Annotated in this window: 55 protein-coding genes (1 of these 55 only partly in view); 46 read left to right on the top strand and 9 right to left on the bottom strand. The window is 68.9% G+C overall.

Going from position 1 to position 56,334, the window contains the following annotated elements; translation table 11 throughout:
- Together DIE23_RS04010 and DIE23_RS04005 are read left to right on the top strand one after the other, a co-directional pair.
- Nucleotides 1-889, top strand: the 3' portion of a protein-coding gene (locus DIE23_RS04010; protein ID WP_124610912.1) for an extracellular solute-binding protein. It extends 236 nt beyond the left edge of the window; 889 of the gene's 1,125 nt are visible here — the last part of the coding sequence; its start codon lies beyond the left edge, outside the window; the stop codon is at nucleotides 887-889.
- Nucleotides 886-2,661 (top strand): diguanylate cyclase domain-containing protein, encoded by a 1,776-nt coding sequence (locus DIE23_RS04005; RefSeq protein WP_124610911.1) that lies wholly within the window; start codon nucleotides 886-888, stop codon nucleotides 2,659-2,661. The genes DIE23_RS04010 and DIE23_RS04005 overlap by 4 nt, the downstream gene beginning before the upstream one ends.
- A 91-nt stretch (nucleotides 2,662-2,752) precedes the next feature.
- Here the strand turns inward: DIE23_RS04005 and DIE23_RS04000 are convergent, their stop codons facing one another.
- From DIE23_RS04000 to DIE23_RS03990, 3 genes are all read right to left on the bottom strand, one after another.
- Nucleotides 2,753-3,052 carry a DUF4148 domain-containing protein gene (locus DIE23_RS04000; protein WP_124610910.1) on the bottom strand — a complete coding sequence of 100 codons (300 nt, stop codon included), beginning with the start codon at nucleotides 3,050-3,052 and terminating at the stop codon, nucleotides 2,753-2,755.
- Nucleotides 3,053-3,325: 273 nt separating this feature from the next.
- The gene (locus tag DIE23_RS03995) at nucleotides 3,326-3,586 is read right to left on the bottom strand and encodes a hypothetical protein (protein ID WP_006760082.1); all 261 of its coding nucleotides are present in this window, start codon (nucleotides 3,584-3,586) and stop codon (nucleotides 3,326-3,328) included.
- Nucleotides 3,587-3,668: 82 nt separating this feature from the next.
- The gene (locus DIE23_RS03990; protein ID WP_124610909.1) at nucleotides 3,669-4,517 is read right to left on the bottom strand and encodes a sulfite exporter TauE/SafE family protein; all 849 of its coding nucleotides are present in this window, start codon (nucleotides 4,515-4,517) and stop codon (nucleotides 3,669-3,671) included.
- A 347-nt stretch (nucleotides 4,518-4,864) separates the two neighbouring features.
- Between DIE23_RS03990 and DIE23_RS03985 the strand changes: the two genes are divergently transcribed.
- A complete protein-coding gene (locus DIE23_RS03985) occupies nucleotides 4,865-5,761 on the top strand; it encodes a LysR family transcriptional regulator (RefSeq protein WP_124610908.1) in 897 nt (298 codons plus the stop codon).
- A 139-nt stretch (nucleotides 5,762-5,900) separates the two neighbouring features.
- Nucleotides 5,901-6,533: a LysE family translocator gene (locus DIE23_RS03980; protein WP_124610907.1), complete on the top strand. Its 633-nt coding sequence runs from the start codon at nucleotides 5,901-5,903 to the stop codon at nucleotides 6,531-6,533.
- Between the two features lie 194 nt (nucleotides 6,534-6,727).
- Here the strand turns inward: DIE23_RS03980 and DIE23_RS03975 are convergent, their stop codons facing one another.
- Complete coding sequence (locus tag DIE23_RS03975) at nucleotides 6,728-8,413, bottom strand: metallophosphoesterase family protein (RefSeq protein WP_124610906.1); 1,686 nt, start codon at nucleotides 8,411-8,413, stop codon at nucleotides 6,728-6,730.
- Between the two features lie 296 nt (nucleotides 8,414-8,709).
- Here DIE23_RS03975 and DIE23_RS03970 point away from each other — a divergent pair, with 296 nt between their 5' ends.
- The 8 genes from DIE23_RS03970 (at nucleotide 8,710) to DIE23_RS03935 (ending at nucleotide 15,200) form a co-directional block, all read left to right on the top strand.
- Nucleotides 8,710-9,009 carry a YXWGXW repeat-containing protein gene (locus DIE23_RS03970; RefSeq protein WP_124610905.1) on the top strand — a complete coding sequence of 100 codons (300 nt, stop codon included), beginning with the start codon at nucleotides 8,710-8,712 and terminating at the stop codon, nucleotides 9,007-9,009.
- 217 nt (nucleotides 9,010-9,226) lie between these two features.
- Nucleotides 9,227-9,991 carry an RNA polymerase sigma factor gene (locus DIE23_RS03965; protein ID WP_124610904.1) on the top strand — a complete coding sequence of 255 codons (765 nt, stop codon included), beginning with the start codon at nucleotides 9,227-9,229 and terminating at the stop codon, nucleotides 9,989-9,991.
- The gene (locus DIE23_RS03960) at nucleotides 9,988-10,407 is read left to right on the top strand and encodes a hypothetical protein (RefSeq protein ID WP_124610903.1); all 420 of its coding nucleotides are present in this window, start codon (nucleotides 9,988-9,990) and stop codon (nucleotides 10,405-10,407) included. The genes DIE23_RS03965 and DIE23_RS03960 overlap by 4 nt, the downstream gene beginning before the upstream one ends.
- Nucleotides 10,404-10,907: a periplasmic heavy metal sensor gene (locus tag DIE23_RS03955; RefSeq protein ID WP_124610902.1), complete on the top strand. Its 504-nt coding sequence runs from the start codon at nucleotides 10,404-10,406 to the stop codon at nucleotides 10,905-10,907. The genes DIE23_RS03960 and DIE23_RS03955 overlap by 4 nt, the downstream gene beginning before the upstream one ends.
- Nucleotides 10,908-11,188: 281 nt before the next feature.
- Nucleotides 11,189-12,034 (top strand): GNAT family N-acetyltransferase, encoded by an 846-nt coding sequence (locus DIE23_RS03950; RefSeq protein WP_124611038.1) that lies wholly within the window; start codon nucleotides 11,189-11,191, stop codon nucleotides 12,032-12,034.
- Nucleotides 12,035-12,354: 320 nt separating this feature from the next.
- Complete coding sequence (locus DIE23_RS03945) at nucleotides 12,355-13,749, top strand: DUF1800 family protein (protein WP_124610901.1); 1,395 nt, start codon at nucleotides 12,355-12,357, stop codon at nucleotides 13,747-13,749.
- A 2-nt stretch (nucleotides 13,750-13,751) separates the two neighbouring features.
- The gene (locus DIE23_RS03940) at nucleotides 13,752-14,915 is read left to right on the top strand and encodes a DUF1501 domain-containing protein (RefSeq protein WP_124610900.1); all 1,164 of its coding nucleotides are present in this window, start codon (nucleotides 13,752-13,754) and stop codon (nucleotides 14,913-14,915) included.
- Between the two features lie 66 nt (nucleotides 14,916-14,981).
- The gene (locus tag DIE23_RS03935; RefSeq protein ID WP_124610899.1) at nucleotides 14,982-15,200 is read left to right on the top strand and encodes a YXWGXW repeat-containing protein; all 219 of its coding nucleotides are present in this window, start codon (nucleotides 14,982-14,984) and stop codon (nucleotides 15,198-15,200) included.
- A 21-nt stretch (nucleotides 15,201-15,221) separates the two neighbouring features.
- Here DIE23_RS03935 and DIE23_RS03930 read toward each other — a convergent pair whose 3' ends face one another.
- Complete coding sequence (locus DIE23_RS03930) at nucleotides 15,222-16,415, bottom strand: tyrosine-type recombinase/integrase (RefSeq protein ID WP_185646378.1); 1,194 nt, start codon at nucleotides 16,413-16,415, stop codon at nucleotides 15,222-15,224.
- Between the two features lie 118 nt (nucleotides 16,416-16,533).
- A complete protein-coding gene (locus DIE23_RS39985; protein WP_260435971.1) occupies nucleotides 16,534-16,668 on the bottom strand; it encodes a hypothetical protein in 135 nt (44 codons plus the stop codon).
- 79 nt (nucleotides 16,669-16,747) lie between these two features.
- On the opposite strand from DIE23_RS39985, the gene DIE23_RS03925 reads away from it, so the two are divergent.
- A complete protein-coding gene (locus tag DIE23_RS03925) occupies nucleotides 16,748-17,128 on the top strand; it encodes a DUF4377 domain-containing protein (RefSeq protein ID WP_124610897.1) in 381 nt (126 codons plus the stop codon).
- 25 nt (nucleotides 17,129-17,153) lie between these two features.
- Here the strand turns inward: DIE23_RS03925 and DIE23_RS03920 are convergent, their stop codons facing one another.
- Nucleotides 17,154-18,542, bottom strand: coding sequence for a DHA2 family efflux MFS transporter permease subunit (locus tag DIE23_RS03920; protein ID WP_124610896.1), 1,389 nt, complete (start codon nucleotides 18,540-18,542; stop codon nucleotides 17,154-17,156).
- A 182-nt stretch (nucleotides 18,543-18,724) separates the two neighbouring features.
- Between DIE23_RS03920 and DIE23_RS03915 the strand changes: the two genes are divergently transcribed.
- Nucleotides 18,725-19,594: a LysR family transcriptional regulator gene (locus tag DIE23_RS03915; protein ID WP_124610895.1), complete on the top strand. Its 870-nt coding sequence runs from the start codon at nucleotides 18,725-18,727 to the stop codon at nucleotides 19,592-19,594.
- A gap of 140 nt (nucleotides 19,595-19,734) precedes the next feature.
- On the opposite strand, the gene DIE23_RS03910 is transcribed toward DIE23_RS03915, so the two are convergent.
- Nucleotides 19,735-20,085, bottom strand: a complete 351-nt coding sequence (locus DIE23_RS03910; protein WP_011355015.1) for a VOC family protein — start codon at nucleotides 20,083-20,085, stop codon at nucleotides 19,735-19,737.
- A 259-nt stretch (nucleotides 20,086-20,344) separates the two neighbouring features.
- Here DIE23_RS03910 and DIE23_RS03905 point away from each other — a divergent pair, with 259 nt between their 5' ends.
- From DIE23_RS03905 to DIE23_RS03870, 8 genes are all read left to right on the top strand, one after another.
- Entirely contained in the window at nucleotides 20,345-21,484 is a 1,140-nt protein-coding gene (locus DIE23_RS03905) for an LLM class flavin-dependent oxidoreductase (protein ID WP_124610894.1), read from the top strand.
- 168 nt (nucleotides 21,485-21,652) lie between these two features.
- Entirely contained in the window at nucleotides 21,653-22,846 is a 1,194-nt protein-coding gene (locus tag DIE23_RS03900; protein WP_124610893.1) for an acyl-CoA dehydrogenase family protein, read from the top strand.
- Nucleotides 22,847-22,856: 10 nt separating this feature from the next.
- Complete coding sequence (locus tag DIE23_RS03895) at nucleotides 22,857-24,617, top strand: FAD-dependent oxidoreductase (protein ID WP_124610892.1); 1,761 nt, start codon at nucleotides 22,857-22,859, stop codon at nucleotides 24,615-24,617.
- Nucleotides 24,614-25,132, top strand: coding sequence for a flavin reductase family protein (locus DIE23_RS03890; protein WP_124610891.1), 519 nt, complete (start codon nucleotides 24,614-24,616; stop codon nucleotides 25,130-25,132). Before DIE23_RS03895 ends, DIE23_RS03890 begins: the two co-directional genes overlap by 4 nt.
- Before the next feature lie 15 nt (nucleotides 25,133-25,147).
- Complete coding sequence (locus tag DIE23_RS03885) at nucleotides 25,148-26,191, top strand: ferredoxin--NADP reductase (RefSeq protein ID WP_124610890.1); 1,044 nt, start codon at nucleotides 25,148-25,150, stop codon at nucleotides 26,189-26,191.
- 50 nt (nucleotides 26,192-26,241) lie between these two features.
- Nucleotides 26,242-27,822: a FadD3 family acyl-CoA ligase gene (locus DIE23_RS03880; protein ID WP_124610889.1), complete on the top strand. Its 1,581-nt coding sequence runs from the start codon at nucleotides 26,242-26,244 to the stop codon at nucleotides 27,820-27,822.
- Nucleotides 27,823-27,856: 34 nt separating this feature from the next.
- Nucleotides 27,857-28,630, top strand: coding sequence for an SDR family NAD(P)-dependent oxidoreductase (locus DIE23_RS03875; protein ID WP_124610888.1), 774 nt, complete (start codon nucleotides 27,857-27,859; stop codon nucleotides 28,628-28,630).
- 635 nt (nucleotides 28,631-29,265) lie between these two features.
- Entirely contained in the window at nucleotides 29,266-29,445 is a 180-nt protein-coding gene (locus tag DIE23_RS03870) for a hypothetical protein (RefSeq protein WP_124610887.1), read from the top strand.
- A 75-nt stretch (nucleotides 29,446-29,520) separates the two neighbouring features.
- On the opposite strand, the gene DIE23_RS03865 is transcribed toward DIE23_RS03870, so the two are convergent.
- Nucleotides 29,521-29,844, bottom strand: a complete 324-nt coding sequence (locus DIE23_RS03865; RefSeq protein ID WP_124610886.1) for a hypothetical protein — start codon at nucleotides 29,842-29,844, stop codon at nucleotides 29,521-29,523.
- A gap of 466 nt (nucleotides 29,845-30,310) precedes the next feature.
- On the opposite strand from DIE23_RS03865, the gene DIE23_RS03860 reads away from it, so the two are divergent.
- The 24 genes from DIE23_RS03860 (at nucleotide 30,311) to DIE23_RS03745 (ending at nucleotide 56,261) form a co-directional block, all read left to right on the top strand.
- Complete coding sequence (locus DIE23_RS03860; RefSeq protein WP_124610885.1) at nucleotides 30,311-30,547, top strand: FitA-like ribbon-helix-helix domain-containing protein; 237 nt, start codon at nucleotides 30,311-30,313, stop codon at nucleotides 30,545-30,547.
- Complete coding sequence (locus DIE23_RS03855; protein ID WP_260435950.1) at nucleotides 30,534-30,950, top strand: type II toxin-antitoxin system VapC family toxin; 417 nt, start codon at nucleotides 30,534-30,536, stop codon at nucleotides 30,948-30,950. Before DIE23_RS03860 ends, DIE23_RS03855 begins: the two co-directional genes overlap by 14 nt.
- Nucleotides 30,951-31,184: 234 nt before the next feature.
- A complete protein-coding gene (locus DIE23_RS03850) occupies nucleotides 31,185-32,081 on the top strand; it encodes a VOC family protein (RefSeq protein WP_124610883.1) in 897 nt (298 codons plus the stop codon).
- A 9-nt stretch (nucleotides 32,082-32,090) separates the two neighbouring features.
- Entirely contained in the window at nucleotides 32,091-32,984 is an 894-nt protein-coding gene (locus DIE23_RS03845; RefSeq protein ID WP_124610882.1) for a CoA transferase subunit A, read from the top strand.
- A gap of 10 nt (nucleotides 32,985-32,994) precedes the next feature.
- Nucleotides 32,995-33,792, top strand: a complete 798-nt coding sequence (locus DIE23_RS03840) for a CoA-transferase subunit beta (protein WP_124610881.1) — start codon at nucleotides 32,995-32,997, stop codon at nucleotides 33,790-33,792.
- Nucleotides 33,793-33,800: 8 nt separating this feature from the next.
- The gene (locus DIE23_RS03835) at nucleotides 33,801-34,727 is read left to right on the top strand and encodes an enoyl-CoA hydratase (protein ID WP_124610880.1); all 927 of its coding nucleotides are present in this window, start codon (nucleotides 33,801-33,803) and stop codon (nucleotides 34,725-34,727) included.
- A complete protein-coding gene (locus tag DIE23_RS03830; protein ID WP_124610879.1) occupies nucleotides 34,724-35,836 on the top strand; it encodes a nitronate monooxygenase family protein in 1,113 nt (370 codons plus the stop codon). The genes DIE23_RS03835 and DIE23_RS03830 overlap by 4 nt, the downstream gene beginning before the upstream one ends.
- A gap of 25 nt (nucleotides 35,837-35,861) precedes the next feature.
- The gene (locus DIE23_RS03825) at nucleotides 35,862-36,665 is read left to right on the top strand and encodes an enoyl-CoA hydratase family protein (protein WP_124610878.1); all 804 of its coding nucleotides are present in this window, start codon (nucleotides 35,862-35,864) and stop codon (nucleotides 36,663-36,665) included.
- Entirely contained in the window at nucleotides 36,662-37,831 is a 1,170-nt protein-coding gene (locus tag DIE23_RS03820; protein ID WP_124610877.1) for an acyl-CoA dehydrogenase family protein, read from the top strand. Before DIE23_RS03825 ends, DIE23_RS03820 begins: the two co-directional genes overlap by 4 nt.
- Nucleotides 37,832-37,866: 35 nt before the next feature.
- Nucleotides 37,867-38,937, top strand: coding sequence for an acyl-CoA dehydrogenase family protein (locus DIE23_RS03815; RefSeq protein ID WP_124610876.1), 1,071 nt, complete (start codon nucleotides 37,867-37,869; stop codon nucleotides 38,935-38,937).
- A complete protein-coding gene (locus DIE23_RS03810; RefSeq protein ID WP_124610875.1) occupies nucleotides 38,934-40,085 on the top strand; it encodes an acetyl-CoA C-acetyltransferase in 1,152 nt (383 codons plus the stop codon). Before DIE23_RS03815 ends, DIE23_RS03810 begins: the two co-directional genes overlap by 4 nt.
- Nucleotides 40,086-40,126: 41 nt before the next feature.
- The gene (locus DIE23_RS03805) at nucleotides 40,127-41,005 is read left to right on the top strand and encodes an SDR family oxidoreductase (RefSeq protein ID WP_124610874.1); all 879 of its coding nucleotides are present in this window, start codon (nucleotides 40,127-40,129) and stop codon (nucleotides 41,003-41,005) included.
- Between the two features lie 2 nt (nucleotides 41,006-41,007).
- Complete coding sequence (locus DIE23_RS03800) at nucleotides 41,008-42,249, top strand: acyl-CoA dehydrogenase family protein (protein ID WP_124610873.1); 1,242 nt, start codon at nucleotides 41,008-41,010, stop codon at nucleotides 42,247-42,249.
- Nucleotides 42,246-43,448 carry an acyl-CoA dehydrogenase family protein gene (locus DIE23_RS03795; RefSeq protein ID WP_124610872.1) on the top strand — a complete coding sequence of 401 codons (1,203 nt, stop codon included), beginning with the start codon at nucleotides 42,246-42,248 and terminating at the stop codon, nucleotides 43,446-43,448. Before DIE23_RS03800 ends, DIE23_RS03795 begins: the two co-directional genes overlap by 4 nt.
- Nucleotides 43,445-44,245, top strand: coding sequence for an SDR family oxidoreductase (locus tag DIE23_RS03790; protein ID WP_124610871.1), 801 nt, complete (start codon nucleotides 43,445-43,447; stop codon nucleotides 44,243-44,245). Before DIE23_RS03795 ends, DIE23_RS03790 begins: the two co-directional genes overlap by 4 nt.
- Complete coding sequence (locus DIE23_RS03785) at nucleotides 44,245-44,730, top strand: MaoC family dehydratase (protein ID WP_124611037.1); 486 nt, start codon at nucleotides 44,245-44,247, stop codon at nucleotides 44,728-44,730. The genes DIE23_RS03790 and DIE23_RS03785 overlap by 1 nt, the downstream gene beginning before the upstream one ends.
- Nucleotides 44,731-44,753: 23 nt before the next feature.
- Nucleotides 44,754-45,959, top strand: coding sequence for an acetyl-CoA C-acyltransferase (locus tag DIE23_RS03780; protein WP_124610870.1), 1,206 nt, complete (start codon nucleotides 44,754-44,756; stop codon nucleotides 45,957-45,959).
- A gap of 165 nt (nucleotides 45,960-46,124) precedes the next feature.
- Nucleotides 46,125-47,084: a sialidase gene (locus DIE23_RS03775; protein WP_124610869.1), complete on the top strand. Its 960-nt coding sequence runs from the start codon at nucleotides 46,125-46,127 to the stop codon at nucleotides 47,082-47,084.
- 99 nt (nucleotides 47,085-47,183) lie between these two features.
- The gene (locus DIE23_RS03770) at nucleotides 47,184-49,652 is read left to right on the top strand and encodes an MMPL family transporter (RefSeq protein WP_124610868.1); all 2,469 of its coding nucleotides are present in this window, start codon (nucleotides 47,184-47,186) and stop codon (nucleotides 49,650-49,652) included.
- Between the two features lie 69 nt (nucleotides 49,653-49,721).
- Nucleotides 49,722-50,801: a Rieske 2Fe-2S domain-containing protein gene (locus tag DIE23_RS03765; protein WP_124610867.1), complete on the top strand. Its 1,080-nt coding sequence runs from the start codon at nucleotides 49,722-49,724 to the stop codon at nucleotides 50,799-50,801.
- Nucleotides 50,802-51,091: 290 nt separating this feature from the next.
- Nucleotides 51,092-51,295 (top strand): cold-shock protein, encoded by a 204-nt coding sequence (locus tag DIE23_RS03760; RefSeq protein ID WP_124610866.1) that lies wholly within the window; start codon nucleotides 51,092-51,094, stop codon nucleotides 51,293-51,295.
- A 462-nt stretch (nucleotides 51,296-51,757) separates the two neighbouring features.
- Nucleotides 51,758-52,021, top strand: coding sequence for a translation initiation factor IF-1 (gene infA, locus DIE23_RS03755; RefSeq protein ID WP_011355053.1), 264 nt, complete (start codon nucleotides 51,758-51,760; stop codon nucleotides 52,019-52,021).
- A gap of 689 nt (nucleotides 52,022-52,710) precedes the next feature.
- Nucleotides 52,711-54,765: a Na/Pi cotransporter family protein gene (locus tag DIE23_RS03750; protein ID WP_124610865.1), complete on the top strand. Its 2,055-nt coding sequence runs from the start codon at nucleotides 52,711-52,713 to the stop codon at nucleotides 54,763-54,765.
- A gap of 230 nt (nucleotides 54,766-54,995) precedes the next feature.
- Nucleotides 54,996-56,261, top strand: coding sequence for an alkaline phosphatase family protein (locus tag DIE23_RS03745; RefSeq protein WP_124610864.1), 1,266 nt, complete (start codon nucleotides 54,996-54,998; stop codon nucleotides 56,259-56,261).
- Nucleotides 56,262-56,334: the final 73 nt, after the last annotated feature.

The following is a 56,334-nucleotide window of genomic DNA, read 5'->3' as shown; positions in this document are numbered from 1 at the left end:
CGAAGTGACGTTCGTCGATTCCGACGAAGCGTTGTGGTCGCGGATGCACAGTGCATCGCCGCCGCCGTACGACGTGCTCGCGGCCAACACGGCCGAGATCCAGCGCTATGCGCGCGACGACCTGCTCACGCCGATCGACCTGTCGCGGATCCCCAACCGCCGGCGGCAACTGCCGAATTTCCGGCAGCTCGCGACGATCGGCGGGCTCGTGCGCAACGGCGCGACCTATGCGATCCCGTTCACGTATTCGTCGATGGGACTGATCTACGATCGCAAGCAGGTGCCGGTCGCGCCGCGTTCGATGCTGGAACTCTGGAATCCGCGTTACCGCGGCAAGGTGCTCGACTTCAACAGCGCGCAGCATAATTTTTCGTTCACCGCGCTCGCGCTCGGCTATCCCGACCCATTCCACCTGTCGCCCGCGCAGACCCTTGCCGTCGCGCACAAGCTGGTCGACCTGCGACGCAACCTGCTCACGTATTACACGCTTCCGGAAGAGGCGACCGCGCTGTTCGTCCAGCATCGCGCGGCGCTGATGTTCGGCAACTACGGCACGCAGCAGGTCGAACAACTGCGTCGCGCCGGTGCGGATGTCGGCTACGTGATTCCGGACGAAGGCGCGCTCGCGTGGCTCGACTGCTGGGGCGTCACGCGCGGCGCGGAGCATCGCGAGCTCGCGTTCGCATGGATCAACTACATGCTCGAACCGGCGATCGGCACGCTGCTGACCGAACGCCAGGGGCTCGCGAATACGCTTGAACCGCCACCCGGTCTCGAGGCCGGCCACCAGCACCTCGTCTGGATCCTGCCGGTCGAGGACATCGCGCGGCGTGAGTCGCTATGGAGCCGCATCGTGTCGGGCGACCGGCCGGAGCGGTTCGAAAAATGATCAGGCTCGGGCTCACGTCGAAGCTGTCGGTGCTGTTCGCGTGCATCGGCGTGATCGCGTCCGGCACGACCGGCTACTACACCTACCGCTCCAACCGGACGATGCTCGTGCAGGAAGCGCAGCACAGCCTGCTGATGTCGACGCAGTTGCTTGGACAGCGCTTCACGACCGCGCTGTCCGACGTGGCCGACGATGCGCTCGTGCTCGCGCAATTGCCGTCGTCGGCGCCTGTCGCCGGCGGCGAAGGCACTGATCGTGCGCCGCGCGCGCGGCTCGAGCAGGTGTATTACAGCTTCATGAAGAACCACCCCGAGTACCTGCAGATCCGGCTGATCGCGCGCGGCGATTTCGGGCTCGAGCGCATCCGTGTCGATCGCGACGCGCACGGCATCGTCGTGCTGCCGGAGAGTGCATTCCAGGAGAAAGGGCAGTTTTCCTACGTATTCGATACGCTTGCGACGGCGCCCGGTCATATCTACCTGTCGCCGATCGTGATCAATCACGAGACCGGCTCGCATGCGGCCGAAGGGCTGCCGATCCTGCGCGTGGGCACGCCGGTCGTCGACACGGACGGCCAGGTCGTCGGCGCGCTGGTCGTCGACGTCGAGCTGTCGCGCATGTTCGACCGGCTCGAACGCGATCTGCCGCAAGACTACTCCGTGTACCTCGCGAACGAATGGGGCGATTTCCTCGTGCACCCCGATCCGTCGCAGATCTTCGGCTTCGATCGCGGGCGGCGCGTGCTGATGCAGGACAGCTTTCCCAACACGCGGCTGCTGTTCGTCGGGACGCGCACGAACGTGACGCTCAACGGGCTCGCGCAGCCCGACGACGCACCGGGCCAGATGTTCGCGTTCGTGCGCACGCCGTTCGGCGGCAACGAGGGCAACCGCTTCGTGGTGCTCGGCATGGCGCGTCCGCTCACGGACGTGCTGGCGCCGGCCGGGATTCTCGGGGAGCGGATCATCCGGATGGTGCTGTTGATGAGCGTGGCGGCGGTGATTCTCGCGATCCTGTTTGCGCGCGCGATCACGCGGCCGTTGCAGATGCTCGCGCGCGCGGCGACCCACGTGTTCGACGATCCGGCCGCCGAACGGTTGCCTGTCGCGCGGGCCGACGAGATCGGCGTGCTGGCGCGCTGTTTCGACAGCATGCGCGTCGAGATCCGCACGCAGGTCGCGATGCTGCGCGCGAAGCAGCTGGAGCTCACGCACCTCGCCGGTCACGATCCGCTGACCGGCCTGCCGAACCGCCTGTTGTTCATGGAGCACCTCGATGCCGCGATCCGGCATGCGGCCGCGGTGCGCGAGGGGCTGGCGGTGATGTTCGTCGATCTCGACCGCTTCAAGCAGATCAACGACCAGCACGGGCACGCGGCCGGCGATCGCACGCTCGTCGCGGTCGCGAAACGGCTGAGCCTCGTGCTGCGCAGCGGCGACATGGCCGCGCGGCTCGGCGGCGACGAATTCATCGTGCTGATTTCGGACGTGCGATCGCCGGCGGTGATCGGCGATATCGCGTCGCGTATCCAGATCGTGATGGCCGAGGAACTGGAGTTCGGTGACCGGCACCTGGCCGTGGGCGCGAGCATCGGCGTCAGCGAATATCCGGTCGATGGCGCGTCGGCGGAGGAACTGCTGGTCAAGGCCGACGCGGCAATGTACGCGGCGAAGGCGTCCGCGCAGTGCGCGTGCGTGCGTTACCAGGAACTGCTGGGCGGCGGCATCGGTGCCGATGCCGGCGGACGCGTGGCGGCGGGGAGCGGCCGCTGACGGCAGGCCGATCCTGTGCGCGGCGCAAACGCGACGAGCCCGTCACGGGACGGGCTCGCTGGATCCGCGCGCACTGCGCGCGGCGGCGGACTTAGTGGCCGAAGTAGACCGAGTCGCGCGCGTTCTGCACCTTGACTGCCGGTGCGCCGCCCTGGACGACCGGGGCCGGCTGTGCGCCGTAGCCGCTGTTGTCGGCGGCGTGCACGCGCGCTTGCGCGGCCTGGATGTCGGCCGGGTAGTACGGGCTCGACTGGCTCGGCTTGTAGCCGGCGTTTTCGAGCTGGACGAGTTCGTTGCGCACTTGCGCGCGGGTCACGGTGCTTTGGGCGAATGCGCCGAACGAAGCGGACAGGGCGACAGCGGCAACGACTGCGGAAACGAGCGATTTCATGATGACCTCCGATGTTCTATTGACTTCGCCGGCGACACCATGTCGTAAGCGATTGATTACATCGTAGGCGTCGGTGGACCTAGGGTAAACGTGGGTTTTGGCGAAAGATCGTTGCACGTGAGGCAATAATTTCGCGAGAAATTCGATCTGGCCCCATCCTGCGGTGCGGGAATTGCAAACCGGTGGCGGGCGGGAGCGGCGAGGCGCCGCGCACGGACAAGCGCCCGGTGGCGGGGCGCCGGCAGGTGGGGCGGGACGGGGGGCGTTGCCGGATCAGACGCCGTCGGCGTCGTCGATCTCCTTGCGCTCGCGGCGTTCCTCGTTGCCGCGGCGTGCCCGCAGGCGCTGGCGCGACAGGACGGCGATCACCTGCTGGGTGGGCGCGCCGGACGGCAGCTCGTTGCGGATGCGATCGGGCACCATCGGCAGGCCCGCGCGCTGCCGGCGCAGTGCCTTCGCGATTGCCCGGCGGCATTCGTCCCCGTGGCAATCCCATTCATCGCGGATTCTCTGGCAATAACGGCATTGTTCCATCCGGACAGTCTAACGTGTCTTGGGGAACGGGGCTGAAGGGGAGCGGACGGGGACGGGACTGGCGGGCGGTGCGCGGCCGACATCATTTCGTGTTTGCGTGCGCACTGTCGACCTGCGCGACGGGCGGCGCCGCGTGCCGGAAGATGCCCGACTTCCAGATCATCTGGGAAGCGGCGACGAGCACGAACAGCAGGACGACCATCCGGAATACGCGCGGCGACATCTTGTCCCGCAGCGGGCGAACGAGCCACATGCCGGCGATGGCGGGCAGGCTGGCCGCCGCCGAGATCGCGAGGTCGGCGGCGCTTGCGTGCGCGGCGCCGCTGAACGTCGTGATCAGCGTGATGATCGACACCACGAGGATGATCGCGATCTGCTTCGTGAACGCGCGGCCGGTCGCGCCGGACGAAATCAGGTAGGTGGCGAGCAGCGGCCCCGGCACCGACGCGATGCTTTCCATCAGCGCCGCGCCGAACCCGAGCGCGAACCCGACCGGCTTCTGCCATGCCTCCGGCAGGTTCAGCTTCGGCGCGCTCAGCATCAGCGTTGCCGCGACGATCAGCAGCGCGCCCGACGCGGCCTGTGCGTGGCCCGCGTTCAGCGACAGGAGAATCGCGACGCCGACGACGTTGCCGAATACGGTGCCGGCGATCGGTGCGGCGATCTTGCGCGCGGTCGCCAGTACCTCGCCGCCTTCCAGCGCCTGCGGGATGTTGCCGAGGATGATCGGCATCGACAGCAGCAGCACCGCGTGCCGGATCGGCAGGAACTGGCTGAGGATCGGCATCGCCACCAGCGGAACGCCGATGCCCGTGATCCCCTTGACCATTCCGCCGAGCAGCAGTGCGACGGCAATGCCGATCAGGTCGAGCAGCGCGAGCCCGTGCAGGCTGGAAACCAACACACCTTCAGTCAGATTGAGATGAATCATCACGAGCAGGTCGAGACAAAAGCGGCGGCGGAGCGGACGACGGCACCCGTTGCCGGTGCGTGCGATGACGCACGCCGTTGTTTGGTAGTGGGTCGGACCGGTCGTCCGGTTGCAACGTCCGCCGTCGGTGCTCGACAGGCAGGCGCCGACGCGCCGGTGCCTGCCTGCGCATGCCCGGCGACGGTATTCGACACGGTTCGAGGCTGAATCTTACCCGAGCGCGGCGCGGGCCATCGGGCGCGGCCACGGGATCGTGCGCCATCGAAGATCGTTGGCACGGTTCAATACAATTCATGATGTGTCGCTCTATCATGTGAAAAATACATGCACCGAAACAAGGAGGCGAGATGACGCTTGCGCAGTTGCAGGCCCTGGCCGCGGTAGTCGAACTCGGCTCGCTGACGGCCGCGGCCGACCGGCTCAGTCGCAGTCAATCCGCGATCAGCCATGCGCTGACCGAACTGGAGGACATCACCGAGGTCAAGCTGCTGTTGCGCGACCGCCAGCCGGTCGTCCTGACCGCTGCCGGCGAACGCCTGTGGCCGTACGTGCAGAACGTCGTTCGCGAGGCACAGACGCTGCGCCAGCAGTTCGGCCTGTCGCGCGGCAAGCTCGAAGGTCGGCTGGTGGTGGCGTCGCTGCCGAGCGTTTCGCTCGCGTTCGTCGTACCCGCGCTCGAAGCGTTGAAGGCGGCGCACGAGGGCGTGACGGCGGTGCTGCTCGAAGGCACGGACGCGGAAGTCGAAGGGTGGCTCGATGACGGCACCGCCGACATCGGCGTGGTCGCCGGCACGAAGACTTTCGCGAACAACCTGCCGCTGCTCGACGAGGATTTCGTCGCGGTCGCGGCGGACGGCATGTTCGACGGTCGCAAGAGCGTGTCGGCGAAACGGTTGTCCACGATGCCGTTCATTTTCTCGAAGGCGGGGTGCGGGCCGGTCATCGCGGATTACTTCGCGCGCAACGGTGCGTCGCTTCGCGCCGCGTTCAACGTGGTCGAGATGCGCACCATTCTGTCGATGGCGGAGGCGGGAATGGGCGTGTCGATCGTCCCGCGCATCACGCTCACCTACACGCGGTTCGGCGGCCGGGTGCTGGAGCTGTCGCCCAGGCTGCACCGTTCCGTGCGGCTGTCGTGGAACGCGACGGGCAACGCGGTCGCCGACGCATTCGTGAAGCTGGTCGACGCACGGCGCGCGAAGGCGGGGAAGGCGATTCCGGCGCGGGCGAAAAACGGAAAGTAGCGGGCCGGCGGGGCAATGAGGCGATGAAGTGATGAAGCGCGCTCATGGGCGACTTGCAATTTATTCATGCCGATAGCCGTCGACATGCAATACATTGTTCGACACTCGCCCTGAATTCACTGCCCTGAAGGAGACCATCGTGCCGGCCTTGCCCACCCTGATTGCTTTCGGACTCGTATCGCTCGGCATGGTCCTGACGCCCGGCCCGAACATGATCTACCTGATCTCCCGCTCGATCTGCCAGGGCCGCCGCGCGGGGCTGGTGTCGCTCGGCGGCGTCGCGCTGGGGTTCGTGTTCTACATGTTCTGCGCGGCATTCGGCCTTACCGCGATGGTGCTGACCGTGCCGTACGCGTATGACGTGCTGCGTTTCGCCGGCGCGCTGTACCTGGCGTATCTCGCGTGGCAGGCGCTCAAGCCGGGCGGCCGCTCCGCGTTTCAGGTGCGGCAACTGCCGCACGACAGCGGCGCACGGCTCTTCACGATGGGCTTCGTGACCAACCTAGCGAACCCGAAGATCGCGGTGATGTACCTGTCGCTGCTGCCGCAGTTCATTTCGCCGGAGCACGGCAGCGTGCTCGCGCAATCGCTGGCACTGGGTTGCGTGCAGATCGCGGTCAGCGTCAGCGTCAATGCGCTGATCGCGAGCATGGCCGGCTCGATCGCGGGGTTCCTTGCCGATCGGCCGGTCTGGGCACGGGTGCAGCGCTGGTTGATGGGGACCGTGCTGGCCGGACTGGCCGTGCGTATCGCGCTGGAATCGCGAAGCTAGAGGCAACGCGGCTCGCGGTGGAAACCGGCGCGCCGATGTGCACGCAATGCGCGGCGGACGAACAGGCGCAGCCGATCCGCGCGACGCGGACCGTCACGTATTCGCTGTATCCGTAGACGGATGGCGCGCGATGTCCGGCACGAGCCAGCCCCGGCCGCCCGCCGCGCGATCACGCGCCGCGGGCGGCCGCCGCATCAGCGCTCGCCGCGCTTCTTGCTCAGCTCGATCGTCTCGAACAACTCGTACTGCGCGGTCGGATGCTGATCCGCGCCCGGCGCGTGGTAGTAGCGCATCGTGATCGTCGTGTGGCCGCCCGGCTTGCCCGGATCGTGGTCGAACACGGCGATCCCGTAGCCCGTGCCCGTATCGCGGCGCGCGGACCAGATCGCATCCTCCAGCGCATCGGCCGGCTTGCGCACGAACGTGTTCGCCGTCGCGCCCGGCACCGGCCGGTTCGGCTTCGTGAAGACCTTCGCCTGCGCATAGCCGGTCGCCGGGTTCTCGCCGTACACGTCGAGCGGCGCGCTGGTGCCGCCGCCGCCGAGGATCAGGTGGATCGTGCCGTGGCTCGTGTCGAACGACGTGCGGTCGGGATCGGTCGTCCCGACCGGACGCGGCTGCAGCGTCTCGACGACTTCGCCGGTCGATGCATCGACGCCCGCGCGGTGATTGCAGCCGCGCACCGGGTAGCTGCGCTCGTAATCGTGATCGTGACCGCACAGCACGAGGTCGACGCCGTAACGGTCGAACAGCGGCAGCCAAGCCTCGCGGATGCCCTTGTCCGAGCCGTTGCCCGTCTTCGACGAGCTCAGCGCGTCCTGGTGCATCTGCACGACGATCCAGTCGATGTCGTCATCGTGCGACGCGTGACGCAGCGTGTGCTCGAGCCAGCGCGTCTGCTCGCCGTTGCTGTAGCCGCGCACGTAGAACGACGTGCCCGGTTCGATCGGTGCGTGGCCGGTGCTCGCGGCCGGCACCAGCGGAGCGGGGCCGCCGACGAACGCGGCCGCATCCTGGTACACGACGTCGTCGGCGTCGAGCGAGATGAACAGCACCGAGCTCACGCGGAAGCTGTACCAACGGCCCGGAAAGCGCGTGCCATTCTCGGGCAGCGTATAGCGCGCGAGATACGAGTCGAGCCCCTGCGGGCCGTTGTTGAATTCGATCTCGTGATTGCCCGGGCAGGGCATCCACGGGCGGTTCGCGGCCGACGTCTGGTTGTTGTTGCCGAAGTCGCGCCACACCTCCGGCTGATGCGCGGGGTTCAGGTTCGCGTAGCAGAGGTCGCCGTTCAGCAGGTGGAACAGCGGCTGGAACTGCTCGACGGCCTGCACCGCGAAGCGGCTTTGCGGCGACGACAGAACCCACGCGCCGTTCGGCGTCGCGAGGTCGCCATAGCTCGTGAAGCGGAACGGTGCGCGTCCGCGCGGCGCGGTCGTGAAGGTCGCGGCAAACGGCTGCGCGGCGTTGCTGTCGTTGTCGGCCGTGAGTTCGTAGCGATAGCGCGTGTTCGGTTTCAGGCCGTGCACGCGTGCGTGGTACGTGAACACGGTTTCGCCGTTCAGGCCGTCGGTGTAAAGGCGCTGCACGCCGTGCACGGTGCGTGCCGGTTCGCCGTCGGCGACGATCCGCGCACGCGGATTGACGGCCGGCGCGAGCGACGCCCACGAGATCGCGACTTCCGACGTCGGGTCACTGCCCCACGTCAGGTGCACCTGTTCGGGTGTGCCGTCCGGGTTCGATGCGGCGGCACGGGCGGCCGCGAGCCCGCCCGCGGCGGTGGCGAGGCCGGAGACGCCGGCCAGTTTCAGGAAGCCGCGACGCGATACGGCAGCGGCCGGCTCGTTCGATTCGGCGGGGAAGTTGTCCTGGTTCGACATGATCGGATTTTCGTTGAGTGACACGCGAAATGCGGAGCCGCCCGGCCGTGCGCGAGCGCTTCCGGGGCATGGGCCGGAAACGAGCGGGATCCCGGTGACACGCATTGTCGAAGCGCAGTTTTGCCGGGTTGTGACAGACGGTCATCAACGCACGGGCCCGATGCGGCGATGGGCGTGTGCGGCGTTGCCGGCGCGCCAGACATTTATTTGCGTGTGTCGCGACGGATTTTTCCGCATGCGTCGTTTAACGAACGAACGGCCACTTCCGGCCGGGAAACGATGCTTCGGAGTCTTGCATGAAACTTTCCATTTCATTACGGTTTGCCACGGGCTGCGTGGCCGCGCTGGCGACGTCCGCCGCATTCGCGCAGGCCGTCATCGTCGCGCCGGTCGCACCGCCACCGCAGCGCGTCGAAGTGATGCCGGCGCCGCGCGCGGGCTACGTGTGGGACCAGGGCCACTGGCACTGGCGGCAGGGCCGCTACGTGTGGATTCCCGGGCACTGGCAGGTAGTGCGTGCCGGCTATCACTGGGTGCCCGGGCACTGGGCCGCACGCGGCCCGAACTGGCGCTGGGTGCCGGGTCACTGGGCGTGACGCGCTGGGTGCCGCGCGGCGCGCAGCGCCCGTGCGGCGGGACTTTCACACAACCTCATCAGTCGAGCCATGCCATTTCGAACCCTCGTGATCCTGGCAGTCGCGGCCGTCGTGCTGGCCGGCTGCGTTGTGGTGCCGGCACGCCCGGTGTATTACCGGCCCGCGCCGGTCGTCGTATATTGATCGCGCCGGCCGGCTTGCGACCGACAGGATCGATATGCCGTTCGAGCCGGATGTCGACGAAACCGACCGCGCAGATCCCGGGCGCGGCGCGCGATGCGCTGTCGACGCGCCGCCATGGCGCCGTGCGGCGCCGGCCCGACGCATGCAAGGAGAGCACGACGATGAGCTTGAGCCGGACGGCGGGCACACCCGCCGGCAGCATGCGGCGTTCGCACCGCGCATGGCGGAGCAACCCGCGTTGAGCGACGCCGATCCGGACGCGGAACTCGTCGCGCGGGTCGGCGCACGCGACACGTCGGCCGTGCGCGTGCTCGTCGCACGCAAGCTGCCGCGCTTGCTCGCGCTCGCGACGCGCATGCTCGGCGACCGGACCGAAGCCGAAGACGTCGCGCAGGAAACCTTCCTGCGGATCTGGCATCACGCGCCGCGCTGGCGGGACGGCGAAGCGCGCTTCGACACCTGGCTGCATCGCGTCGTGCTGAACCTGTGCTACGACCGCTTGCGCGGGCGACGCGAGGAGACGGTCGACGCGTTGCCCGACGTGCCCGACCCGCAACCCGAGCCGGCTGCGCATGCGGAGTCGCGCTCGCGCGACGCGCGCGTGCGCGAGGCGCTCGCCGCGTTGCCGCCCAGGCAGCGGGAAGCGCTCGTGCTCCAGTACTATCAGGACATGTCCAACATTGAAGCGGCCAACCTGATGGGCATCACCGTCGATGCACTGGAGAGCCTGCTCGCGCGGGCGAGGCGCAACCTGCGCGCGCAACTGGCCGGCGACCCACCTAGCGAGGACAAGCGATGACACCCGAACGATTCCGTACCATCGTCGCCGCGTACGGCTCGGATGCGCGGCGCTGGCCGCAAGACGAACGCGCGGCGGCTGAAGCGTGGGCGCAAGCGCATCCGCGCGACGCGCTGGAGGCGCTCGACGATGCCGCTGAGCTCGATGCATGGCTCATGCGGGACACGGTCGCGCCGCCCGCGCCGGCGCTCGTCGAACGCATCGTCGCGTCGGCGCCTGCGCCGCAACGTGCGCGGCGCCGGGGAAAGGTGTGGTGGTCGGGCGCGGCGTTCGCGGGCGTCGGGCTGGCCGGCGCGCTGGCGGGCGCGGTGGCGGTGTCGATGCTGATGCTCGGCGGCGCGCCGATCGCGCAACACGAACCGGGCTACCTGACGACGACGTTCGGCGGCCCGAGCATCGACGGAGGCGACGAGTGAGCGAACGCGGCTGGAAATTCATTCTCGTCGGGTCCGTCGTGCTGAACGTGTTCATGCTCGGCGCGATCGGCGGCGGCGCGTATCAGTGGTTCTCGACGCATCGCGATCCGCATGGGACCGGGATGCGCGGACAGCGTACGGCGTTGCGGTTCGCCGCGGACGAATTGTCCGATGCGCGTCAGCAGGAATTCACGGCGGCGCTGAAGGCGGCACGCAAGGACGGTCGGGATTTCGCGCGTGAAGGACGTGACGGGCGGATCACGGTGCTGGATCTGCTGGCGGCGCCGCAACTCGATCGTGCGGCGATCGACGCTGCGCTCGATCGGACGCGGGCGGCGGACAGTGCATTGCGCGGGCAGGTCGAGCGCAGTGTCGTCGATTTCGCGGCCACGCTGACGCCGGATGAGCGCGCGAAGTTCGTCGACGGGCTGCGGCGTAGCGGGAACTGGCGATTGCCGGCGAGACTGCAGAAGCAGCAGGGGGCGGCGGGGAACCAGTAGGCAGCGGCGCGTGACGACACCCCGGGTTCGCCAATCCGCTGGCGCCTGTTCGGATAGTCGAAGGCGGCCGACGGCCTGACCCGATTGTCCGGAGCAGCTTCGCGGAGATCGCTGCGTGGCCGTCCGCTTCGACCGACAACGTGTGCCCCAGCGACGGCACGGAATGACCGTCTACACTGATATCGGCCTCCGGGATTATGATGGCCCGGTCGTTAGCGTCTCCCCGATGTATTCACCGCAACGCGAGGCGGCAATCTCGAGCGCCGCGACAGGGGCGAACCATGGATCGAAGCGAAGACTTTATCGTGCGCACCATGTCGGCCGACGACATGGCCATGTCGGTGGAATGGGCGGCCGCGGAAGGGTGGAACCCCGGCCGGCATGATCCCGACTGTTTCAGGGAAGCGGACCCTGCCGGCTTCTTCGTCGGGATTGTGCGCGGTGAGCCGGTCGCGTGCATATCCGCCGTCGCTTATGACGAACGCTTCGGCTTCATCGGCCTCTATATCGTCAAACCCGGGTTTCGTGGGAAAGGCTTCGGGATGCGAATCTGGCAGCACGGCATGCGTTACCTCGGAGACCGCAACGTCGGTCTCGACGGTGTCGTGGCCCAGCAGGCGAACTACCGGAAGTCCGGGTTCCGGCTCGCGTATCGCAACATCCGCTATCAGGGGCGCGTGGACGGCATCGGGTGCGCGCACGTGGCGGCGGCAGCCGATATACCGTTCGAGCAGTTGCTTGCGTACGATCGCCAGTGTTTTCCCGCACCGCGCGAGCGTTTCGTCTCCGCGTGGATCGCGCAGCCGGATGCGGTTGCACTCGCCACAGTCGACGCCGGCCGTGTCGCCGGATATGGTGTCGTGCGCCGCTGCGAGACGGGTTGCAAGATCGGCCCGCTCTTCGCCGATGATGCTGGTGTCGCCACGGGGCTGTTTCGTGCGCTGGCGTCGCGCATGCCCGGCGAGGTGATCGTGCTCGACGTGCCTGAAACGAATCCCGCGGCCGTCGCGCTGGCGGAACGGCACGGCATGTCGAGCGTCTTCGAGACCGCGCGGATGTACACGAAGGAAGCGCCCGCGATCGCGATCGATCGCGTGTTTGGGGTGACGTCGTTCGAGTTGGGCTAACAACGTCCCGGCTACTTCTCGAACCCGTATTCGAACTCGGTTTGGTGGTCGGGTCCTTGCCACCGTAGCTGCGGACCAACTCGTATAGCCGCAGCTTGTGCCCGGGCATATCGCCGACCTCGAGCACGTAATGCTGCGCGTACTTGTTTTCACTCGCCGGCACATCGAACGCGGCGATCTGCTTTTCTTGTGCAATGGCGACGGCTGCAAGCCACATGCGCTGACTTCCCCGCGCCGAACCCAAAATATTTTGCCGATCCCGCGACGGATTTCCCGCCGGCCCCCGTTAAACAGGGGTACGCAACGCGAGAGCCCCCGTCATGGACCATCCGAACGACATCTCACCGGCCGCCATCGCGCTGAACCGTTTCGGTCTCGGCGCGCGGGCCGACGAAGCGCCACCGGCCGATCCGAAGGCCGCGCTGGTCGCCCAGTTCGACCGTTACGACGCGCGTCCCGCCGCATGGGCAGCCGAACCGGACGCGGTCACGCTCGCAACCCGGTTCGCGAATACCCGCAACGCGATGACGAGTGACGACGCGGCCGCAAAGCGCGCGACCGCGCAGTCGATCCGTCGCGACGGCTACGACGCGTATCGCAGCGCGGTCGCCGCGCGGCTGAACAGCGCGCTCGCCACGCCCGCGCCGTTCGTCGAGCGTCTCGTGCATTTCTGGGCGAACCATTTCGCGGTGTCGGTCGACAAGGGGCAGGTCGCCGCGTATGCGGGCGCATTCGAGCGCGATGCGATCCGCCCGCACGTGCTGGGCCGCTTCGAGGACATGCTCGTTGCGGTCGAGCAGCATCCCGCGATGCAACTGTTCCTCGACCAGGCGCGCTCGGTCGGCCCGGACAGTCCGGCCGCGCTGCGCGCCGAAGCTCGCAATCCGGCGGCGCGGCGCGGCCTCAACGAGAACCTCGCGCGCGAAATCATGGAACTGCACACGCTTGGGGTACGCACCGACTATACGCAAGCGGACGTGACGGAATTCGCGCGTGCGCTGACCGGCTGGAGCATTGCCGGTGGACGCGGACCGCAGCCCGGCGATGCGGCGCCCGGCGCGTTCGTGTTCCGCCCGAAACTGCACGAACCGGGCGCGCGAACGGTGATGGGCCGCACTTACGACCAGCCGGGCGAAGCACAGGCGCGCGCGATCCTGAGCGACCTGGCGCGTGCGCCGGCGACGGCCCGGCATATCGCGTTCCAGCTCGCCCGTCATTTCGTCGCCGACAATCCGCCGCCCGCGCTCACCGACCGGCTCGCCCGCGCATTCGAGACGAGCGGCGGCGACTTGCCGACCGTCTATCGCGCGCTGGTCGATGCGCCCGACGCCTGGTCCCCGGTCAATCGCAAGTTCAAGACGCCGTGGGAGTGGGCCGTGTCGTCGCTGCGCGGGCTCGGCTGGCGCGACGCGGGCGACCTGAAGGCCGCGCCGCTGCTCGCGCAACTCGGCCAGCCGGTGTGGCGGCCCGGATCGCCGGCCGGCTTCGACGACGTCGCCGCGAGCTGGGCCGCGCCCGACGCGCTGGTGCGCCGCGTCGAGATCGCGCAGCGGTTTGCCGCACGCACGGGCGACCGGCTCGATCCACGCACGCTCGGCAATACGCTGCTGGCCGGCTCGCTGAGCGCACCGACGGCGACTGCATTGTCCCGTGCCGAAAGCGCGACCACGTCGCTCGCGCTGCTGCTCGTGTCGCCCGATTTCCAACGGAGATGAACATGGCTCGATCCATTACCCGTCGACATTTCCTGAGCATCGCCGCCGCCGGTGCGGGCGCGATCCTCGTCGCGCCGTGCATCGCGTTCGCGAACGTCGAAACCGACCGGCGGTTCGTGTTCGTGATCCAGCGCGGCGCGGCCGACGGTCTGAACATCGTCGTCCCGTATGCGGAACCCGCGTATGCGTCGCTGCGCGGCCCGCTGGCGATTGACGCGTCGGCCGCGACGCGCATCGACGGCACGTTCGCGCTGCATCCGTCGCTCGTGCAGACCGCGCAAATGGTTCGCGACAAGCAGGCGTTGTTCGTCCACGCGATCGCGTCGCCGTATCGCGACCGCTCGCATTTCGACGGCCAGAACGTGCTCGAGACCGGCGGGCGCGCGCCGTACCAAGTGAAGGACGGCTGGCTGAACCGGCTCGCCGCGATGCTGCCGGCGACGCGGGACAACGCGATCGCGTTCGCACCGACGGTGCCGCTCGCGTTGCGCGGCAGCGTGCAGGCCGCGTCATACGCGGCATCGGGTTTGCCGGCCGCGCCGGACGACCTGCTCGCGCGCGTGTCGGCGCTGTACGAGGCCGACGCGCAGCTCGGGCCGCTGTGGCAATCGGCGATGGCCGCGCGCGGCCTCGCCGGCGACGCGCATGCGCGCCAGGATCCGGCGGGCGTCGGCAAGCTCGCGGCGACGTTTCTCGCGCGCGACGACGGCCCGCGGATCGCGATGATCGAGACGGGCGGCTGGGACACGCACAGCGCGCAGAACGCGCGGCTCGCGAATCAGTTGAAGGCGCTCGACACGATGCTCGCCGCATTGCGCGACGGTCTCGGGCCCGCGTGGCGGCAGACCACGGTGCTCGTCGCGACCGAGTTCGGCCGCACCGCCGCCGCGAACGGTACGGGCGGCACCGATCATGGGCAGGCGTCGGTCGCGATGCTGGCGGGTGGGGCGGTCGAGGGCGGACGCGTGATCGCCGACTGGCCCGGCTTGCGGCCGGGTGACCTGTACGAAGGGCGCGACCTGAAGCCGACCGCGTCGCTCGACGCGTTGATCGCGGGCGCGGCCGCCGAAAGCCTGCGGCTCGATCCCGGCCGTACCGCATCCACGCTGTTCGCGGAAAGCGGCACGACGCGGCCGATGACGGGCCTCGTTCGCGGGACCGCGTGACGCGCGGCATGCGCATGTTCGCATCCGCCAACCGATTACACATGACACAACAGGGAGAAATCGACGATGAAGATCCGATCCGTATCGCTTGCCGTATGGGTGACGATGAGCGCCGCGCTGATGTCCGCATGCGTGGTGGAACCGGCGCGGCCGCCGCAGCCCGCGCCGGTCGCCGAAGTGATGCCGCCGCCGCCCGCACCCGGCTATCGCTGGGCGAAGGGCCATTACCGCTGGGCCGGCAACCACTGGGCGTGGGTGCCGGGGCATTGGGTGGCCGTGTATTGAAGCGGGCGAACGGCGCGCCGTTCACCAATCGATCCGGTGCTTCTCCTCGGTTTCGCTGTGCCGCCAGTCGTCGTCCGCGTGCAGATACTGGCTCGTCGTCGTCAACGATACGTGGCCGAGGTTGTCGCGCACGAGCCGCAGGTCGACACGGCCGTCGGCCATGTGCGAGCCCGCACTGTGGCGCAGCCAGTGCGCGGATGCCTGTTCGAGAACGCGCGCCTGTTCTTCGCCTGCATTCCCTTGCGCACGCAACCGGTCGGCCGCGAACCGGAACACCTGCTTCACGATCCGGTGCAGCGCCGCGCGCGTGAGCGGCTTGCGCGTGTGACCGGCCGGCAGCACGAGCGGCGTGTCCTCGCCGTCGGCGGGTAGCGCGGGCAGGCCGTGCGCGCGCCGGTAGCGCGCCAGCTCGGCCATCATTTCGCTGGTGGCGGGCACGAGCCGTTGCCGGCCGCCTTTGCCGGTCACGTCGAGCCACCAGCGATCGCGCCCGTTCGCATCGCGCCGCGCGAAGAATTGCCCCATCGTCGTATCGGCTGCTTCAGTGATGCGCAGCCCGCCGAGATACAGCAGCGTGAAGACCCAGCGCGCGCGATCCGCATGGAAGGATGCGCGCGCGTCGTCGCGTGGCATCGCGGCGATCGCGTCCTTGACCGCCTGCCACAGCGGCGTCCCGAGATGGCGCGTGACGCGCGGTGCGGGCCGTCGTTGCCGCTGCCGCGACAGCGCGAGCGGATTGCCGGCCAGATAGCCGGCCTGCACGAGCCACGAGAACATCACGTTCAGGATCACCATCGCCTGCCGCTGGCTGGCCGCCGACAGCGGCCCGTAGAACGGCCGCCAGCGCGGATCGCCGCGCGGATGCTTGCGCCCGCCGTTCGCGCACCACACGTCGGCCGGCGCGGGCGCGAGCAGGAACTGCCGGTAGACGACGAGATCCTCGTGCGTGAGCGACGACAGCGGCTTGCCGCACGCGATCACGGCCCAAAGAAGCAGGCGTTCGGCTTCCTTGCGGTAGTTCTGGAACGTGGTGGGCGTATCGACGAAGCGCGCGAGCCATGCGCGCACGGCGTCGAGATCGTGGGTCGCGGCGATCTGCGGATGCGCGCCGGTCGAGCGGTTGGTGCCCGCGCGTCCGTCGAGCGCGGCCGGCACGGTCAGCGCATCGATCGGCTGCGGCCGCAGCGCGGCGTCGGACGGAACGGGTGAGGTCATGCGAACAGGGGGCGCGGCTCGCCCGTGGACGGGTGGGCGCACGCGGCGCGACGAAGCGGTCGAGGAAGCGCCGATGGTAATACACGATCACCACGCGGTGAAGCCGCCGTCGAGCGCATCACCGCAGCGACAACACGTCGTTCGGCAACATCCGCACGAGCGTCGCGTACCGCGTGACGCCCGTCTTCGAGAAGATCGTACGTAGATGCGAGCGCGCGGTGTGCTTGCCGATCTCGAATGAGGGGGGCGGCACGCGTGCTGTAAGCGATTTGCGAACTTTCGTGCGCGCCGTTCGTCAAATCGCCCCGCCAACGTTTCCAGAGGAACATCAAATGATCCGCAAGACCCGAACGCTGCTCGGCGCGGCCGTGATTGCCGGCAGCACGCTGCTCGCCGGATGCCAGACCGACGCGGCCGCGACGGATGCGCGCGCGGCTCGCCCGGCCGACGGCCGTCCCGTGACCCAGACCGTTCATGTCGCGCCGCAGATGGCGCGCTGCACGGGCGTCGCGCCGATGGACTGCCTGCAGGTGCGCGGCAGCCCGGCCGAGCCGTGGAGCCTGTGGTACGCGGGCATCGAGGGCTTTGCGTACCAGCCCGGCTATCAATACGTGCTGGAAGTCGACGAATATCGCGTCGCGCAGCCGCCGGCCGACGGTTCGTCGATCCGCTGGGTGCTCAAGCGGATCGTCGAGCGCCGTCAGGTGAACTGACGGCCGCGCCTGCCCGCGGCACCGTTCATGCGGACGGCCGCGGCGCGACCGGCCGCGGCGGCGCGGCGGTATCGATCCGCCGGAACACGACGGACGACAGCAGCGTGACCGCGCCCATGCAGACGAACGACAGCATGAAGCCGTTCGCCATCGAGCCCCAATGCGCGGCGAACAGGTTCACGAGCCCGCCGCCGATCGACACGCCGAGCCCCATCGCCAGCATCTGCATCATCGTGAACAGGCTGTTGCCGCTGCCGGCGTCGGCGTGCGACAACCCCTTCAGCGTCACGGCGTTCATCGCGGCGAACTGCATCGAGTTCGCGGCGCCGAACACGATCAGCAACGCCATCTCCAGCGCCGGCGCGGGTCGGGCCGAGACCAGCGCGAACCCCGCGATCGCGCAACCGACGATCCCCGTGTTCACGACCAGGAACGTCGCGTAGCCGAAGCGTTTCGCGAGCGGTGCGATCCAGCGCTTCGCGAGCACGCCGGCGATCGCGGCCGGCAACATCATCATCCCCGACTGCAGCGGCGTATAGCCGAGCTGCACCTGCATCAGCAGCGGCAGCATGAACGGCACCGCGCTCGTGCCGATCCGGCACAGCAGGTTGCCGAGCAGGCCGGAGCCGAAGTTCGGCTCGCGGAACAGCCCGAGCCGGAACAGCGGCTGCGCGCGGCGCCGTGCATGAGGCAGGTACGCGAGCGCGCTCGCCACGCCGAGCACGGCGAGCCCGATCGCCCAGCCGGTGCGGTGCGCGGGCATCGGCGGATCGATCGCGAGCGACAGCGCGATCATCGCGACCGACAGCAGCGCGCAGCCGACGAAGTCGAACGGCGGCGGCTGCGTCGCCTGGTCGTGCGGCAGGAAGCGCTGCACCGCGAGGAAGCCGACCACGCCGACCGGCACGTTGACGATGAACACCCAGTGCCAGGAAATCGCCTGCGTGAGCCAGCCGCCGAGCGTCGGCCCGACGATCGGGCCGAGCTGCCCGGCGATCGACACGAACGCGATCGCCGCGACGTACCGTTCGCCCGGCACGCGGCGCAGCACCGCGAGCCGCCCGATCGGCAGCAGCATCGAGCCGCCGATGCCCTGCACGGCGCGCGCGACGACGAGCTGGCCGAGCGTGTGCGACGCCGCGCAGCCGATCGACGCGAGCGAGAACACCAGGATGGCGAGCGAGAACACGCGGCGCGTGCCGAACCGGTCCGCGAGCCAGCCGGACGCCGGCGTGAGCATCGCCATCGTCAGCGTGTAGACGACCACGACCGGCTGCATCGCGAGCGGCGACGCATGCAGGCTTTGCGCGATCGACGGCAGTGCGGTGTTGACGATCGTCGTGTCGAGCGACTGCATGAAGAACGCGGCGGCGACGATCCACAGCAGCGCGGAGTGTGAGGGTTCGCGGGACATGACGAAATGGGAAGTGCGGCGACCGGCGCGGCGACGACGTGACGGGCGACGCGGCGTGGCGGCGGCAGGCTCGCGCCGGCGCACGGCCGGTCTACAAGCGTTCGATGGTACCGATTCCGGTGGTCATCGGGAAGCCACCTGAAGACATTGACTGTCATCGGAATTGGCGATGACAATGCGGGATGCTCAATCCAATCTGGCTCAAGACGTTCGCGACCGTCACGAACTGCCGCAGCTTCACCGAAGCGGGGCGGCAACTCGGGCTCAACCAGTCGAGCGTCAGCGAACACATCCGTCGTCTCGAAGAGAGCGTCGGCCGGCGGCTGTTCGTGCGCGACACCCACTCGATCGCGATGACGGCCGACGGCGAGGCGCTGCTCGTGCACGCGAACGTGATCCTGCAGGCGCTGAGCCGCGCGGAATCGCAGTTCCGCAAGCCGCGGCTGCAGGGCCGCGTGCGGCTCGGCGCGTCGGACGATCTCGCGCTGGTCGCGCTGCCGGACGTGCTCGCGGCGTTCCGCGCCGCGCACCCCGACGTCGCGCTGGAGATCACGACCGGCATGACGAGCCGGCTCTACGAGTTGATGGATGCGGGCGCGCTCGACCTGATGGTCGGCAAGCGGCGGCTCGGCGAGCGGCGCGGCACGCCGCTGTTGCGGGCGCGGCTCGAGTGGGTCGCGCGGCCGGGCACCGTGGTCGATCTGGAGCGGCCGCTGCCGCTCGTGCTGGTCGCGGAGCCGAGCGTCACGCGCGCGGTCGTCTTGAACGCGCTCGCGGAAAAGGGGATCGGCTGGGAAGTCGTGTGTTCGAGCAGCAGCCAGCCGGGCTGCATCGCGGCCGCGCGGGCCGGGCTCGGGCTCACCGCGACGTCGCAGTACCTGTCGGCGCGCGGCCTGGCGCCGCCGGTGAATGGCGACGGGCTGCCCGCGCTGCCCGACGTCGAATTCATCGCGCTCGCCGCGAAGCGGCTCAGCCAGCCGGCCGGCACGCTGCTCGAGCTGCTGGAAACCAGTGACCTGCGCGCCCCCGGCGCGGCCGATCAAAGCGTGTAGCGCACATCGCCACCAGACCTCAACTGTTCACGCGGGATCCGGCCGGATGCCCGCCGGCCGGGCCGCGCACTGCCCACCGCCCACCGCCCGCCGCGCACCGCGCACCGCCCACCGCCCACCGCCCACCGCCTGTGACTGCGTCATGCCGCGCGTTTCTGCGAAATCACCAGCAGCGCGCCGTTCTTGTCCTCGAGCACCGCGCGGTATTCGTGCGGCCCGGCCTGCACCGGCACGCGCACCGACGCGCCGGCCTTCACGACTCGCGCCATCGCCGCGTAAAGGTCGTCGTCCTCGTCCACGCGCAGCGTGAGCGCCGCGCGCTCGACGATCTGCTCGTCGCCGGCGACCAGCGCGATCGTCAGCGGGCCGCCATCGAGCGCGCAATAGCGGTCGCCGTCGCGGAACTTTACGTTCAGGCCCAGTCCGTCGACAAACAGCGGCAGGGCTGTGTCGATGTCGTCGACCGGGTACAGCAGCATCGAAACCTTCATTCCCTCTCTCCCTTGTCGTGATGTGACCGGCGCGCGATGCACCGTCGTTCGATGCTAGCGCGCGGTGCCGGCCGCGACGCAGTCCGATCGGATGACGGTGAAACCCCTCTGTCCCCGCAGGCGTGCCGTTACTCCAAACAGACGATGTCCGTGCGGGCCCGCGCGCCGACACTCCCATCCGTGGACCGTCGCTATTCGTCCGTATCGTGCGGGCGGCTGCACGACCCCGACTCGTCCAACATACATGGAGACGCACGCAATGAAGTTTTCCCTCATCTACGAAGCCCAGACCACCGACGCATCGCGCGAGGGCGACCACCGGGTGTTCAAGGAGACGGTCGAGCAAGCGCTGCTGGCCGAGCAGGTCGGCTTCGACACGATCTGGTGCGTGGAGCACACGTCGCTGACCAACTATGCGCACATGAGCGCGCCGGAAACCTTCCTTGCGTACCTGGCCGGCCGCACGACGCGCATCGGCCTCGGTCACGGCGTCGTGTGCCTGCCGCCGGCGATGAACCATCCGATCAAGGTCGCCGAGCGCGTCGCGCTGCTCGACATCCTGTCGGGCGGCCGCGTGCATTTCGGCGTCGGCAAGGGCGGCAGCCAGCAGGAGGCGGGCGCGTTCGGCTACGACCTCAACGAACTGCAGCCGATGATCGACGAGTCGATGTACCTGGTGCCGAAGATGTTCGTGCAGGACGAGATCGAGCACGACGGCAAGTACATCAAGATTCCGAAGCGCCCGATCCACCCGAAGCCGTTCCAGGATCCGCATCCGCCGATGTACCTCGCCTGCACGAACACCGACGCGCTGCTGCGCGCGGGCCAGCGCGGGATGGGTGCGCTGGTGCTCGGCTTCGGCGGCCCCGATGAAGTCGCGAAGAAGAACGCGGTCTATCGCGAAGCGTGGGCGAACCGCAAGCCGGAAGACCAGGTCGGCTTCCGCCCGACCCAGCACCTCGCGGCACTGTGCCCGACGGTCGTGATGGCCGACGGCCAGAAGGCCCGCAAGATCGGCATCCGCGGCCAGCGCTACTTCATGGAATCGCTCGCGTACTGGTACACGGGCGGCGAGCGTCCGGACCCGGCGAAGTGGGGCGACGACCTCGTGCAGGCCGATACCGGCGAGATGGTGATCCGTTCGCGCTTCGCGTCGGAGGAAGTCGTCGTGAACTTTGCCGATCCGGCGCTCGCGATGATGAACCCGAACCACGCGTACGGCACGGTGGACGACTGCATCGGCTACGTGGGCCGCCTGCAGGAAGCGGGTGTCGACGAAGTGCTGTTCCTGTGCCAGATGGGCACGGTGCCGCACGACGCGCAGATGGAGACGATCCGCAACATCGGCGAGCACGTGATCCCGTTCTTCAACAAGGAGCAGGAGCGCGCCTGCGCGTGAGGCGGACAGGGCCGCGCCGCGCCCGTCGTCCCTTCGGACGATGCGGCACGGCCGCGCGAGCCCGACCATCGGCAGCAGGAACCCTCGCTCGCGGCGCCGGCCGCGACGGACAACGTTAAGAGAGATCGGGGTGGCGCGGCAGCGCGCTCCGTTTCACAGGAGACATTCGTGCATCGCGACAACGATTCGAACGCACTGGCCGCCACCCTGATCGCCCGGGCCGAGGCGCTCGCGCCGACGCTCGCCGGCCGCGCCGCGCAGGCGGAAGCGCAGGGCCGCATCCCGGCCGAGACGATCGCCGACATGCAGGTCGCCGGCTTCTTCAAGGTGCTGCAGCCGACGCGCTATGGCGGCTACGAGCTCGATCCGCAGGTCTTCTTCGACATCCAGATGGCGCTCGCGCGCGGCTGCATGTCGACGGCATGGGTGTACGGCGTCGTCGGCGTGCACAACTGGCAGCTCGCGCTGTTCGACGAACGCGCGCAGCAGGACGTGTGGGGCAAGGATCCCGCGACGCTGATCGCATCGACCTACATGCCGGTCGGCCGCGTGACGCCGGTCGAAGGCGGCTTCCGCCTGTCCGGCCACTGGAAGTTCTCGAGCGGCAGCGAACTGTGCGAATGGGTGTTCCTCGGCGCGCTGGTGCCGCCAGCCGTTGCCGGCCAGCCGCCGGAATACCGCACGTTCCTGCTGCCGAAGTCCGACTACCGGATCCAGCAGGACTGGGACGTGCTCGGCCTGCGCGCGACCGGCAGCCACGACATCGTCGTCGACGACGTGTTCGTGCCCGCGTACCGCACGCACAAGGCGATCGACGGAATGATGGGCACGAGCCCGGGCCTGGCTGTCAACGACGCGCCGCTGTTCAAGCTGCCGTTCGCGCAGATCTTCGTGCGCGCGGTGTGCACGTCGTGCATCGGCGCGCTGCAGGGCGCGCTCGACGATTTCACCGGCTATGCGGCCACGCGCGTGTCGGCCAACAGCGGCGCGAAGACGACCGACGATCCGGGCGCGCAGAGCGCGTGCGCGAACGCGGCCGTCGCGATCGACGAAATGAAGGTGCTGCTCAAGCGCAACTTCGCGGAACTGATGGCGTCGGTGACGGGCGGCCCGGCCGTGTCGATCGAGCGCCGCGTGCATTTCCGCTACCAGTCCGCGCAGGTCGCCGAGCGCTGCGCGCAGGCCGCGAACGCGCTGCTGCGCCATGCGGGCGGCAACGGGATCTACCACCGCAATCCGCTGGTGCGCCGCTTCCTCGACCTGCACGCGGCCCGCGCGCACTACGCGAACAACGTGGACCGCTTCGGCCAGAACCTCGGCGCCGTGATGCTCGGCCGCGAGAACACGGACTACTTCATCTGACGGGGCTGCAATGAACGACACGCAAGCGCAGCAATACGTGTTCGACGTCGTGGTCGTCGGCTCGGGCGCGGGCGCGCTGCTCGCGGCGTGCCGCGCGGCCGACCGCGGGCTGTCCGTCGTCGTGATCGAGAAGACGGCGCTGTACGGCGGCACGTCGGCGGTCTCCGGCGGTGGCATCTGGATACCGTGCAATCACCATATCGCGGCGCTCGGCGCGACCGATACGCGCGAGGCCGCGCGCCGGTATCTCGACGCGTGCACGGCGGGCGCGTCGCCGTCCGACAAGCTCGACGCGTATCTCGACCAGGCGCCCGAGATGCTGCGTTACCTCGAAGCGAAGACGCCGGTGCGCTACCAGGCGCTGCCGAAGTACGCGGACTATTTCCAGAAGCTGCCGGGCGCGATGCCGGGCTATCGCGCGCTCGATCCGCTGCCGTTCGACGGCGGGTTGCTCGGCGACGAGCTCGACCGGCTGCGTCCGCCGTCGCCCGGCACGCTGATCGGCGGCCGCGTGGCCGTGACGTCGAAGGAGGCGCACACGCTGTTCGCGCGCGGGCCGGGCTTCATGACGCTCGCGATCGCGCAGTTCGGCCGCTACTGGCTCGATCTCGGCGTGCGCCGCCGCACGCGGCGCGACCGGCGTCTCACGCTCGGCAACGCATTGATCGGCGGGCTGCGCCGCGCGCTGCTCGACCGCAACGTGCCCGTATGGCTCGACACCCCGATGCGCGACCTGCTCGACGTCGACGGCCGCGTGACGGGCGTGCGTGCGCAGCGCTTCGGGCAGCCGGTGACGATCGTCGCGCGGCGCGGCGTGATCCTCGGCGCGGGCGGCTTCGAGCGCAACCAGCCGATGCGCGAACGCTACCTGCCGCAGCCGACGCAGATGCAATGGAGCGCGACGCCGCCGGCCAACACCGGCGACGCGATCGCCGAAGGCCACCGGCTCGGCGGCGCGCTCGCGCTGATGGAACACGTCTGGGGCGCGCCGACGGTCGGCGTCACGGGCGAGGAGAAGCAGCGTGCGCTGTTCGTCGAACGCAACCTGCCGGGCTGCGTGATCGTCAACGGTCTCGGCAAGCGCTTCGTCAACGAAGCCGCGCCATATTCGGAATTCGTGCCGGCGATGTATCGCGACCATGCGCGCACCGGCGCCTGCGTGCCGGCCTGGATGGTGTTCGACGCGAGCTTTCGCCGCAAGTATCCGTGCGGGCCGATCATGCCGGCGTCGATGATGCCGGATGCGCGGATTCCGGACGCGTTTCGCGACGTGCTCGTGAAGGCCGACACGATCGATGCGCTCGCCGCGCGGATCGGCGTCGATGCGGCCGGACTGCACGACACGTTGCGCGACATGGCGCGTTACGCGGCAACCGGTATCGACGAAGCGTTCGGCAAGGGCGACAACCTGTTCGACACGTACTACGGCGATCCGAAGAATCAGCCGAATCCGTGCCTCGGGCCGGTCGACGAGGCGCCGTTCTACGCGATGCGGATCGACGCGGGCGACATCGGCACGAAGGGCGGGCTCGTCACCGACGCGCACGCACGCGTGCTGCGCGCCGACGGCGTACCGGTCGACGGCCTCTACGCAATCGGCAACACCAGTGCATCGGTGATGGGCGCGAGCTACCCCGGCGCGGGCTCGACGCTCGGGCCGGCGATGACCTTCGGGTTCATCGCCGCCGACCACCTGGCCGCGCAAGCGGCTGACGCAGGCGGCCGGTCGGACCGGCCGTCCACGACTGAACTTGACGGAGTCCAATCATGAGCGATCTCACAACCCATCCGCTGCGCACCGACATGCTGCTCGCGATGCGCCGCCTCGCGCGCTCCGTCACGGTCATCAGCAGCGCGCGCGACGGCCGGCGCTACTCGATGTCCGCGACGGCGGTCGACTCGCTGTCGACCGATCCGCCGTCGCTGCTGATCTGCATCAACCGCAATGCGTCGCTGTATCCGCCGCTCGATGCGGGTGCGCCGTTCTGCGTGAACGTGTTGTCGGCACGCCATGAAGGCATCGCGATCGACTGCAGCGGCCGCCTGAAGGGCGAGGCGCGCTTCACGACCGGCGAGTGGCGCACGTCGCCGCTGGGTGTCCCGTATCTGCACGATTCGCAGGCGAGCCTCGTGTGCGAGCAGGACGGCCGCTTCGAATACGGCACGCATACGGTGTTCATCGGGCGCATCCGCGAAGTGCTGATGAGCGGCGACGTCGATCCGCTCGTCTATCTCGACGGCGCCTATACGACACCCGGCGCGCCGGCGGCTCGCGCGGCTGCATGACGTGAGGAATCTGCGATGAGCGATTCGCGCTTCCACCGGCTGACCGTGGCCGACGTCATCGCCGAAAGCGACGACGCCTGCTCGTTCGTGTTCGACGTGCCCGCCGCGCTGCGCGATGCGTTCGCGTACCGGCCCGGGCAGTTCCTGACGCTGAACGTGCCGTGCGCGGACGCGACCGTCGCGCGCTGCTACTCGCTGTCGAGCGCGCCGGGCATCGACGCGGCGCCGAAGATCACCGTCAAGCGCGTGCGCGACGGCCGCGCGTCGAACTGGCTGTGCGACCGCATTCGCGCGGGCGATGCGCTCGACGTGCTGCCGCCGGCCGGCGTCTTCACGCCGCGCACGCTCGACGGCGACCTGCTGCTGTTCGCGGGCGGCAGCGGCATCACGCCGGTGCTGTCGATCCTGAAATCGGCGCTCGTGCACGGCCGCGGGATGCTGACGCTGATCTATGCGAACCGCGACGAGCGCTCGGTGATTTTCCGCGAAGAGTTGCAGCAGCTCGCGCACCGCCATCCGGGCCGCCTGCGCGTGATCCACTGGCTCGACAGCGTGCAGGGCGTGCCGCAGCAGCGGCATCTCGAGGAACTCGCGCGGCCGTTCAGCCGGCAGGAGACGTTCATCTGCGGGCCGGCGATGTTCATGGAGAACGCGCTTGCCGCGATGCTCGGCCTCGGGCTGCCGCGTGCGCGCGTGCATGTCGAGCGCTTCGCGTCGCTGCCCGATGCGCCGGCGCGGGCCGATCCGGAGGCATCCGCCGCGACGACCGCCGCGTCCGGAGACGGCGCGGCGATCGAGACGGTGCTCGACGGCGAGGCGTTCGCGTTCGACAGCGCGCCCGGCGAAACGCTGCTGGACGCGATGCTGCGCGCCGGCCTGCCCGCGCCGAATTCCTGCCGCATGGGGCAGTGCGGCGCGTGCATGTGCCGAATCGAACGCGGCGAAGTGGCGCTCGACGGCAACCACGTGCTCGACGACGACGAGATCGCGGCCGGCTGGACGCTCGCCTGCTGCGCGCGGCCCGCGAGCGACGCGCTGCGCGTGGTGTTCCCCGATTGAGCCGCGGCGCCTGCGGCGCGCGCGGCAACCCTGTTGCGATGCATACGACGATGGACAACGAAATCCTCACCACGCCCGCGCTGATCGCGCGGGCTGCCGCGCGCCACGGCGCGCATCCGGCGATCGAGTCGGAGCATGGCCGGCTGACCTATGCGGAACTCGACGCGGCCCGCATCGAAGCGGCGCGCGCGCTGCTCGCGAGCGGCATCGACGTCGGCGACCGGATCGCCGTCTGGGCGCCGAACCTGCCGCAATGGATCGTGGCGGCGCTGGCGATCCACACCGTCGGCGCGATCCTCGTGCCGGTCAACACGCGGATGAAGGGCATGGAAGTGGGCGGCATCCTGCACGACGGCGGCGCGCGGCTGCTGTTCTGCTGCGGCACCTTCCTCGGCGAATCCTATCCGGCGATGCTCGCGCCGCACCGGCCCGCGACGCTCGAACGTGTCGTCGTGTTCGATGGCGAACCGCCGTCCGGCGCGCGCGACGAGACCTGGAACGCGTTCCTCGCGCGCGGCGCGGCGGTGCCGCTCGCCGCCGTGCGCGAGCGGGAGGCGCAAGTGACGCCCGATACCGTGATGGACCTGATGTTCACGTCCGGCACGACGGGCCGCCCGAAGGGCGTGATGACCGCGCACGGACAGAACCTGCGGGCCGCGCAGGCGTGGGCGACGATCGCCGGCGTGCGCCAGGACGACCGCTACCTGATCGTCAACCCGTTCTTCCATACGTTCGGCTACAAGGCGGGCTGGCTCGCGGCACTGTCGAGCGGCGCGACCGTGCTGCCGCATCTCGTGTTCCAGCCGGCCGATGTCTTGCGGCGTGTCGCCGACGAGCGCGTGTCGGTGCTGCCCGGCCCGCCGACGCTGTACTACGCGCTGCTCGACGCGCCCGATCGTGCGACGCGCGACCTGTCGTCGCTGCGGATCGCGGTGACGGGCGCGGCCGCGATCGCGCCGAGCCTGATCGAGCGGATGCGCGCGGAACTCGGCTTCGAGACCGTGCTGACCGGCTATGGGCTGACCGAATCGTGCGGGTTCGCGACGCTGTGCCGGCACGGCGATGATGCCGAGACGGTCGCCTGTACGTCGGGCCGGCCGATGCCGGACGTCGAGCTGCGCATCGCGGGGCCGGACGGCGCGGCGCTCGGGCCGGACGAGACCGGCGAGATCTGGGTGCGCGGCTACAACGTGATGCGTGGCTACTTCAACCAGCCGGACGCGACGCGCGAAACCGTCGATGCGGACGGTTGGCTGCACACGGGCGACCTCGGCTGCGTCGACGCGAACGGCAACCTGAAGATCACCGACCGGATCAAGGACATGTTCATCGTCGGCGGCTTCAACTGCTATCCGGCCGAGATCGAGCGGCTGCTGGCCGCGCATCCGGCCATCGCGCAGGTCGCGCTGGTCGGCGTGCCCGATACGCGGCTCGGCGAGGTCGGCCATGCGTACGTCGTGTTGCGTCCCGGCACGCACACCGACGCCGGCGCATTGAACGACTGGGCGCGCGACAACATGGCGAACTACAAGGTGCCGCGGCATTTCACGTTCGTCGAGCAATTGCCGACGAGCGCGGCCGGCAAGGTGCTGAAGTACCGGCTGCGAGCGGGCACCGAAACGGCGGCCTGAACGCCGGCGCGCGGGACTACAACGGGATGAACGCATGAACGACAACGGATTTCCGCAGGGCGCGGTGCTCGTGTTCGGCGGCGGCGGCGGGATCGGGCAGGGCGTCGCGCTCGAATTCGCGCGCGCCGGCGTGCCGGTCGCGCTCGGTTATCGCAGCAAGGCCGACGTGGCCGAGCGCGTCGCGCGCGATTTGCGCGACGCAGGTGTCGCGGCCACCACGCACGGCGTGGACGTGACCGATCCCGCGCAGATCGATGCGGCGCTCGCGGCCGCGATCGGCGCACATGGCCGTGTGCACACGATCGTGTGGGCGGCCGGCCCGTTCGTGAACCAGCGCCATATCGGTGACATGACGCACGACGACTGGCGTCGCGCGATCGAGGTCGAGACGGTCGGCTTCTTCAATGCGGCGAAGGCCGCGTTGCCGCATTTCCGCGCATCGGGCGGCGGGTCGTTCGTGACGCTTGGTTCGGCCGGACATCTGCGCTGGCCGGATCGCGATGGCTTGTCGGTCGCGCCGAAAGCGGCGAACGAGGCGCTGGTGAAGGGGCTCGCGCGCGAGGAGGGCCGTCATGAGATCCGTGCGAATTCGATCCTGGTCGGCGTGATCGAGGCCGGGATGTTTCCGGTGCTGCTCGAGCAGGGACAGTTCGACCAGGCGTGGATCGACGAGACGCAGAAGATGCTCGCGCTCAAGCGCTGGGGGAAGGCGCACGATATCGGGCGCGCGGCGGTGTTCCTCGCGTCGGACCGCGCGAATTACATCACGGGGCAGCAGTTGAACGTGTCCGGCGGGTACGGGTTGTAGCGAATCTGGTTGCGCACGCACCGACATCGGTATTCTCCCTGACCTGCATCGGACGATCGCGCATCCTGATCGCACGCGACCCGCGCACGGTCACGTCATTGAAACGTTTTGCTCCATCCGTGGTGCCGCAAGTGCGTGCCTGTCGTCGCGACTCGCATGCGCCGACGGCCGTGCATGCTTGTTCGGCGCGCGTCGCGGCCGATCACGGACCGCCTCCCCTGGCCACATGCACGGCGCTGAAGCGCGGAAAACAGATGCGTTCCTGAAACATTTCCGTCGATTCCCTCCCGCATCACCCCGGACGTCTGGACGCGATGCTTGTCCCGCGCCGGTCCGCGCCGCATGGCACACGCCTTGCAATTAGGCCGGGGCCGCTCGACACAACCGCGACTGATGGCAACGACGAATCGCGAGAGCGGCACGCGACGACATCGAAATATCGGGGATCGGATCGAGCCGCATGATGGCGGCCCGTCGTGCCGGGCGCACTGCGTCGTATCGGCGACACGAACGGGCACCGTCCGTTCGATCCGTCAAACAGCAAGCAAGATGTCGTGCCGGGGAACCCGCCGCGCGTGGCGGCATGTGCTGCGCGCGGCGGGTCGGCGTACCCGGCACATGTCGGGGAGACGCCCGTGAAAATGACAGTGAACCAATGGGCAGCGCTGACGATGGTGTTCGCGGCCGGCGCGCATGCGCAGGAAATCTATCTGCAGGGCGGCACGCAGGGCGTCGGCATCGGTGCGGCCGTGAGCTTCAATTCGGTGCTGGGCGCGCACGCGGATTTCAATGCGTTGACATCGTCCACCACCTGAACGTGGGGGATTCGTGCAGCATCTGAAACGAGGATGCTTATCTCAGATATGCGCTCACGGCCGCGGCGCGCGCGCTCAGCGTCGTTTCGGGAGTTGACCGGTGGCGCCACCCGCGAAGATTTGCGAAAAGAGCCGCAGCGCGTAATAGACCGGCTGCACGGCCGTGACGTCGCCTTGCGAATCGGCGATCGCGGTATCGCTCTCCAGCGACCCGTTGTTGTGGAAATTCAGGCCGCTCGCGCCGTACTGCGCATGCGTGAAGATGAAGTCGATCGCCCACAGCGCGCTCGCGAACACGTCGCTGACGCCCGCCGGCTTCGTGCTGTAGAAATATGAATTGGCCTCGTCCATCCGGAACGGCACGCCGGCCTTCTGCGCGACGGCCTGATGGGAGCCCACGTGATGCGGTCGACGCTGTTCCCGCAGATGCGCAGCACACCGCCGCCGAGCGCATTGAGCAGGCCGATCTGGTTCGCGTTGTCGGCGCGGAAACAGGTATTCCGGCCAATTCTTCTTAATTCCTGTCGGCGCGACTGCAAGAAAGATAATCCGCCGGACCGGTTATTCCGGCTGAGCCACATGCATGCGGCAGGCGTTTTCGTGGCGGTCCGCGCGTCGGTGCGGACCCGGTCTGCCGGCGGTGAATGGCCATTCGGCCGTCCTTTTTCATCGCTTCGATCCGGCTTACCGTGCACAACAGCAGTTCGACGCGTCGGACCAGCGGCGGAACCCGGGTGGCTTCCTGTCGACCGCTGCCGCCGGCCAACGCCGACCACCGTCTTCCGTCCGATCGCGACGGTGATAGCAATGCTTGCAATTCACCGTCGTGGCGCTATCATTGATAGCAACCCGGATGGAGGGACCCATGGCAAATCTTCTGGTGCGTAACGTGGATGACAGTATCGTTCAGAGCCTGCGCGAGCAGGCCGCTGCCAACGGCAGGAGTGCCGAGGCCGAACATCGGGCCATTCTGGCCGATGCGCTCGGCCGGCCGAAGCGACGAACATTCGCGCAGGTGCTGATGAGCATGCCGGATGTCGGCGAAGACGCGGATTTCCAACGTGTTCAGGATGCCGGCGAGGTCAGGCGTGTTTTTGATTGATACGAACGTCATCAGCGAGGTCAGGAAGGGCAAGCGAACCAACCGCGGCGTGCGCGCGTTCTTCAGGCAGGCCGAGGCCGACGCGAGCCCGCTTTACCTGTCGGTCGTGACGGTGGCCGAACTGCGGCGCGGCGTCGACCTCATTCGTCATCGCGGCGATCATCCCCAGGCATCGGCGCTCGACGCATGGATGGCGACCATCCTGTCCGGCTATGCGTCGAACATCCTGCCGATCGATATCGAGACCAGCCAGATGTGGGGCCATTTGCGCGTGCCCGATCCGGTGCACGCACTCGACAAACTGATCGCGGCCACCGCGCTGATCAACGATCTCACGGTCGTCACGCGCAATGTCGACGATTTCGCTCGCACCGGTGTCCGGCTGCTGAACCCGTTCGATTGATTCGGCTCGCCGCACCGCGGCAACCTGCCATCGCTTCCCGCCTTCTCCGTCGCGCCTAGCCCGTTCCACCGGGGTTCCTCGCGCGTCTGCTCCGCGCCCGATCCCCCGCGCATTCCCCGCCGATTTCCCGCCGATTTCCCGCCCGGCTCTCGTCCCAACAGACGATGTGACGCCATCCCCGACCGGCCAGAATCCTTTCATGAACAACGGATTCTGAACCTGGAGGAGGCCGACATGATCGATGTCCGTGCGCTCGGCTATGTCGTCGTCGAGGCGACCCGCGTCGACGCGTGGCGCCGCTACGCGGAAGACGTGCTGGGCATGCAGGCGCTCGACGCGCCCGACGGCGCGCTGTACCTGAAGATGGACGAGCGCGATTTCCGCTACGTGATCGTCCCCGGCACGACCGACCGCTATTTCGCGTCGGGCTGGGAACTGCCCGACGGCGCCGCGTTCGACGCCGCGCTCTCGGCACTGCGGCAGGCCGGCGTCGAAGCCGTGCACGCCACGCGCGACGAAGCCGCACTGCGCCGCGTGCAGGCGATGGCGTGGTGCACCGACCCGTCCGGCAACCGCCACGAGCTGTACTGGGGCGCGCGCTGCGACTTCCGCCGCTTCGTGTCGCCGCTGGGCGTGGCGCGCTTCGTCACCGGCGACATGGGGCTCGGCCACGCGGTGCTGCCCGCGCCGCAGTTCGACGCGACCGACGCGTTCGTGCGCGGCGTGCTCGGCTTCGAGCTGTCCGACATCTACCGCGTGAAGTTCACGCCGGATCCCGCCGAACCCGAGAAGCGCATTCACTTCATGCACTGCCGCAACGCGCGCCATCACAGCCTCGCGCTGTTCGAGATGGCCGTGCCGTCGGGCTGCGTGCACGTGATGGCCGAAGTCGACTCGATGGACGAAGTCGGCCGCGCGCTCGACCGCGTCGCCGCGCACGACGTGAAGATGTCGGCGACGCTCGGCCGGCACTGCAACGACCAGATGATCTCGTTCTACATGAAGACCCCCGGCGGCTTCGATCTCGAATACGGCTTCGGCGGCCTCATGGTCGACTGGTCGAAGCACGCGGTGTTCGAGGCCACCCAGGTGAGCCAGTGGGGCCACGATTTCAGCATCGGATACCGGTAAGCCAGCACGATGACGATGAAACCTCTCGACAAGACGATGTCCGCGCGCGACGTGGTCGCGCAACTCGCCGACGGCATGACGATCGGCATCGGCGGATGGGGCCCACGGCGCAAGCCGATGGCGCTGGTGCGCGAGATCGCGCGCTCGAACCTGAAGGACCTGACGGTCGTTGCCTACGGCGGCGCCGATGTCGGCCTGCTGTGTGCGGCGGCCAAGGTGCGCAAGGTGGTGTTCGGCTTCGTGTCGCTGGACGTGATTCCGCTCGAGCCGCATTTCCGCCGGGCCCGCGAACAGGGCCGCGTCGACGTGCTCGAACTCGACGAAGGGATGCTGCAGCTCGGCCTGCGCGCGGCCGCCGCGCGCCTGCCGTTCCTGCCGACGCGTGCCGGGCTCGGCACCGCGCTGCTCGATCACGCGCCTGAACTGCGCACGGTGCGGTCGCCGTACGACGACGGCGAGACGCTGCTCGCGATGCCGGCGATCGAGCTCGACGTCGCGCTGCTGCACGTGAACGCGGCCGACCGGATGGGCAACACGCGCATCGACGGTCCCGATCCGTTCTTCGACGCATGGATGGCGCGCGCCGCGAAGCGCTGCTACGTGTCGGCGGAAACGGTCGACGCGTCGCTCGCGAGCGACGACCTCGACGCCGCGCGCCGCAACCCGTTCGAGCGCTCGCTCGTCACCGGCGTCGTGCACGCGCCGGGCGGCGCGCACCCGACGTCGTGCGGGCCGGCCTACGGCTGGGACCTGCCGCACCTGCGCGCGTACTGCGCGAGCGCGGAAGACGATGCGAAGACGGCGGCGTACCTGCGCGACGTGGTCGGCCAGGACGAACGCCAGTACCTCGAAGGCGTCGGCGGCCTGTCGCATGTGTCGACGCTGCCGTTGCCGATTCTGTAAAGGAGCGCCTGTGAGCGAATCTCTCGACCATTCCCTCGCGGAACTGATGATCGTCGCGTCCGCGCGACTCTGGCGCGACGACGGCGAAGTGCTGGCGACCGGCATCGGCACGGGCCCGCGGCTGGCGGCCGGCCTTGCGCGGCTTGCATACAACAACGGGCTGATGCTGACCGACGGCGAAGCGTATCTCGTCGAGGAGCCGATCCCGCTCGGGCCCCGTCCCGACGGCTATCGCGTGAAGGCGAGCGGCTGGATGACCTACGAACGCGTGTTCGACTGCCTGTGGCACGGCCGCCGCCATGCGCTGGTGATGCCGACGCAGATCGACCGCTTCGGCCAGGCGAACATCTCGTGGCTCGGCGACGACCATGCGCGTCCGAAGACGCAGCTGCTCGGCGCGCGCGGCTTCCCCGGCAACTCGACGAACCACGCGAACTCGTTCTTCGTGAGCGGCCACGGCACGCGCACGTTCGTCGCGGGCGAAGTCGACATGGTCTGCACGGTCGGCTACAACCCGGCGCGCCGGCTGCCCGGGATGAAGACCTTCGTCGACCTGCGCAGCATCGTGACCGACCTGTGCGTGATGGATTTCGGCGGGCCCGACCACGCGATCCGCGTGCGCTCGCTGCATCCGGGCGTGAGCTTCGACGAGGTGCAGGACGCGACCGGCTTCCCGCTGACCGCGCATCCGGAACTCGGCACGACGGCGGCGCCGAGCGCGGAAGACCTGCGCATCGTGCGAGCGCTCGACCCTCACAACCTGCGCGCGACGATCGTGCGCAACGATCCGGCGCCGCGCCGCGCATGAGGTCCCACATGGAAGCGACCCAGATGACGTTCGGCGACGGTGTCGTCGACTACGCGGTCGAGGACGGCATCGCGACGATCACGATGAACCGTCCCGAGTATCACAACGCGCAGAACTCGAAGATGACGTATGCGCTCGACGCCGCGTTCCGGCGCGCGGCGCACGACGACGCGGTGAAGGCGATCGTGCTGGCGGGCGCCGGCAAGCATTTCTCGGCGGGCCACGACATCGGCACGCCGGGCCGCGACATCCACGAGTCGTTCGACCGCGCGTCGCTGTGGTACGACCACGTCGACAAGGAAGGCGGCGAATTCCTCTATGCGCGCGAACAGGAGGTGTACCTCGGGATGTGCCGGCGCTGGCGCGACCTGCCGAAACCGACCATCGCGATGGTGCACGGCGCGTGCATCGCGGGCGGGCTGATGCTCGCGTGGGTGTGCGACCTGATCGTCGCGTCGGAGGACGCGTTCTTCGCGGATCCGGTCGTGCGGATGGGGATTCCGGGTGTCGAGTACTTCGCGCACGCGTACGAACTGAATCCGCGCATCGCGAAGGAATTCCTGTTCCTCGGCGAGCGGATGCCGGCCGAGCGTGCGTACCAGATGGGCATGGTCAACCGCGTGGTGCCGCGCGAGCGGCTGCGTGACGCAACGTACGCGATCGCCGCGAAGATCGCGACGATGCCGCGCCTCGGCCTCACGCTGACCAAGCAGGCGCTGAACCACGTCGAGGAACTGCAGGGCAAGCGCGCGGCGATGGACGCCGCATTCGCGTGGCATCACTTCGCGCATGCGCACAACGAGCTCGTCAGCGGCGACCGCCTCGGCGGCTACGACGCACGCAAGATGGCCAGCTCGCAGCGCAAGCCGGAGGCGGCGGACGGCGAAGGGCAGGCCGACACCGCACCGGTCGCCGTCAACGGAGCCGCCGCATGAGCACGACGCTTCATGGCTCGCTGCATAGCCCGCTGCATACCCCGTTGTGCGACCTGCTCGGCTGCCGCTACCCGATCGTGCAGACCGCGATGGGCTGGGTGGCCGACGCGCGGCTCGTCGCGGCGACGGCCAACGCGGGCGGCTTCGGCTTCCTGGCCGGCGCGACGCTCGAACCCGAGCAGGTCGAGGCCGAGATCCTGAAAGTGAAGTCGCTGACGGACAAGCCGTTCGGCATCAACTTCCACATGTTCCAGAAGAACGCCGCACAGGTGGTCGATCTCGCGATCAAGCACCGGCTGCGCGCGGTGAGCTACGGCCGCGGGCCGGACGCGAAGACGATCCGCCGCTTCAAGGACGCCGGCGTCGTCTGCATGCCGACCGTCGGCGCGCCGAAGCACGCGGCGAAGGCGGTCGAACTCGGCGCGGACATCGTGACGGTGCAGGGCGCGGAAGGCGGCGGCCATACGGGCTCGGTGCCGACCACGCTGTTGCTGCCGAAAGTGCTCGACGCGGTGCGAGTGCCAGTCGTCGCGGCCGGCGGTTTCTTCGACGGGCGCGGGCTGGCTGCCGCGCTCGCGTACGGCGCGGCCGGCATCGCGATGGGCACGCGCTTCCTGATGAGCGCCGAATCGCCGGTGCCGCGCGCGACCCTCGACCGGTACGTCGCGGTCGGCGACCCGGCACGGATCCGCGTGTCGGATGCGCTCGACGGGTTGCCGCAACGCATGATCGACAACCCGTATCTGCTGAAGCTCGAACGCTTCGGCCCGCTGCGCCGCACGCTGTTCGCGCTGAAGACGGCCGAAGCGTGGCGCCGCCAGAACGGGCTGCGCACGACCGACATGCTGGGCCTCGCGATCAAGGCGCTGCGCTCGCACGACTACACGGCGAGCCAGACGCTGATGGCGGCGAACGCGCCGTTCCTGATCCAGCGCGCGATCGTCGAGGGGCGGCCGGACGAAGGCGTGCTGCCGAGCGGCCAGGCGGCCGCGATGATCGGCGCGATCGAACCGTGCGACGCGCTGATCGCGCGGATCGTCGCGGAAGCCGGCGAGCGGCTCGATGCGCTGGCCGCGTTGCGCGGAGCAGCAGCGGCACGGGCTGCGTGAAAGACATCACAGGGAGGCAGCAGAGATGACAACATCCAAACAACCGGCCGGCGCGACGCCGTTCCGGATCGCGCGCGCCGACGGCATCGCCGAACTGGTGATCGCCCATCCGCCCGTGAACGCGCTCGATGCGCAGGGCTGGCATGCGCTCGCGCGGGCACTCGACGCGCTCGGCGAGGACGACGACGTGCGCGTGATCGTCGTGCGCGGCGAGGGCCGCGGCTTCTGCGCGGGCGTCGACATCAAGGAGCTGGCCGCACATCCGGAGCGGATCGTCGCAGTCAACGCCGGCAACTACGAAACGTTCCGCGCGGTGCACCGCAACCCGAAGCCGGTGATCGCGGCCGTGCACGGCTTCGTGCTCGGCGGCGGGATCGGCATCTGCGGCGCGGCGGACATCGTCGTCGCGGCCGATTGCGCACGCTTCGGCGTGCCGGAGATCGACCGCGGCGCGATGGGCGGCGGCGCGCACCTGCAGCGGCTGTTCGGCGTGCAGAAGGTCCGCGCGATGTACTTCACCGGCGAGATGATCGACGCGGCCGAAGCGTACCGGCTCGGCGCGGTCGAGCAGGTCGTCGCGCGCGACGCGCTGCGCGACGCAGCGCTCGCGATCGCCCGCAAGATCGCCGAGAAGAGCCCGGCGATGGTGCGGCTCGCGAAGGAGGCGCTGAACGGCGTCGAGGACGGCGATCTCGAGGACAAGTACCGCTGGGAGCAGGGCTTCACGCTGCAGGCGTACATGACGAACGACTCGACGGAGGCGCGTGCCGCGTTCGTCGAGAAGCGCGACGCGCGGTTCGACGCGCAGGCCGAGGAGGCACGCGCATGAAACTGACCTATACGCCGCAACAGCAGGCGTTCCGCGCGGAAATCCGCGAATGGCTCGCCGCGCACGTGCCGCGCGAACGGCTGCCGAGCTTCGACACCGAGGAAGGCTTTGCCGCGCACCGCGAATGGGAGCGCACGCTGCACTCCGGCCGCTGGAGCATGGTCACGTGGCCGCGCGAGCTGGGCGGGCGCGGCTGCGACCTGATCGAGTGGCTGATCTTCGAGGAAGAGTACTGGCGGGCCGATGCACCGATGCGCGTGAACCAGAACGGCATCTTCCTGCTCGGCCCGACGCTGATGGATTTCGGCACGGACGCGCAGAAGGCGCGCTTCCTGCCCGCGATGGCGGCCGGCGACCACGTGTGGGCGCAGGGCTGGTCGGAGCCGAACGCGGGTTCGGACATGGCCGCGATCCGCACGACGGCGATCCGCATCGGCGACGAATACGTGCTCAACGGCCAGAAGATCTGGTCGACCCGCGCGGTGTGGGCCGACTGGCTGTTCGGGCTGTTCAGGAGCGACCCCGAATCGTCGCGCCACCACGGGCTCACGTTCCTGATGGTGCCGTTGTCGACGCCGGGCATCACGGTGCGGCCGATCCGCCAGCTGAACGGGCAGACGGGCTTCGCGGAAATCTTCTTCGACGACGTGCGCGTGCCGGTCGAGAACCGCCTCGCGGCCGAAGGCGCGGGCTGGCAGGTCGCGATGGCGACGGCCGGCTTCGAGCGCGGGCTGATGCTGCGTTCGCCCGCGCGTTTCCAGCGCACCGCGCAGGCGCTGCGCGACCTGTATCTCGCGCACCGCGACAGCGCGGACCGCGACCCGACGCTGCGCGAACGCGTGGTGTCCGCATGGATGGATGCGCAGGCGTACGCGCTGTCGACCTACGCGACCGCGAGCCGGCTGCTGAAGGGCGGCCATATCGGCGCGGAGTCGAGCACCAACAAGGTGTTCTGGTCGGAGCTCGACCTGCGGATGCACCAGACCGCGCTCGACATTCTCGGCGCGCACGGCGAGGTCGTCCCGCAGACGGCCGCGCAGCACGCGACGCTCGGCCACTGGCTCGACGGCTTCCTGTTCGCGCAGGCCGGCCCGATCTACGCGGGCACCAACGAGATCCAGCGCAACATCGTCGCCGAACGGATGCTCGGCATGCCGCGCGCGTAAGCGCGCCGGCGACTCCCTCACTGAACGGACATCGTATGGATTTCGTATTCGATGAAGACCAGGAAGCGCTCGCGGACAGCGTGAAGCGCCTGCTGATGACCGAGATGACCCCGGAGCTGATCCGCGAGCTGTGGGCCACGCCGACCGGCCGCTCCGACGCGCTGTGGTCGCTGTTCGCGTCGCAGGGGCTGACCGCCGTGTCGGTGCCCGAAGTGCACGGCGGCCTCGGCCTGACCGAAGTCGAATGGGCACTGCTCGCGCAGACCTACGGCTACTTCGGCAGCCCGGAGCCGCTGCTCGACACGGCACTCGTGTCGGCCGGCGTGCTCGCGCGGCTGCCCGCCAGCGACTGGCGCGACGCGCTGCTGCGCGACATCGCCGAAGGGCGCGCGCGTGTCGCGCTCGTGCATCCGGTGAACCCGTATGCGGCCGACGTGCACGTCGCGCAAGCACTCCTGTGCGAGCACCGCGGCGAGCTGCACCGCGTCGATCCCGCGCGGTGCGCGTGGCGCGCGGTCGACAGCGTCGACCCGTCGCGGCGTCTGTTCACGCTCGACTGGGAGCCGTCGGCGGCCACGCGCATCGCGAGTGCCGATGACGCCGCGCCGCTGCTGAACCGCGCGCTCGATCACGGCGCGTTCGCGGTCGCCGCGCAGTTGCTCGGCCTCACGCAGCGCGTGCTCGACGTCGCGATCGACTACAGCGCGCAGCGCAAGCAGTTCGGCAAGGCGATCGGCTCGTACCAGGCGCTCAAGCACCTGCTCGCCGACGTCGCGATCCGCTACGAGTTCGCGCGGCCGGTGATCGCGCGCGCCGCGCAGGCGATCGCCGACGATCACCCGCAGCGCGCGGTGCTGGTGTCGCACGCGAAGCTCGCGGCGACGTCGGCCGCGCAGCTGGCCGCGCGCCACACGATGCAGGTGCACGGCGCGATCGGCTACACGTGGGAGCTCGACCTGCAGATCTTCATGAAGCGGATCTGGGCGCTCTCCGGCAGCTGGGGCGATACCGCATTCCACAAGGCCCGCGTGGCCGACGCGATCCTCGGCGACGCGTTGCCGATCGGCCCCGCGCAGACCTTCGACTTCGAGGAAACCAATCAATGAAACAAGCCTATATCGTCGACGCGCTGCGCACGCCGACCGGCCGCCGCAAGGGCGGGCTCGCGCACGTGCATGCGGCGGACCTCGGCGGCTTCGTGCTGAAGACGCTCGTCGAACGCAACGCGATTCCGGCCGACGAATACGACGACGTGGTGTTCGGCTGCGTCGACACGATCGGCCCGCTCGCGGGCAACATCGCGCGTACCTGCTGGCTCGCGGCCGGGCTGCCGCTGCAGGTGCCGGGCGTGACGGTCGACCGCCAGTGTGGCTCGTCGCAGCAGGCCGTGCACTTCGCCGCGCAGGCCGTGATGAGCGGTGTGCAGGACGTGGTGGTCGCGGGCGGCGTGCAGACGATGACGCAGATCCCGATCTCGTCCGCGATGACGAGCGCGGCGCCGCTCGGCTTCAACGACCCGTTCTCGGGCAGCACCGGCTGGCGCGCGCGCTTCGGCGACGCACCGGTGTCGCAGTTCGTCGCCGCGCAGCGGATCGCCGATCACTGGAACCTGTCGCGCGACGCGATGGAGCGCTACGCGCTGGAAAGCCACCGCCGCGCGGTCGCGGCGATCGAGGCCGGCCATTTCAAGCGGGAAATCGTGCCGCTCGACGGCGTGCTCCACGACGAGACGCCGCGCCCCGATACGTCGCTGGAAAAGATGGCGACGCTCGAACCGCTGATGCCGGGCGGCTCGCTGACGGCCGCCGTCGCGAGCCAGACCTGCGATGCGGCCGCCGCGCTGTTGATCGTGTCGGAGGCGGCGCTGAAGCGCTACGGGCTCACGCCGCGCGCGCGCATTCACCACCTGAGCGTGCTCGGCGACGATCCGCTGTGGATGCTTACCGCACCGATCCCGGCGACCCAGGCCGCGTTGAAGAAGAGCGGGCTCGACTGGTCCCAGATCGACGTCGTCGAGATGAACGAGGCGTTCGCGTCGGTCGCGCAGGCGTGGCTCGCCGACACGCGTTTCCCGCACGAAAAGACCAACCCGAACGGTGGCGGCATCGCGCTCGGCCATCCGCTCGGCGCGACCGGTGCACGGCTGATGACGACGCTGCTGCACGAACTGGAGCGCACCAGCGGCCGTTACGGGCTGCAGACGATGTGCGAAGGCGGCGGCCTCGCGAACGTCACGATCATCGAGCGCCTGTGAGCGCGTCACTTTCACGATCTCGCGATCCAGGAGGCACAAGCATGGGAATCTGTAACGGACGCACCGTCATCATCACCGGCGCGGGCGGCGGGCTCGGGCGCGAATACGCGCTCGCGTTCGCGGCCGAAGGCGCGGCGGTCGTCGTCAACGACATCCGTCACGAGGCCGCGCAGGCCGTGTGCGACGAGATCGCACGGCGTGGCGGCCGCGCGCTCGCGAATTCGGACGACATCACGACGCTCGACACCGCGCAGCGGATCGTCGATGCCGCGCGCGAAGCGTTCGGCGACGTGCACGTGCTGGTCAACAACGCGGGCATCTGCCGCGACAAGATGTTCACCAGCATGACCGAAACCGACTGGGACGACGTGATGCGCGTGCACCTGCGCGGTCACTTCTGCCTGTCGAGCGTGCTGGCGCGCGTGTGGCGCGACGCCGCGAAGGCCGGCCATCCGGTCGACGCGCGCATCGTCAACACGAGTTCCGGCGCCGGGCTGCAAGGGTCGATCGGCCAGTCGAACTACGGCGCGGCGAAGGCCGGCATCGCGGCGCTCACGCTGATGCAGGCGGTCGAGCTGCAGCGCTACGGCGTGCGCGTGAACGCGCTCGCGCCGGCCGCGCGCACGTCGATGACCGAAGGCGTGTTCGCCGACATGATGAAGAAGCCCGAGGACGGCGGCTTCGACTATTTCGATCCGGCCAACGTCGCACCGCTCGTCGTGTGGCTCGGCAGCGCGCTGTCGGCCGACGTGACGGGCCAGGTGTTCGAGGTCGCGGGCGGGATGATCGCCGTCGCCGAAGGCTGGCGCACGGGCCCGAGCGTCGATCGCGGCGCGCGCTGGGCGCCGGCCGAGGTCGGCCCGGCGGTCGCGCGGCTGCTCGCCGATGCGCGGCCCGCGCAGCGCGTGTACGGGAGCTGACGATGGATCTGGCGCTCACCGACGAACAGGCGATGATCCGCGACGCGGCGGCCGACGTGCTCGCCGAACGCAGCGCGTCCGCCGACGTGCGCCGCGCGATCGAGCAATCGGCCGGCCGGGACGACACGTTGTGGGCCGCGCTGGCGAGCGAACTCGGCTGGAACGCGCTGTCGTTGCCGGAAGCCGCGGGCGGGATGGGGCTCGGCGCGGTCGAACAGACGCTGCTGATGGAGCAGCTCGGCCGGCGCGTCGCATGCGTGCCGTATTTTTCGACCGCGTGCCTGGCGGCGACCGCGCTGGCGGGCTGCGCCGACACGCCGCGCGTGACCGGCTGGCTCGCGAAGATTGCCGAAGGCGCATGCAGCGCGACGCTGGCATTGCCGTTCGACCTTCCTGCCGGCACCGGGCAGTTGCCGATCGTCGCGGAAGAAGCGGCGGGCGGCTATGCGCTGTCCGGCACGATCGAGCAGGTGATCGACGGCGCGCGCGCCGACCTGTTGCTGATCCCCGCGCGGATCGCGAACGAAGGGCAGGCGATCGGGCTGTTCGCGATCGACGTTGCGACGGTGGCCGGCGTGAGCGTCACGCCGCTCGACACGCTCGACGCGACACGGCCGATCGCGCGGGTCGCGTTCGACGAAACCCGCGTGGGCCGCGATGCGTTGTTCGCCAGCGGCGCCGTTGCCGCACAGCTGCTCGACCGCACCGCATGGTTCGCGGCGCTGGCGCTGGCCGCCGAACAACTCGGCGGCGCACAGCAATGCCTCGACCTGACGCTCGACTACACCGGCCAGCGCGTGCAGTTCGGCCGCGCGATCGCGTCGTTCCAGGCCGTCAAGCACCGCTGCGCGCAGATGATGGTGCTGATCGAATCCGCGCGTTCGGCCGTGCTCGGCGCCGCCCACGCGTGGGACGCGGAAGCCGGCAGCGGCGCGCCCGGCGCGGCGCTGCGCGCCGACGTCGCGGCTGCGAAGGCCGCCGCGAACGATGCGTATGCATTCTGCGCACAGGAGGCGATCCAGCTGCACGGCGGCGTCGGCTTCACGTGGGAATACGACCCGCATCTTTATTTCAAGCGCGCGCAGGCGTCGGGCGCGCAGTTCGGCAGCACGCCGCAACTGCTCGAATGGATCGCACGCCATGCGATCGACGGCGGCACGTCGCAGCGCGATGCGGCGCTCGCATCGCCGTCGGCTTCGACCGCAATGCGTCCGTCCGCCGCGCGCACCGGAGCACTGCAATGAACAGCGAAACGCGCGAACAGCAATTGCGGCACGAAGTCGCCGACTGGGTGCAGTCGCGCCTGACCGGTGAATTCGCGTGCCTGACATACCGCGGCGGCCCCGGAGACGAGGAAGCGTTTCCCGACCTGCGCAAGGCGTGGGAGCGGGAACTGGCGCAGGGCGGCTGGACCGGCCTCGGCTGGCCGACCGACGCGGGCGGCCGCGGCTTCACGGTCGCCGAACAGGTGATCTTCCACGAGGAATACGCACGCGCGGGCGGCCCGGGGCGAATGGGCCACATCGGCGAAGGGCTGCTGGGTCCGACGCTCGTCGCGTGCGGCACCGACGATCAGCGCGCACGGTTCCTGCCGGGGATTCTCGCCGGCACGCAGTTCTGGTGCCAGGGCTACTCGGAACCGGGCGCCGGTTCCGATCTCGCGAACGTGCGCACGCGCGCCCAGCAGGACGCCGACGGCACGTGGCGCGTCCACGGCCAGAAGGTGTGGACGTCGCTCGCGCACGACTCCGACTGGATCTTCGTGCTCGCGCGCACCGATCCGGCATCGAAGGGCAACAAGGGGCTGTCGTTCCTGCTGATGCCGCTCGACCAGCCGGGCATCGAGATCCGCCCGATCAAACAGCTCAACGGCGGTGCTGAATTCAACGAAGTGTTCTTCGACGGCGCGCGCGCGGAAGCGCGCGACCTGGTCGGCGCGCCGGGCGACGGCTGGCGGATCGCGATGACGCTGCTCGGCTTCGAGCGCGGAATGTCGACGCTCGGCCAGCAGATGCAGTTCGTCCGCGAACTCGAATGGGTGATCGACGCCGCGCGCGAGTCGGGCGCGGATCGCGACCCGGTGCTGCGCCAGCGGATCGGCCGCGCGTGGGCCGGGTTGCGCGTGATGCGCTACAACGCGCTGCGGATGCTGTCGGGCGCGGACGACGCGAACGGCGCCACCGCACCGCTGCGCCGCGACGCGCTGATCTACAAGTACTACTGGTCGAACTGGCACCGCGACCTCGGCCAGCTCGCGATGGATGCGCTCGGGCCGCGCGCGAACGTGATCGATCCGGCCGACGAGAAGCTCACTCATCTGCAGCGCGTATTCCTGTTCTCCCGTGCGGACACGATCTACGCCGGCACCAACGAAATCCAGCTGAACATCATGGCCGAGCGCGGGCTCGGCATGCCGAGAGAACCGCGAGGACAACAAGCATGACCGAACCCCAGATCCAGAAAGCGCCGGCCTACGTACCGGGCCACCAGCTGCTTGCCGGCAAATCGGTGCTGATCACGGCCGCCGCCGGTGCCGGCATCGGCTTCGCGGCGGCGCGCCGCTGCGCGGAGGAAGGCTGCCGCGCGCTGTTCATCTCCGACATCCACGAGAAGCGCCTCGAACAGGCCGTGGCGACGCTGCGCGCCGAAACCGGGCTGCAGCAGATCCACGGCCGCCTGTGCAACGTCGCGGTCGAGGACGACGTGCAGGCGCTCGTCGCTCACGCCGAGGACAAGCTCGACGGCGTCGACGTGCTGATCAACAACGCCGGGCTCGGCGGCGCGAAACGCATCGTCGAAATGGACGATGCCGAATGGTCGCGGGTGATCGACATTAGCCTTACCGGGACGTTCCGGATGACGCGCGCGATGCTGCCGCACATGCAGGCCCGCGGCCGCGGCGCGATCGTCAACAACGCATCGGTGCTCGGCTGGCGTGCGCAGGCGGAACAGGCGCACTACGCGGCGGCGAAGGCGGGCGTGATGGCGCTCACGCGCTGCGCGGCGCTCGAGGCGTCACCTTACGGGGTGCGCATCAACGCGGTCGCGCCGAGCATCGCGATGCACGATTTTCTGAAGAAGTCGGCTCCGGCCGACTTGCTGAATCAACTGGCGTCGCGCGAAGCCTTCGGGCGCGCCGCCGAAGTCTGGGAGGTCGCGAACGTGATGGTGTTCCTTGCAAGCGATTACGCGTCGTACATGACGGGCGAAGTGCTGTCGGTCAGCAGCCAGCACGCATGATGGACGCGACCTTCGACCCCGTGCGCGCGACGCCCCGCGTGTTCGCGCATCCCGGCGAACTCGCGGCGGCCGTCGGCGACACGCTCGGCGCGAGCGCGTGGCTCGCGATCGACCAGATCCGCATCGACGGCTTCGCCGACGCGACGGGCGACCACCAGTGGGTGCACGTCGACCCGGCGCGCGCGAAGGACGGCCCGTTTGGCGCGTGCATCGCGCACGGCTACCTGACGCTGTCGCTCGTCAGCTATTTCCTGCCGCAGATCGTGCGCATCGACGGCGCGCGGCTGGGCGTCAACTACGGCTGCGACAGGATCCGCTTCCCTGCGCCGGTGAAGGTCGGCGCACGCGTGCGCGGCGTCGGCCAGCTGCTGCGCGTCGAGCCGCTCGACGGCGGCGTGCAGGCGTGGATCCGCGTGACCGTCGAGATTGAAGGCGAGGCCCGACCCGGCTGCGTCGCCGACACGATCAGCCGCTACACCTTCTAGTTACCGATTCAGAGAGCCCGCTCATGGAAGACGCAGTCATCGTATCCGTCGCACGCACGCCGATCGGCAAGGCGTTTCGCGGCATCTTCAACGACACCGAGGCGCCCGCGCTGGGCGGCCACGTCGTGCGCACCGCGCTCGAACGCGCGGGCGTCGCGCCGGCCGACGTCGACGACGTGCTGATCGGCTGCGCCGCGCAGCAGGGCACGCAGGGCTACAACATCGGCCGCCTGTCGGCCGCGGCGGCCGGGCTGCCGGCGTCGGTGCCCGGCATGGCGATCGACCGGATGTGCTCGTCGGGCCTGATGTCGATCGCGAGCGCCGCGCGCAGCATCGGCGCGGGCGACGCGCGGATCGTCGTCGCGGGCGGCGTCGAATCGATCTCGCTCACGCAGAATAAGCACAAGAACGGTCACCGCGCGCGTTCGCAGGCTGTGCTCGATCACCAGCCGGCCGCGTACATGGCGATGATGGAAACGGCCGAGATCGTGTCGCGCCGCTACGGGATCTCGCGTGCGGCGCAGGACGAGTTCGCGCTGCAGAGCCACCAGCGCACGGCCGACGCGCAGGCGGCCGGCCGCTTCGACGCGGAACTCGCGCCGCTCGACGTGCGGCGCGCGCTGTTCGACAAGGAAGGCAACCCGGCCGGCTTCGAGGACGTGCGCGCGGCGCGCGACGAAGGCGTGCGCGCCGATACGACGGCCGAACGGCTCGCGGGGCTCAAGCCGTCGTGGAGCGGCGGCAAGGTCGTCGAGCAGGGCGAGTTCGTGACGGCCGGCAATGCGTCGCAACTGTCGGACGGCGCGGCGGCGGTGGTCGTGATGTCGCGCGCCGAGGCCGCGCGTCGCGGGCTCGCGCCGCTCGGCACGTTCCGCGGCCTCGCGGTGGCCGGCTGCGAGCCGGACGAGATGGGCATAGGCCCGGTGTTCGCGATTCCGAAGCTGCTGGCGCGCTTCGGGATGACCGTGCGCGACGTCGGGCTGTGGGAGCTGAACGAGGCGTTCGCGTGCCAGGCGCTGTATTGCCGCGACACGCTCGGCATCCCCGACGAGCGGCTGAACGTCGACGGCGGCGCGATCGCGCTCGGCCACCCGTTCGGGATGTCGGGCACGCGGATGACGATGCACGCGCTGCTCGAAGGCGCGCGCCGCGGCGTGCGGCATGCGGTCGTGACGATGTGCATCGGCGGCGGGATGGGTGCCGCCGCGCTGTTCGAGGTCGGCGCGTAACGACAGGCGAGGCAGGCACACCGGCAGCCGAGCCGACACCCCGGTTCGGCCGCCATCCATTCGGGACCATTCGAGGCCGCGGCAACGACCGTCGGCCCGGAGACTTGCAGCGGCAGGGCGAGCGCGTCGGCGTGCCCGGGCCGACGCAAAGACAGGAGACAACCCATGAAACGTACTTTGCCAGGGCTCGCGATGTCGGCGCTCGTGCTCGGCGCCGCGCTGTTCGCGTTTTCGCCGCGCCCGCTGCCGGCGTTCCCGGTCACCGAGATCCATGCGGACCGCCTGCAGATCAACGGGCTCGCCCGCGCCGGCACGCGCATCGTCGCGGTCGGCGAGCGTGGCGTGATCCTGTTGAGCGATGACTCGGGCGCCCACTGGCGGCCGGCGTCGGTCACGCCCGACCAGGGCTCGACGCTCACGCAGGTGAGCTTCATCACGCCGACGCTCGGCATCGCGGTCGGCCACGACGGCCGGATCGTGCGCAGCGACGACGCGGGCGTGCACTGGCGCGAGGTCCACAGCGACAACGCGCATTCCGATCCGCTGCTGTCCGTGTGGGGCAGCGCGAACGGCCCGCTGTTCGCGGCCGGCAGCTTCGGCCAGCTGCTGCGCTCGGACGATGCGGGGCTCACGTGGCAGCCGCTGAAGACGCCGGCGGGCGACCGCCACCTGAATGCGATCGTCGGCGACGGCCACGGCAGCCTGCTGATCGCGGGCGAGAGCGGCACGCTGCTGCGCTCGACCGACGACGGCGCGACCTGGGACAAGCTGCCGTCGCCCTACGCAGGCTCGCTGTTCGGCGCGCTGATGCTCGCGAACGGCGACTGGGTCGCGTACGGCATGCGCGGCAACGTGCTGCGCAGCACCGATCGCGGCGCGACCTGGACGCACGTCGACAGCCACGTGCCGGTGTCGTACTTCGGCGCGACCCAGCTGGCCGACGGCGCACTCGTGCTGGTCGGTCAGGGCGGCGCGATCGTCGCGTCGCGCGACGGCGGCCTGACCTTCGACGTGCGCAAGCTCGGCGGTGTGCAGAGCCTCGCGGCCGTGCTCGACATGGGGCGCGGCGCGCTGCTGCTCGGCGGCGAGGCCGGCGTCGCACCGCTTGCCGCGTCGCCGTCCTGATGCGCGGCGGCGGTTGCCGCCGCCTGCATCCGTTCGCCTCGCCGCGCCGACCCGCATCGTCCGCAACGCCTGTCCCGTCCGTTCCGACCCGAGAAATCCATGAACGACCTGTCACGCCCCACTGAAGCCGTTCCCGCGTCGCGCCTCGCCGCGTTCGTCGAGCGCTGCGCCGACACGATCATCCGGCAGCGCCGGCTGCTGATGCTGCTGTGCGTCGCGGTGACGCTAGCGCTCGGCCTGTCCGCGACGCGCCTGAAGCTCGATCCGGGCTTCAACAAGATGATCCCGATGCAGCACCCGTACATGCAGGTGTTCGAGCGCTACGCCGGGGCGTTCCCCGGCGCGAACACGATCCTCGTCAGCCTGCGCTGGAAGGGCGACGGCGACATCTACAACCAGGCGTTCATGGACGCGCTGCGCCACGCGACCGACGACGTGTTCTTCATCCCCGGCGTGAACCGCTCGCGCGTGTTCTCGCTGTTCACGCCGAACGTCCACTACACGGAGGTGACCGAAGCCGGCTTTCGCGGCGACGTGGTCGTGCCCGGCCAGTTCTCGAGCGCGAACCCGGACGATCTCGCGAAGGTGCGCCGCAACGTCGCGCGCTCCGGGCAGATCGGCCGGCTGGTCGGCAACGACCTGAAGTCGGCGCTGATCCGCGCGGAACTGCGCGAGACCGATCCGGCCACCGGCAAGCGGCTCGACTACAGCGCGGTCGCGCGCCAGCTCGAGGAGATCCGCGCGCGCTACGCGAAGCAGGGCATCGACGTGAACATCATCGGCTTCGCGAAGCTGGTGGGCGACGTCGAGGCCGGGATCGCCGGCGTGATGGCGTTCTTCGCGCTGGCGTTCCTCGTGACGGCCGCGCTGCTGTTCGCCTATACGCGCTCGCTGAAGACCACCGTGCTCGCGCTCGTGGTCGCGCTGCTGCCGGTCGTCTGGCTGCTCGGCGCGCTGCCGCTGCTCGGGCTCGGCATCGACCCGATGTCGATCCTCGTGCCGTTCCTGATCTTCTCGATCGGCGTGTCGCACGCGGTGCAGATGACCAATGCGTGGAAGCAGGCGCTGGTGCGCGGCGCGGCGCCGGTCGAGGCCGCGCGCGACGCGTTCCGCAAGCTGTTCGTGCCGGGCACGGTCGCGTTGCTGACCAACGCGCTCGGCTTCATGGTGATCATGCGGATCAGGATCGACATCGTGCGCGAGCTCGGCATCACCGCATGCCTCGGCGTGCTGCTGATGATCGTCACCAACAAGGTGTTCCTGCCGATCCTGCTGTCGTACACGCGCCTCGAGCGCGGCACGCTGGCGCGTGCGCAGCGCGCGGCGGCGGCCGGCGGCAGCGGGAAGTGGTCGCGCTTCGCGGTGTTCGCGCGGCCGGCGCCCGCGCTCGGCGTGTTCGCGGTGGCGCTCGCGCTGCTCGCGTACGGCACGCTCGAGTCGCGCAAGCTGGAGATCGGCGACATCGGCACCGGCGCGCCGGAGCTGCGCGCGAACTCGCGCTACAACGTCGACAACGCGGCGATCACGCACCAATACAACATCGGCGTCGACGTGCTGTCGGTGATCGTCGAGGCGACCGGCTTCGACGACGCCTGCCTGCATTACCCGGTGATGAGCGCGATCGAGAAGTTCGAGATGACCCTGCGCGGCGTGGCCGGCGTGCAGTCGGTGACGAGCGTGTCGTCGCAGGGCAAGGTGTTCATCGCCGCGTTCAACGAAGGCAACCCGCGCTGGGCCGCGCTGCCGCGCTCCAGCGACGGGCTCACGCAGGGCTCGAATGCGTTCGATCCCGACAACGGGATGAACACCGCGAACTGCAAGGCGATCCAGGTGCTGATCTACACGCAGAACCACGAAGGCACGACCATCGCGCACATCGTCGACGAGATCAAGCGCTACGCGGCCGAGAACCCGGTGCCGAACGTCGCGTTCCGGCTCGCGGGCGGCAACGTCGGCGTGATGGCCGCGACCAACGAGGCGGTCGGCGACGCGGAGGTCGCGATGCTGCTGTCGATCTTCGGCGCGATCGCGCTGCTCTGCGCGGTCACGTTCCGCTCGTGGCGCGCGGTGCTGTGCATCATCGTGCCGCTCACGCTGGTGTCGATCCTGTGCAACGCGGTGATGGCGCGGCTCGGCATCGGGCTGAAGGTCGCGACGCTGCCGGTGATCACGCTCGGCGTCGGCGTCGGCGTCGACTACGGGATCTATCTGTACGAACGCCTGCAGCACGACATCCGCCACGGCGCGACGCTGCCGGACGCGTTCGCCGACGCGATGCGCCAGCGCGGCACCGCGGCGCTGTTCACGGCCGTCACGATGTTCATCGGCGTCGGCACGTGGGCGTTCTCCGCGCTGAAGTTCCAGGTCGACATGGGCGTGCTGCTCGCGTTCATGTTCCTCGTGAACCTGTTCGGCGCGGTGTTCCTGCTGCCCGCGCTGGCTGCATGGCTCGGCGTCGAGCGCGCCGAGCGCCGCGTGTCGCCGCAATCGCAGCCGTCCGCGCAAGCCGCGCCGACACCCGCGCTCAAGCCGGCGCGCGCGCTCGAACCCGGCAATCCGGTGCGCTGAGCGACGCACCCCCCATTACCCCGGTGCGCGGCGGGCCGCCGCGCGTCCCTCAAGGAGGAGTCAACCCACATGTCCGCACGCCCTTACAAGATCGAAGCCCAGCCGCTCGCGCAGCGCTATGCGCGCGGCTGGCACTGCCTCGGGCTCGCCCGCGACTACAAGGACGGCCAGCCGCACACGCTGAACATCTTCGGCCGCAAGCTCGCCGCGTTCGCCGATTCGACCGGCAGGATCAACGTCGTCGACGCGTACTGCCCGCACATGGGCGCCGACCTGAGCCTCGGCACGGTCGAAGGCGACCATCTCGTCTGCCCGTTCCACGGCTGGGCGTGGAATGGCGAAGGGCAGTGCGCGTCGATCCCGTACTGCAAGCGGATCCCGCCGAAGGCGCGGATCGGCGCGTGGCCGACCTGCGAGGAGAACAACCTGCTGTTCGTGTGGAACGACCCGGAAGGCAATGCGCCGCCGCCGGAAGTCGCGATTCCGCGCCTCGACGTGTGCTTCTCCGACGAATGGTCGGACTGGGTCGTCGACAAGATGGTGATCCAGGCCAACTGTCGCGAACTGGTCGACAACATCTCGGACGTCGCGCACTTCGCGACCGTGCACCACGCGCCGATCGACTATTTCGCGAACCTGTTCGAGGATCACAAGGCGACGCAACTGATGGTCGGGCGCAGCGAGAAGCTCGGCGGCGACAGCCTGACCGCGCTGTCGACGTATTTCGGGCCAGCCGTGCACATCACGCAGATGACGGGGCAGAGCGGCGGGCAGCCGATCCATTCGGTGCTGCTGAACTGCCACGTGCCGATCGACATGAACAGATTCGAGCTGCGCTACGGCGTGATCGTGAAGAAGGTGGCCGGCCTGAGCGACGCGCAGAACCTGGAGATCGCGAACGCGTACGTGAAGGAAGCGCAGCGCGCGTTCTACGAGGATGTCGACATCTGGCACAGCAAGACGCGCATCGACAACCCGCTGCTGTGCGAAGGCGACGGGCCGCTGTACCAGATGCGTGACTGGTATTCACAGTTCTACCTGGACGCGGCCGACGTGCGGCCGTCGAGCGTCGCGCGCAAGACGTTCGAGATGAAGATCCGCGACGGCGACGCGCCGCCGCCGCTGCATCACGTGTTCGAACCGCGGTAACCCGCGGCGACGCGCGGCAAAAAAGGGGGCGTATCGTTTCGCCTCCCGATCGCCGCCCACGCCCGCCAGGCAAGGCGCGCGCACCGCCGCGCGCCTGCGTCGCACCGAAAGAGCTTGACGGATCGGCCTGCACCGCGTAGTGTCCGAGACCGAAGTCTTCAAGAAGTTCGATTGCTCATCATTGGCCGCACACCGTGCGGCAGTCGTTGGTCTCTCCCTCTTTTGATTCTTTCTGTGCCCGTCACGGGCGCATGTTCAATATTCGTATCAATCGTATTAAGGAAGTATTTGTGGATACCGGTACCGTCAAGTGGTTCAACGAAACCAAGGGCTTTGGTTTCATCTCCCCGGACAACGGCGGCGACGATCTGTTCGCCCATTTCTCGGAAATTCGCGGCACGGGCTTCAAGACCCTGGCCGAAGGCCAGAAGGTCAGCTACGAAGTGAAGCGTGGCCCGAAGGGTCTGCAAGCGTCGAACATCACGCCGCTGTAAGCCGCGTCGGCAGGGCCGCCAGTGCGCGGCCGCTGCCGGACGGATCTCGCGCGGATGCCGGCCTGACCCGGCATCCTGCGCGTTCCGACGCACACGACCGATGCATCGCGGTCATCACGATGCATCGGTCGTGTGCTTCCCTCATCCATCGCAGGTCCGTACGACGTGCGATTCAACGCCCTCGCGAAGCGCTCGCCGCGTCGCCAGCGGCCCATGCTGCAACCCGAGTAGACCGTCGCCATGCCGCACGCGGCGCGGTCCCGACTTTGCGCGGTGCTGATCGCACCGCCGCCACCGACCGCCCGACCGCCGCAATGCGCCGGGCTCCGATTGCAAGACGGGCCCGTCGCCCGTCTGAACGAGTTGATCCCCGGCATCCTGCCGGCCGCCGTCCCGTTGCGGGGCACGGCGCCGGTGAGCTCGCCGCGGCCGCGGTCATTCACCTTGTCTGGAGGAATTGGTTTGGCAAAAGAAGAACTGCTGGAACTGGACGGAATCGTCGACGAAGTGCTGCCGGACAGCAAATACCGTGTCACGCTGGAAAACGGCGTCGTGGTCGGCGCGTACGCGTCGGGCCGCATGCGCAAGAACCACATCCGCATTCTCGCGGGTGACCGTGTGACGCTGGAACTGTCCGTGTACGACCTGACGAAGGGTCGCATCAACTTCCGCCACAAGGACGCGAATTCGCCGCGTCCGCCGCGCACCGGGCAACCGCGTCGCTAAGCAGTAGCGATCGGGCAGCGCAACGCCGCACCGATCGAAACCCGTCCGGCCCTGTCATGCGGCCGGGCACACCGGATGGACGGCGCGGGTCGCGCCGTTCGTCGGTCTCGCTTGCGGTTCGACGTTGGCGAGCCACCGCTGAAGACTGCCAACCCACGGCGCGCGCTACCCCCTCCCAGCTGTACCCGTCCACGTGTCGCATCGCGCGTTTCAATTTCGAAACGAGCCGATGCGTCCAGAAACGCGGCGTGCTCGGTCCGCTCATGACCTTGACGCCACCACACGGTCGCCGGGCGCCCGTGATGGCGGCAATCAACCTGGGTCGACGCATGAGCGATGCAGGCCTGTAGCAATGCTGAAACACATTCATTCGCCCGACGTGCCGATCTCGGTATTTCCGGTTTCAAGTCGCCGTGCGCAACCAACTCGCATCGGTGGCACGCCACTTGCAATGGGGAATGTGCCTGCACGCGCGTGATTTCATGGAAACCGCCGTGGGCGACCGTAACGTGGAGCACGGACTCTTCGGGGGAAGGCCCGTCGCTTGATCCACGGTCCGGTCGTGCGTTTCTCCGTCTGACAAGACGCATTCGAGTTCGCCTTTCCTGGCCCTCCGGCCAGGGGCGTGAGCGAACTTCAATACGGGGAACGTGACAAGAACAACCGGTCGGCGTCTGGGGCCCAGAGTCATGACATTCACGTTCACGCTGGTCGATCTCGCCGGCTCGATTGCGCTGGTGCTGCTCGGGACGCAGATGCTTCAGACCGGCATGCAGCGCGCATTCGGCGCTGGCCTGCGGTCGCTGCTGGAACGGGCACTTTACGGACGGCTCCCGGCCTTCTTCGGCGGCATGGGCGTAACAGCGGTGCTGCAGAGTAGTACGACGACCGCGGTCATGACGAGCGAACTCGCTGCGCAGGGGCGCGTCGGCCTTGTCCCGGCACTGGCTGTCGTGCTCGGCGCGAACGTGGGCACGACGTTGCTCGTGCAGGTGCTTTCGTTCGAAGTCCAGGCCGTGTCGCCCGCCCTGATACTCGTTGGCGTGCTGATGTTCCGCAAGGTATCGAACACCTGCGCACATGAGTTGGGGCGCACGCTCATCGGTCTGGGCCTGCTGCTGCTCGCACTGCATCATCTGCAGGAGTTGATGACGGATTACGAGGACGCGCCGAGTCTTCGGATGTTGCTGAGCGACGCTTCCACCGTACCGCTGATCGACGTCTTGCTGGCGGCCGGCCTGACCTGGGCCGCCGATTCGAACGTCGCGATCGTTCTCCTGATCATGTCGCTCTGCGCGCAAAACGTCGTTCCGCCCGATACGGCTTTCGCACTGGTGCTGGGTGCAAACCTGGGCGCGGCCATCCGCCCGGTGCTGGAGGAGACTGCCACACACGATCCGGCCTCCAGGTACGTGCCGGTCGGCACGCTGCTCATTCTGTCGGTCGGCGTGGTGATTGCGCTCGCCGCACTGACGCCGATCGGCTGCGTCATGGTCAGGATCGAACCGGACGATGGGCGGGTGGTGGCCGATTTCCACACGCTGTTCAACCTGTCGCTGGCCGGCCTGTTCCTGCCGCTGCTTGTCCCGTATTCAAACCTGTTGACCCGACTGCTTCCTTCGCTCGTGAAGGTCTCGGACGCGCCTCGATCGCGGTACATCGATCCGCTCGCGGAACAGGCGCCCGAGATCACGCTCGGCATGGCGGCCCATGATGTGCTTCCCGTCGCCGACAGGCGATACGGGATACGCTCACGAGCCCGTGCCGGAACGTCGGTCGCGGAAGTTCATACTCGCGATGACGTTCTGGACAACGTCAGGATTGCGCCCCGGACACCCCTGGCACGCCCCGATGCCGGACAACTCGCCGGCTACGATGGATGGCACCGGCATGAAGGCGATGAGCGGCTACAGGAGGACGCGCGACATCGCATCGACATCAGGGCGGGCGCCAACCATACGGCCGAGCACCTTGGCACCGATGGCAACGTGCAGACGTACTACCCGGCGAAGTCGTTGTGGCTCACGCTGCAGGACATCCAGGTCGTCAGGCGACTGGAGCCGGCCGGCGGGACAACGCATTCGACGCTTTCGACCTATGTCCAGGGGACGGCGAGTCTGGACGACTGCTGTTTGTCGATCATTGGCGAAGCGCGGAACAACACGCGCACGATACACATCACCTTCGCGGCTCGCGAGGTCGGCGAGACCGAACGGCGAGGCCTTCGCGAATTGCAGGACGAACTGGGCATCACCCATTCGGACGATCCGCTTGGCACGGCAAGGCTCGGCTACAACGAGTCCGATGACGAGATGCAGGAACCGGCTCGGTGGTGGGCATTGTGCGACGTGCCGGCGAGCAGCATGCAGGCACTTGCCGACGGCGTCGAGGCGGGACAGGTCACGGCTGTCAAGGCTGGGCTTTGCCTGCGGGACGTCTACACGTCGAACCCGCCTGGCGCTGCGCTGACGGGGGGATTCCGCGTGTTCCTGAGGCCAGGCGAGGATGGCAATACATTGAAGGCGCCGGCCACTGCCAGCGGATACGTCGTGTATCTTGCCATCGATCTCCCGAAGGTCAGTCTGCCGGGAGATGGCCGGTCAGCGCAGATGCCGCTGCGCACGGACGACAGGAACCCCGTCGTGGCGCTGACGGAAAGGCTCGACAAGGTGTTCGCCGGCTTGAAGTGGCTTGCCGCGCTGGTCGCGATCCTGGTTGTCGTGCTTCTGAGCAAGGGGCGGTGACAGCCGGGGAGCCAGGGTCTGCAGATCGCGTTCCGGCTGATACGGCGACCGACGTTCACCGCGCCGCACGCGCTGCGTGTCGCGCACGGCTTTACGCGCAAGCCGGCGTGGTCGTACACTCGTCGGCAATTCGCGGCGCGCGCATGCGGCAGTGCCTTTCCTTTCAGTGGCTTTCAGTGCCGCCGCGACCGTGCCAGCCGGACATTCGTCGCGCGACGCCAGGAGGCGCCATGAGTGCAGACGCAGCCCCCGCATCTTCTTCAGTTCCCGCAGCGCCGTCGGTTCAGGACCGCATCAAGCACGTGTTCGTGCTGATGCTCGAGAACCGCTCGTTCGATCATCTGTTCGCGCTGTCGGGCATCGCCAATATCACGGCGGCATCGCCGGGCGACAGCAACGCATACGGCGGCACCGTCTATCCGTTCGGCGGCGGCGCACCCGACCGGATGCCGACCGATCCGTGCCACGAATTCACCGACGTGCTCGAACAGCTCTGCGGCGCCGGCGTGCCGTTCGTGAAAGGGCGGCCCTATCCGAGCGTCGACAACTCGGGATTCGTGTCGAACTACGCGACGTCGCATTCCGAAGGCACGCCACCGCAACCGGGCAACGTGGGCACGATCATGCAGGGCGCCGATATTCGCACGCACGCGCCGTCGCTGTACGCGCTCGCGAACGCGTTCGTGCTGTGCGAGCGCTGGCATGCGTCGATGCCGGGGCCGACCTGGCCGAACCGCTTCTTCCTGCACGGCGCGTCATCGGCCGGCCTCGACCATTCGCCGACCAAGGAGGAAATGGCCGGGTGGGATACGCTCGATGGCTTCCACTATCCGAACGGCTCGATCTTCGCCGCGCTCGGCGACGACAACTGGCGCATCTACCAGGACCAGTCGGGCGATCCGCACGGCCACGTGCCGCAGGTCGCGTCGCTGAAGGGCGTGAGCTTCTTCGACGTCGACGATCTGGCGCACTTCGAAGCCGATCTCGCGACCGGCTATACGGCACGCTACACGTTCATCGAGCCCGGCTACGGCGACATCGTGCACGGCACCTACCAGAACGGCAGCTCGCATCATCCGATGGACGGCCTCGCCGGCGGCGACCAGCTCGCCGCGCGCGTGTACGACGCGATCCGCAATTCGCCGGTGTGGGGCAGCAGCCTGCTCGTGATCGTCTACGACGAGCACGGCGGCTTCTACGATTCGGTCAGGCCGGGCGCGGCGCCGCCGCCGAACGACGGCGCGGCCGCGACGCTGAACGCGAGCGGCTTCGGTTTCGATGTGTACGGCGTGCGCGTGCCGGCGATCGTCGTTTCGCCGTGGGTCGCGGCCGGGAAGGTCGATCACACGCCGTACGATCACAGCTCGGTGGTCGCGACGCTCGGGCGGCTGTTCGGCCTCGCGCCGCTGACCGACCGCGATCGTGCCGCGAACGACCTGCTGTCGCTCGTGACCACCACCTGCCGTACCGACTGCCCGGTGAGGATCGGATCTTGACGTCCCCCCACTGCCTAAAGGCAGGGGATTCCCACTACTGGCGATGCACGTCCGCATCGGAGAATGTTCAACG

The organism is Burkholderia sp. Bp9143, from assembly GCF_003853645.1.
In the GTDB taxonomy this organism is placed as follows: domain Bacteria; phylum Pseudomonadota; class Gammaproteobacteria; order Burkholderiales; family Burkholderiaceae; genus Burkholderia.
This window is presented reverse-complemented; position numbering and strand designations above follow the sequence as displayed.

What these genes read in the sequence shown, in the direction of transcription:
- DIE23_RS04005 (WP_124610911.1), top strand. Translation starts at nt 886, where the DNA reads ATGATCAGGCTCGGGCTCACGTCGAAGCTGTCGGTGCTGTTCGCGTGC.
- DIE23_RS04000 (WP_124610910.1), bottom strand. Translation starts at nt 3,052, where the DNA reads ATGAAATCGCTCGTTTCCGCAGTCGTTGCCGCTGTCGCCCTGTCCGCT.
- DIE23_RS03995 (WP_006760082.1), bottom strand. Translation starts at nt 3,586, where the DNA reads ATGGAACAATGCCGTTATTGCCAGAGAATCCGCGATGAATGGGATTGC.
- DIE23_RS03990 (WP_124610909.1), bottom strand. Translation starts at nt 4,517, where the DNA reads ATGATTCATCTCAATCTGACTGAAGGTGTGTTGGTTTCCAGCCTGCAC.
- DIE23_RS03985 (WP_124610908.1), top strand. Translation starts at nt 4,865, where the DNA reads ATGACGCTTGCGCAGTTGCAGGCCCTGGCCGCGGTAGTCGAACTCGGC.
- DIE23_RS03975 (WP_124610906.1), bottom strand. Translation starts at nt 8,413, where the DNA reads ATGTCGAACCAGGACAACTTCCCCGCCGAATCGAACGAGCCGGCCGCT.
- DIE23_RS03970 (WP_124610905.1), top strand. Translation starts at nt 8,710, where the DNA reads ATGAAACTTTCCATTTCATTACGGTTTGCCACGGGCTGCGTGGCCGCG.
- DIE23_RS03965 (WP_124610904.1), top strand. Translation starts at nt 9,227, where the DNA reads ATGCCGTTCGAGCCGGATGTCGACGAAACCGACCGCGCAGATCCCGGG.
- DIE23_RS03960 (WP_124610903.1), top strand. Translation starts at nt 9,988, where the DNA reads ATGACACCCGAACGATTCCGTACCATCGTCGCCGCGTACGGCTCGGAT.
- DIE23_RS03950 (WP_124611038.1), top strand. Translation starts at nt 11,189, where the DNA reads ATGGATCGAAGCGAAGACTTTATCGTGCGCACCATGTCGGCCGACGAC.
- DIE23_RS03945 (WP_124610901.1), top strand. Translation starts at nt 12,355, where the DNA reads ATGGACCATCCGAACGACATCTCACCGGCCGCCATCGCGCTGAACCGT.
- DIE23_RS03940 (WP_124610900.1), top strand. Translation starts at nt 13,752, where the DNA reads ATGGCTCGATCCATTACCCGTCGACATTTCCTGAGCATCGCCGCCGCC.
- DIE23_RS03935 (WP_124610899.1), top strand. Translation starts at nt 14,982, where the DNA reads ATGAAGATCCGATCCGTATCGCTTGCCGTATGGGTGACGATGAGCGCC.
- DIE23_RS03930 (WP_185646378.1), bottom strand. Translation starts at nt 16,415, where the DNA reads ATGACCTCACCCGTTCCGTCCGACGCCGCGCTGCGGCCGCAGCCGATC.
- DIE23_RS03925 (WP_124610897.1), top strand. Translation starts at nt 16,748, where the DNA reads ATGATCCGCAAGACCCGAACGCTGCTCGGCGCGGCCGTGATTGCCGGC.
- DIE23_RS03920 (WP_124610896.1), bottom strand. Translation starts at nt 18,542, where the DNA reads ATGTCCCGCGAACCCTCACACTCCGCGCTGCTGTGGATCGTCGCCGCC.
- DIE23_RS03915 (WP_124610895.1), top strand. Translation starts at nt 18,725, where the DNA reads ATGCTCAATCCAATCTGGCTCAAGACGTTCGCGACCGTCACGAACTGC.
- DIE23_RS03910 (WP_011355015.1), bottom strand. Translation starts at nt 20,085, where the DNA reads ATGAAGGTTTCGATGCTGCTGTACCCGGTCGACGACATCGACACAGCC.
- DIE23_RS03905 (WP_124610894.1), top strand. Translation starts at nt 20,345, where the DNA reads ATGAAGTTTTCCCTCATCTACGAAGCCCAGACCACCGACGCATCGCGC.
- DIE23_RS03895 (WP_124610892.1), top strand. Translation starts at nt 22,857, where the DNA reads ATGAACGACACGCAAGCGCAGCAATACGTGTTCGACGTCGTGGTCGTC.
- DIE23_RS03890 (WP_124610891.1), top strand. Translation starts at nt 24,614, where the DNA reads ATGAGCGATCTCACAACCCATCCGCTGCGCACCGACATGCTGCTCGCG.
- DIE23_RS03885 (WP_124610890.1), top strand. Translation starts at nt 25,148, where the DNA reads ATGAGCGATTCGCGCTTCCACCGGCTGACCGTGGCCGACGTCATCGCC.
- DIE23_RS03880 (WP_124610889.1), top strand. Translation starts at nt 26,242, where the DNA reads ATGGACAACGAAATCCTCACCACGCCCGCGCTGATCGCGCGGGCTGCC.
- DIE23_RS03875 (WP_124610888.1), top strand. Translation starts at nt 27,857, where the DNA reads ATGAACGACAACGGATTTCCGCAGGGCGCGGTGCTCGTGTTCGGCGGC.
- DIE23_RS03860 (WP_124610885.1), top strand. Translation starts at nt 30,311, where the DNA reads ATGGCAAATCTTCTGGTGCGTAACGTGGATGACAGTATCGTTCAGAGC.
- DIE23_RS03850 (WP_124610883.1), top strand. Translation starts at nt 31,185, where the DNA reads ATGATCGATGTCCGTGCGCTCGGCTATGTCGTCGTCGAGGCGACCCGC.
- DIE23_RS03845 (WP_124610882.1), top strand. Translation starts at nt 32,091, where the DNA reads ATGACGATGAAACCTCTCGACAAGACGATGTCCGCGCGCGACGTGGTC.
- DIE23_RS03835 (WP_124610880.1), top strand. Translation starts at nt 33,801, where the DNA reads ATGGAAGCGACCCAGATGACGTTCGGCGACGGTGTCGTCGACTACGCG.
- DIE23_RS03830 (WP_124610879.1), top strand. Translation starts at nt 34,724, where the DNA reads ATGAGCACGACGCTTCATGGCTCGCTGCATAGCCCGCTGCATACCCCG.
- DIE23_RS03825 (WP_124610878.1), top strand. Translation starts at nt 35,862, where the DNA reads ATGACAACATCCAAACAACCGGCCGGCGCGACGCCGTTCCGGATCGCG.
- DIE23_RS03820 (WP_124610877.1), top strand. Translation starts at nt 36,662, where the DNA reads ATGAAACTGACCTATACGCCGCAACAGCAGGCGTTCCGCGCGGAAATC.
- DIE23_RS03815 (WP_124610876.1), top strand. Translation starts at nt 37,867, where the DNA reads ATGGATTTCGTATTCGATGAAGACCAGGAAGCGCTCGCGGACAGCGTG.
- DIE23_RS03810 (WP_124610875.1), top strand. Translation starts at nt 38,934, where the DNA reads ATGAAACAAGCCTATATCGTCGACGCGCTGCGCACGCCGACCGGCCGC.
- DIE23_RS03805 (WP_124610874.1), top strand. Translation starts at nt 40,127, where the DNA reads ATGGGAATCTGTAACGGACGCACCGTCATCATCACCGGCGCGGGCGGC.
- DIE23_RS03800 (WP_124610873.1), top strand. Translation starts at nt 41,008, where the DNA reads ATGGATCTGGCGCTCACCGACGAACAGGCGATGATCCGCGACGCGGCG.
- DIE23_RS03795 (WP_124610872.1), top strand. Translation starts at nt 42,246, where the DNA reads ATGAACAGCGAAACGCGCGAACAGCAATTGCGGCACGAAGTCGCCGAC.
- DIE23_RS03790 (WP_124610871.1), top strand. Translation starts at nt 43,445, where the DNA reads ATGACCGAACCCCAGATCCAGAAAGCGCCGGCCTACGTACCGGGCCAC.
- DIE23_RS03785 (WP_124611037.1), top strand. Translation starts at nt 44,245, where the DNA reads ATGGACGCGACCTTCGACCCCGTGCGCGCGACGCCCCGCGTGTTCGCG.
- DIE23_RS03780 (WP_124610870.1), top strand. Translation starts at nt 44,754, where the DNA reads ATGGAAGACGCAGTCATCGTATCCGTCGCACGCACGCCGATCGGCAAG.
- DIE23_RS03775 (WP_124610869.1), top strand. Translation starts at nt 46,125, where the DNA reads ATGAAACGTACTTTGCCAGGGCTCGCGATGTCGGCGCTCGTGCTCGGC.
- DIE23_RS03770 (WP_124610868.1), top strand. Translation starts at nt 47,184, where the DNA reads ATGAACGACCTGTCACGCCCCACTGAAGCCGTTCCCGCGTCGCGCCTC.
- DIE23_RS03765 (WP_124610867.1), top strand. Translation starts at nt 49,722, where the DNA reads ATGTCCGCACGCCCTTACAAGATCGAAGCCCAGCCGCTCGCGCAGCGC.
- DIE23_RS03750 (WP_124610865.1), top strand. Translation starts at nt 52,711, where the DNA reads ATGACATTCACGTTCACGCTGGTCGATCTCGCCGGCTCGATTGCGCTG.
- DIE23_RS03745 (WP_124610864.1), top strand. Translation starts at nt 54,996, where the DNA reads ATGAGTGCAGACGCAGCCCCCGCATCTTCTTCAGTTCCCGCAGCGCCG.